Annotated in this window: 56 protein-coding genes (2 of these 56 only partly in view); 18 read left to right on the plus strand and 38 right to left on the minus strand. The window is 71.0% G+C overall.

Features of this window, described 5'->3' with window-relative positions:
- Positions 1–400: the end of a 3-hydroxyacyl-CoA dehydrogenase NAD-binding domain-containing protein gene (locus ABD785_RS19850; protein WP_344830302.1), read on the plus strand. Its footprint begins 1,685 nt before the window's first position; the window shows 400 of its 2,085 coding nt (coding positions 1,686–2,085); its start codon lies off the left edge, out of view; the stop codon is at positions 398–400.
- A gap of 139 nt (positions 401–539) precedes the next feature.
- The gene (locus tag ABD785_RS19855) at positions 540–1,322 is read left to right on the plus strand and encodes a VIT1/CCC1 transporter family protein (protein WP_344830304.1); all 783 of its coding nucleotides are present in this window, start codon (positions 540–542) and stop codon (positions 1,320–1,322) included.
- 18 nt (positions 1,323–1,340) lie between these two features.
- Here ABD785_RS19855 and ABD785_RS19860 read toward each other — a convergent pair whose 3' ends face one another.
- A complete protein-coding gene (locus tag ABD785_RS19860; protein ID WP_344830307.1) occupies positions 1,341–2,381 on the minus strand; it encodes a baeRF3 domain-containing protein in 1,041 nt (346 codons plus the stop codon).
- A 336-nt stretch (positions 2,382–2,717) separates the two neighbouring features.
- Between ABD785_RS19860 and ABD785_RS19865 the strand changes: the two genes are divergently transcribed.
- A complete protein-coding gene (locus ABD785_RS19865) occupies positions 2,718–3,128 on the plus strand; it encodes a hypothetical protein (RefSeq protein WP_344830309.1) in 411 nt (136 codons plus the stop codon).
- 47 nt (positions 3,129–3,175) lie between these two features.
- Here ABD785_RS19865 and ABD785_RS19870 read toward each other — a convergent pair whose 3' ends face one another.
- From ABD785_RS19870 to dxs, 5 genes are all read right to left on the minus strand, one after another.
- The gene (locus ABD785_RS19870; protein WP_344830311.1) at positions 3,176–3,544 is read right to left on the minus strand and encodes a hypothetical protein; all 369 of its coding nucleotides are present in this window, start codon (positions 3,542–3,544) and stop codon (positions 3,176–3,178) included.
- A 154-nt stretch (positions 3,545–3,698) separates the two neighbouring features.
- On the minus strand, positions 3,699–4,091 hold the full coding sequence (locus ABD785_RS19875; RefSeq protein WP_344830315.1) for a hypothetical protein: 393 nt from the start codon (positions 4,089–4,091) through the stop codon (positions 3,699–3,701).
- A 61-nt stretch (positions 4,092–4,152) separates the two neighbouring features.
- On the minus strand, positions 4,153–5,466 hold the full coding sequence (locus ABD785_RS19880) for an FAD-dependent oxidoreductase (protein WP_344830318.1): 1,314 nt from the start codon (positions 5,464–5,466) through the stop codon (positions 4,153–4,155).
- A gap of 35 nt (positions 5,467–5,501) precedes the next feature.
- Positions 5,502–6,986: an amino acid permease gene (locus ABD785_RS19885; RefSeq protein ID WP_344830321.1), complete on the minus strand. Its 1,485-nt coding sequence runs from the start codon at positions 6,984–6,986 to the stop codon at positions 5,502–5,504.
- A gap of 49 nt (positions 6,987–7,035) precedes the next feature.
- Complete coding sequence (dxs, locus tag ABD785_RS19890; RefSeq protein ID WP_344830325.1) at positions 7,036–8,943, minus strand: 1-deoxy-D-xylulose-5-phosphate synthase; 1,908 nt, start codon at positions 8,941–8,943, stop codon at positions 7,036–7,038.
- Positions 8,944–9,073: 130 nt separating this feature from the next.
- Here dxs and idi point away from each other — a divergent pair, with 130 nt between their 5' ends.
- The gene (gene idi, locus ABD785_RS19895; protein ID WP_344830328.1) at positions 9,074–9,640 is read left to right on the plus strand and encodes an isopentenyl-diphosphate Delta-isomerase; all 567 of its coding nucleotides are present in this window, start codon (positions 9,074–9,076) and stop codon (positions 9,638–9,640) included.
- Positions 9,641–9,672: 32 nt separating this feature from the next.
- On the opposite strand, the gene ABD785_RS19900 is transcribed toward idi, so the two are convergent.
- Positions 9,673–10,017, minus strand: a complete 345-nt coding sequence (locus ABD785_RS19900; protein ID WP_344830330.1) for a hypothetical protein — start codon at positions 10,015–10,017, stop codon at positions 9,673–9,675.
- Between the two features lie 402 nt (positions 10,018–10,419).
- Between ABD785_RS19900 and ABD785_RS19905 the strand changes: the two genes are divergently transcribed.
- Positions 10,420–10,605, plus strand: coding sequence for a hypothetical protein (locus tag ABD785_RS19905; RefSeq protein WP_344830332.1), 186 nt, complete (start codon positions 10,420–10,422; stop codon positions 10,603–10,605).
- Between the two features lie 5 nt (positions 10,606–10,610).
- Here ABD785_RS19905 and ABD785_RS19910 read toward each other — a convergent pair whose 3' ends face one another.
- The gene (locus ABD785_RS19910; RefSeq protein WP_344830334.1) at positions 10,611–11,174 is read right to left on the minus strand and encodes a TetR/AcrR family transcriptional regulator; all 564 of its coding nucleotides are present in this window, start codon (positions 11,172–11,174) and stop codon (positions 10,611–10,613) included.
- Positions 11,175–11,264: 90 nt separating this feature from the next.
- Between ABD785_RS19910 and ABD785_RS19915 the strand changes: the two genes are divergently transcribed.
- Positions 11,265–11,654, plus strand: coding sequence for a DUF3291 domain-containing protein (locus tag ABD785_RS19915; protein WP_344830337.1), 390 nt, complete (start codon positions 11,265–11,267; stop codon positions 11,652–11,654).
- A gap of 160 nt (positions 11,655–11,814) precedes the next feature.
- Here the strand turns inward: ABD785_RS19915 and ABD785_RS19920 are convergent, their stop codons facing one another.
- Both ABD785_RS19920 and acnA read right to left on the minus strand, forming a co-directional pair.
- Positions 11,815–12,108 (minus strand): hypothetical protein, encoded by a 294-nt coding sequence (locus ABD785_RS19920; protein ID WP_344830339.1) that lies wholly within the window; start codon positions 12,106–12,108, stop codon positions 11,815–11,817.
- A gap of 98 nt (positions 12,109–12,206) precedes the next feature.
- The gene (gene acnA / locus ABD785_RS19925) at positions 12,207–14,918 is read right to left on the minus strand and encodes an aconitate hydratase AcnA (protein WP_344830341.1); all 2,712 of its coding nucleotides are present in this window, start codon (positions 14,916–14,918) and stop codon (positions 12,207–12,209) included.
- 240 nt (positions 14,919–15,158) lie between these two features.
- On the opposite strand from acnA, the gene ABD785_RS19930 reads away from it, so the two are divergent.
- The gene (locus ABD785_RS19930; RefSeq protein WP_344830345.1) at positions 15,159–15,740 is read left to right on the plus strand and encodes a PadR family transcriptional regulator; all 582 of its coding nucleotides are present in this window, start codon (positions 15,159–15,161) and stop codon (positions 15,738–15,740) included.
- Positions 15,737–16,255, plus strand: a complete 519-nt coding sequence (locus tag ABD785_RS19935) for a DUF1707 SHOCT-like domain-containing protein (RefSeq protein ID WP_344830348.1) — start codon at positions 15,737–15,739, stop codon at positions 16,253–16,255. The genes ABD785_RS19930 and ABD785_RS19935 overlap by 4 nt, the downstream gene beginning before the upstream one ends.
- Positions 16,256–16,355: 100 nt before the next feature.
- Here ABD785_RS19935 and eda read toward each other — a convergent pair whose 3' ends face one another.
- Both eda and edd read right to left on the minus strand, forming a co-directional pair.
- Positions 16,356–16,976, minus strand: a complete 621-nt coding sequence (gene eda, locus ABD785_RS19940) for a bifunctional 4-hydroxy-2-oxoglutarate aldolase/2-dehydro-3-deoxy-phosphogluconate aldolase (RefSeq protein WP_344830350.1) — start codon at positions 16,974–16,976, stop codon at positions 16,356–16,358.
- A 491-nt stretch (positions 16,977–17,467) separates the two neighbouring features.
- Positions 17,468–19,261 (minus strand): phosphogluconate dehydratase, encoded by a 1,794-nt coding sequence (edd, locus tag ABD785_RS19945; RefSeq protein ID WP_344830353.1) that lies wholly within the window; start codon positions 19,259–19,261, stop codon positions 17,468–17,470.
- 127 nt (positions 19,262–19,388) lie between these two features.
- Between edd and ABD785_RS19950 the strand changes: the two genes are divergently transcribed.
- Complete coding sequence (locus tag ABD785_RS19950; RefSeq protein ID WP_344830357.1) at positions 19,389–20,483, plus strand: ROK family transcriptional regulator; 1,095 nt, start codon at positions 19,389–19,391, stop codon at positions 20,481–20,483.
- Between the two features lie 4 nt (positions 20,484–20,487).
- Here ABD785_RS19950 and ABD785_RS19955 read toward each other — a convergent pair whose 3' ends face one another.
- From ABD785_RS19955 to ABD785_RS19965, 3 genes are all read right to left on the minus strand, one after another.
- Positions 20,488–21,846, minus strand: a complete 1,359-nt coding sequence (locus tag ABD785_RS19955; protein WP_344830358.1) for an FG-GAP repeat domain-containing protein — start codon at positions 21,844–21,846, stop codon at positions 20,488–20,490.
- A gap of 106 nt (positions 21,847–21,952) precedes the next feature.
- Positions 21,953–23,140: a thiolase C-terminal domain-containing protein gene (locus ABD785_RS19960; RefSeq protein WP_344830361.1), complete on the minus strand. Its 1,188-nt coding sequence runs from the start codon at positions 23,138–23,140 to the stop codon at positions 21,953–21,955.
- Positions 23,141–23,150: 10 nt separating this feature from the next.
- On the minus strand, positions 23,151–24,218 hold the full coding sequence (locus ABD785_RS19965; protein WP_344830364.1) for a pyridoxal-phosphate dependent enzyme: 1,068 nt from the start codon (positions 24,216–24,218) through the stop codon (positions 23,151–23,153).
- Between the two features lie 73 nt (positions 24,219–24,291).
- Here ABD785_RS19965 and ABD785_RS19970 point away from each other — a divergent pair, with 73 nt between their 5' ends.
- On the plus strand, positions 24,292–25,167 hold the full coding sequence (locus ABD785_RS19970; RefSeq protein WP_344830369.1) for a LysR substrate-binding domain-containing protein: 876 nt from the start codon (positions 24,292–24,294) through the stop codon (positions 25,165–25,167).
- A 6-nt stretch (positions 25,168–25,173) separates the two neighbouring features.
- Here the strand turns inward: ABD785_RS19970 and ABD785_RS19975 are convergent, their stop codons facing one another.
- From ABD785_RS19975 to map, 8 genes are all read right to left on the minus strand, one after another.
- Positions 25,174–26,067, minus strand: a complete 894-nt coding sequence (locus ABD785_RS19975; RefSeq protein ID WP_344830371.1) for a nuclease-related domain-containing protein — start codon at positions 26,065–26,067, stop codon at positions 25,174–25,176.
- A 53-nt stretch (positions 26,068–26,120) separates the two neighbouring features.
- Positions 26,121–26,951, minus strand: a complete 831-nt coding sequence (locus ABD785_RS19980) for a nucleotidyltransferase domain-containing protein (RefSeq protein ID WP_344830374.1) — start codon at positions 26,949–26,951, stop codon at positions 26,121–26,123.
- A 59-nt stretch (positions 26,952–27,010) separates the two neighbouring features.
- Positions 27,011–28,594: an FAD-dependent oxidoreductase gene (locus ABD785_RS19985; RefSeq protein ID WP_344830376.1), complete on the minus strand. Its 1,584-nt coding sequence runs from the start codon at positions 28,592–28,594 to the stop codon at positions 27,011–27,013.
- 76 nt (positions 28,595–28,670) lie between these two features.
- Positions 28,671–29,573, minus strand: coding sequence for an anti-sigma factor RsbA family regulatory protein (locus ABD785_RS19990; RefSeq protein ID WP_344830378.1), 903 nt, complete (start codon positions 29,571–29,573; stop codon positions 28,671–28,673).
- Positions 29,574–29,594: 21 nt separating this feature from the next.
- Complete coding sequence (locus tag ABD785_RS19995; RefSeq protein ID WP_344830382.1) at positions 29,595–30,503, minus strand: MEDS domain-containing protein; 909 nt, start codon at positions 30,501–30,503, stop codon at positions 29,595–29,597.
- 84 nt (positions 30,504–30,587) lie between these two features.
- Positions 30,588–31,232 (minus strand): hypothetical protein, encoded by a 645-nt coding sequence (locus ABD785_RS20000; protein WP_344830385.1) that lies wholly within the window; start codon positions 31,230–31,232, stop codon positions 30,588–30,590.
- 9 nt (positions 31,233–31,241) lie between these two features.
- Positions 31,242–32,597, minus strand: coding sequence for a COG1361 family protein (locus ABD785_RS20005; RefSeq protein WP_344830387.1), 1,356 nt, complete (start codon positions 32,595–32,597; stop codon positions 31,242–31,244).
- 129 nt (positions 32,598–32,726) lie between these two features.
- Positions 32,727–33,488, minus strand: coding sequence for a type I methionyl aminopeptidase (gene map / locus ABD785_RS20010; RefSeq protein ID WP_344830390.1), 762 nt, complete (start codon positions 33,486–33,488; stop codon positions 32,727–32,729).
- A gap of 48 nt (positions 33,489–33,536) precedes the next feature.
- Between map and ABD785_RS20015 the strand changes: the two genes are divergently transcribed.
- On the plus strand, positions 33,537–33,809 hold the full coding sequence (locus ABD785_RS20015) for a helix-turn-helix domain-containing protein (protein ID WP_344830393.1): 273 nt from the start codon (positions 33,537–33,539) through the stop codon (positions 33,807–33,809).
- A 3-nt stretch (positions 33,810–33,812) separates the two neighbouring features.
- Here ABD785_RS20015 and ABD785_RS20020 read toward each other — a convergent pair whose 3' ends face one another.
- Entirely contained in the window at positions 33,813–35,003 is a 1,191-nt protein-coding gene (locus tag ABD785_RS20020) for a cytochrome P450 family protein (RefSeq protein ID WP_344830395.1), read from the minus strand.
- 55 nt (positions 35,004–35,058) lie between these two features.
- Here ABD785_RS20020 and ABD785_RS20025 point away from each other — a divergent pair, with 55 nt between their 5' ends.
- Complete coding sequence (locus ABD785_RS20025; RefSeq protein WP_344830397.1) at positions 35,059–35,652, plus strand: TetR/AcrR family transcriptional regulator; 594 nt, start codon at positions 35,059–35,061, stop codon at positions 35,650–35,652.
- 12 nt (positions 35,653–35,664) lie between these two features.
- Here the strand turns inward: ABD785_RS20025 and ABD785_RS20030 are convergent, their stop codons facing one another.
- From ABD785_RS20030 to ABD785_RS20055, 6 genes are all read right to left on the minus strand, one after another.
- On the minus strand, positions 35,665–36,012 hold the full coding sequence (locus ABD785_RS20030) for a nuclear transport factor 2 family protein (protein WP_344830401.1): 348 nt from the start codon (positions 36,010–36,012) through the stop codon (positions 35,665–35,667).
- A gap of 80 nt (positions 36,013–36,092) precedes the next feature.
- The gene (locus tag ABD785_RS20035; RefSeq protein WP_344830404.1) at positions 36,093–36,686 is read right to left on the minus strand and encodes a TetR/AcrR family transcriptional regulator; all 594 of its coding nucleotides are present in this window, start codon (positions 36,684–36,686) and stop codon (positions 36,093–36,095) included.
- A 9-nt stretch (positions 36,687–36,695) separates the two neighbouring features.
- Entirely contained in the window at positions 36,696–37,685 is a 990-nt protein-coding gene (locus ABD785_RS20040; protein WP_344830406.1) for an aldo/keto reductase, read from the minus strand.
- Between the two features lie 57 nt (positions 37,686–37,742).
- The gene (locus tag ABD785_RS20045; RefSeq protein WP_344830410.1) at positions 37,743–38,102 is read right to left on the minus strand and encodes a hypothetical protein; all 360 of its coding nucleotides are present in this window, start codon (positions 38,100–38,102) and stop codon (positions 37,743–37,745) included.
- The gene (locus tag ABD785_RS20050; protein WP_344830413.1) at positions 38,099–39,652 is read right to left on the minus strand and encodes a flavin monoamine oxidase family protein; all 1,554 of its coding nucleotides are present in this window, start codon (positions 39,650–39,652) and stop codon (positions 38,099–38,101) included. Before ABD785_RS20050 ends, ABD785_RS20045 begins: the two co-directional genes overlap by 4 nt.
- 87 nt (positions 39,653–39,739) lie before the next feature.
- Positions 39,740–40,162, minus strand: coding sequence for a PaaI family thioesterase (locus ABD785_RS20055; protein ID WP_344830414.1), 423 nt, complete (start codon positions 40,160–40,162; stop codon positions 39,740–39,742).
- 69 nt (positions 40,163–40,231) lie between these two features.
- Between ABD785_RS20055 and ABD785_RS20060 the strand changes: the two genes are divergently transcribed.
- On the plus strand, positions 40,232–40,663 hold the full coding sequence (locus tag ABD785_RS20060) for a MarR family winged helix-turn-helix transcriptional regulator (protein ID WP_344830416.1): 432 nt from the start codon (positions 40,232–40,234) through the stop codon (positions 40,661–40,663).
- A gap of 3 nt (positions 40,664–40,666) precedes the next feature.
- Here ABD785_RS20060 and ABD785_RS20065 read toward each other — a convergent pair whose 3' ends face one another.
- Positions 40,667–41,245, minus strand: coding sequence for a TetR/AcrR family transcriptional regulator (locus ABD785_RS20065; protein WP_344830418.1), 579 nt, complete (start codon positions 41,243–41,245; stop codon positions 40,667–40,669).
- Positions 41,246–41,300: 55 nt separating this feature from the next.
- Between ABD785_RS20065 and ABD785_RS20070 the strand changes: the two genes are divergently transcribed.
- On the plus strand, positions 41,301–42,143 hold the full coding sequence (locus ABD785_RS20070; RefSeq protein ID WP_344830423.1) for an alpha/beta fold hydrolase: 843 nt from the start codon (positions 41,301–41,303) through the stop codon (positions 42,141–42,143).
- A 158-nt stretch (positions 42,144–42,301) separates the two neighbouring features.
- Here the strand turns inward: ABD785_RS20070 and ABD785_RS20075 are convergent, their stop codons facing one another.
- Entirely contained in the window at positions 42,302–43,579 is a 1,278-nt protein-coding gene (locus ABD785_RS20075) for a NucA/NucB deoxyribonuclease domain-containing protein (protein ID WP_344830425.1), read from the minus strand.
- Positions 43,580–43,699: 120 nt separating this feature from the next.
- On the opposite strand from ABD785_RS20075, the gene ABD785_RS20080 reads away from it, so the two are divergent.
- The 3 genes from ABD785_RS20080 (at position 43,700) to ABD785_RS20090 (ending at position 46,105) form a co-directional block, all read left to right on the plus strand.
- Positions 43,700–44,968: an RICIN domain-containing protein gene (locus ABD785_RS20080; RefSeq protein ID WP_344830427.1), complete on the plus strand. Its 1,269-nt coding sequence runs from the start codon at positions 43,700–43,702 to the stop codon at positions 44,966–44,968.
- Between the two features lie 211 nt (positions 44,969–45,179).
- Positions 45,180–45,374, plus strand: a complete 195-nt coding sequence (locus ABD785_RS20085) for a hypothetical protein (RefSeq protein ID WP_344830429.1) — start codon at positions 45,180–45,182, stop codon at positions 45,372–45,374.
- Positions 45,375–45,550: 176 nt separating this feature from the next.
- Complete coding sequence (locus ABD785_RS20090) at positions 45,551–46,105, plus strand: RICIN domain-containing protein (RefSeq protein WP_344830432.1); 555 nt, start codon at positions 45,551–45,553, stop codon at positions 46,103–46,105.
- Positions 46,106–46,167: 62 nt separating this feature from the next.
- Here ABD785_RS20090 and ABD785_RS20095 read toward each other — a convergent pair whose 3' ends face one another.
- Positions 46,168–46,431, minus strand: a complete 264-nt coding sequence (locus ABD785_RS20095) for a DUF397 domain-containing protein (protein WP_344830434.1) — start codon at positions 46,429–46,431, stop codon at positions 46,168–46,170.
- Positions 46,428–47,279 (minus strand): helix-turn-helix domain-containing protein, encoded by an 852-nt coding sequence (locus tag ABD785_RS20100; protein WP_344830437.1) that lies wholly within the window; start codon positions 47,277–47,279, stop codon positions 46,428–46,430. Before ABD785_RS20100 ends, ABD785_RS20095 begins: the two co-directional genes overlap by 4 nt.
- Positions 47,280–47,409: 130 nt before the next feature.
- Between ABD785_RS20100 and ABD785_RS20105 the strand changes: the two genes are divergently transcribed.
- Complete coding sequence (locus tag ABD785_RS20105; protein WP_344830440.1) at positions 47,410–47,829, plus strand: ATP-binding protein; 420 nt, start codon at positions 47,410–47,412, stop codon at positions 47,827–47,829.
- Here the strand turns inward: ABD785_RS20105 and ABD785_RS20110 are convergent.
- The 4 genes from ABD785_RS20110 to ABD785_RS20125 form a co-directional block, all read right to left on the minus strand.
- Positions 47,816–50,008, minus strand: a complete 2,193-nt coding sequence (locus ABD785_RS20110) for a carbohydrate-binding module family 20 domain-containing protein (RefSeq protein ID WP_344830443.1) — start codon at positions 50,006–50,008, stop codon at positions 47,816–47,818. The genes ABD785_RS20105 and ABD785_RS20110 overlap by 14 nt on opposite strands.
- Positions 50,009–50,020: 12 nt before the next feature.
- Positions 50,021–50,905 (minus strand): carbohydrate kinase family protein, encoded by an 885-nt coding sequence (locus ABD785_RS20115; protein ID WP_344830445.1) that lies wholly within the window; start codon positions 50,903–50,905, stop codon positions 50,021–50,023.
- A gap of 10 nt (positions 50,906–50,915) precedes the next feature.
- Positions 50,916–54,107: a carbohydrate binding domain-containing protein gene (locus ABD785_RS20120; RefSeq protein WP_344830448.1), complete on the minus strand. Its 3,192-nt coding sequence runs from the start codon at positions 54,105–54,107 to the stop codon at positions 50,916–50,918.
- Between the two features lie 267 nt (positions 54,108–54,374).
- Positions 54,375–54,606, minus strand: partial view of an alpha-amylase family glycosyl hydrolase gene (locus tag ABD785_RS20125; RefSeq protein WP_344830451.1) — the final stretch only. The gene runs 3,110 nt beyond the window's last position; only the last 232 of its 3,342 coding nucleotides appear in the window; its start codon lies off the right edge, out of view; the stop codon is at positions 54,375–54,377.

Below are 54,606 nucleotides of genomic sequence, written 5' to 3' on the forward strand. Positions count from 1 at the left end.
GATCGCCCTGCACGTCAACGAGACGCTGCACGGCGCGTTCCCCGAGCGCTTCCCGGTCAGCCCGAAGTTCCGGCGGTTCGTGGAGTCCGGCAAGTCCGGGGTCTACCTGCCCGACTTCACCCTCGACCCCGAGGCCGTGGAGATCTTCAAGGGCGGCGACCGCCCGTCCACCGAGGAGCAGGTCCTCCAGCGGGCCCTCGAGGGCCTCGCCCAGGAGATCCGCCTGATGCTCGACGAGGGCGTCGTGGCGGCCGCCGAGGACATCGACCTGTGCCTGATCATGGGCGCGGGCTACCCGTTCCACCTGGGCGGCATCACGCCGTACCTGGACCGGACCGGCGTATCGGCCAAGGTCGCCGGGAACAACTTCCTCTCCCCCGGCGTTGCATCAGTGGGATAGGGGAGAAAGACCAGCCGGCCCGGGGACTGGGGGGTTACCAGGGTCGGCGTCGGAAAGCGCGCCTCGTGCCTCTGGGCACGGGGCGCCTTTTCCGTTTCCGGGCCGGTTCATCGTGATCATCCGCGGGCACACCCGAGAGGTGGACGAAACGGACTGGGCCCGGCTGGCACCCCACTGGGATCCCGCCACGGCGTCCGAGGACGACGGCCGGGCCGCCGAGCACGCCCTGGACGCGGCCGAGAAGACCGCTGAGCGGGTCGCGGGCGGCGGCATCAGGGCGGCGGTGCTGGGCGTCAACGACGGCCTGGTGACCAATCTGTGCCTGATCCTCGGGGTCGTGGGCGCGCACACCGAGGCCTCGACGGTGCGGCTGACCGGGTTGATGAGCCTGCTCGCGGGCGCGCTGTCGATGGCGGCGGGCGAGTGGGTCTCGGTCCGCAGCCAGAAGGAGATCGCCGAGAGCATGGACGGCGACCTGCGGCGGGCGTGGGAGCTGTCCCCGCCGGCGGTGTTCGCCCGCTTCTCCCGCGGCCTGCGCGGCTTCGGCCTCGACCGGAGGACCGCGCGCCGGGCCGAGGAGGAGGTCACCCTCGCGGGTTCCGGCCCGACCGTGGCCAGCCGGGTGATCTTCGGGGTGACGCCCGACGACGGCGGCTCCCCCGTCACCGCGGCGCTCAGCTCGCTCCTGCTCTTCGGCGTCGGCGCCTTCGTGCCGCTGGTTCCGTGGTTCTTCACCGAGGGCACGGCCGCCGTGGTCCTGTCGGCGGTGCTGACGGGCGCGGCGAGCCTGGCCGTCGGCGGCTTCCTGGGCCTGCAGTCCGACCGTTCCTGGTGGTGGACCGCGCTGCGCCAGCTCCTCATCGTCGCCCTCGCCTCGGCGATCACCTACGGCCTCGGGGCCCTGGCCGGGACGGCCGTCTGACCGTCCCGGCCGCAGACCCTAGAAGCGCAGGACCGCGGCGATGCGGTCCTCGGCGGCCAGGGCGCCGTCGGGGACGAAGGTGACCCTGCCGTCGCCGTTGAGCGTGGCCTCGATCAGGTCGTCGACGGCGTCGTTGACGAAGTCGCCCTCGGTGCCGTCCGCGGGGTAGAGCCGGCCGTCGTGGGCGCGGGCCGGTGCGAAGAAGCCCTCCTCGACGATCAGGTGGGCGATCCTGGCCTGTGAGGCCAGCTCCCAGGTCTCCTCCAGGCCGCCCGCGTACAGCTTGGCCGACCTGGCCCCGTCGAGCTCGGCGACGGCGCGCTCCTGGACCCGCCGGTGCTCGGCCTCCAGGACGGGCCCGACGAGCTGGGCGAGCTCCGGCGCCGACGCCGTGTCGTAACTGCCCTCGACCGTGCCGATGACCGACCTGGCGACCGGCCCGTCGGCGAGGTCGCCGAAGTAGGTCAGGTAGCGCGGGACCCCCAGCACGATGATCGGCCGGTCGTCCTGGCGGACCACCTCCGTGAGGTGCCGTTCGACGTCGCGGAAGAACTGCATGCGCCGGTCGTCCTGGATGCGGAACTGCTTGGGCTGGGTGGGCGTCGTCCCCCGTTCGTCGGGGAGGGAGTCCTCGAACTCCAGCGGGAACAGGGCGTTCGCCACCTCCTCCAGGCGCTCGCCGTCGCCGCTCCACAGCCGGGTGGGCTGCTCGGACAGGACCAGGACCCAGTACTTCCACGTCGACTCGAACATCGCGACCAGGTCGCGGGTCGCGAAGGTGTCATCGATGATCACCCGCTCGGCCACCGAGACCCGGGGCAGCACGAAGGCGTGACTCTCCCCTCCGGGCGCCGCGAGCAGCACCAGACCCTCGGCGACGTGCTCGAAGTCGACCTGCCCCGCGGCCTTCTCGAGATTGTCGATGATCTCCTCGGCGACCCCCCGCTCGAGGTCCAGGCCCTCGAGGCGGTGCCGTGCCTGGTCGAGCAGCGTCTTCAGCCGCACTCGGTCCTGCTGGTTCTCCGGGCGGCGCCGGTGCGTCGGCATCACCAGGGACACAGCAGGGAAGGTCCGCGGCCGTCGCAGGACCGCAAGCTCAAAAGCATCCACGAAATCCCCCGATTTCCATGTACGTCACACCAGGTTACCCTGCGGCCCCCCGTTACTGAGATCCCGGTCACACCGGGAACCCGCAGGGGACCGGGACCGTTGGACCCATCGGGAACGAGGAGTGGGAAAGACCAGCCGGGACCGGGGCTGGGGGGTCACCGGGTTCGGCGCACGAAGGGCGCCCCGCGTACATCGCGGGGCGCTTTTCGTCTTTCCTGGAGAACGATCACGTTTCCCGGCGAACGATCACGCAATCTGGGTAGAAGCGTGGTCTCAGGAGGACATGTGGTTCCAGAAGGCGTACCGGACGATCTCTACCGGGCGGCCGTCGCGGCGCTGAGGGGGATGGCCGTGGCGGAGACTCCGCTGGTGATCGAGAAGGTGCTGGCGGCGGTGCTCCCGATGCACGAGCAGGAGGTGGTCGAGCGGGTCGCCGGGATGTACGAGCAGCGGCTACTCCTGGCGCAGGCCGAGCTCAGGGCCTTGCGGCGGGAGAACACGGGGCTCCGGCAGGACGGCCGGCTGGCCGACGCCCGGGTCCTGGCGGAGACCGCCAAACCGGGTCTGACGGCCCCGCCGGAGGACTGCTCCAACGCGTGCATGGACGCCGCCTGCGACTGCTCGGGCAAATGGCGCGCCACCGCGTGGACCCTCGATCCGGAGGAGCTCATCGCCATCCTCGACCGCCGCCCCTGACCCCTTTCCCGCCCCGTGGCCCGATCCGGCCATCGCGGCTTCGCGCGTCAGACGAGGTCGGCGGTGAACAGCTCCCAGTAGTGGGTGACATGGGCGAGGGCGGTGCCCAGATCACGACCGACATAGGTCCAGCGGCCCCGCAGGCGCCAGTTGCGGTGGGCGCCGTCCGACAGCAGGACCTCGATGGAGAAGGCGGCGTCGTGGGCGCGGATGATGCCCGCCATGTCGATGGTGGCGGTCTTGAGGAACGGCTCGCTCTCGCACCGGACGGCCAGCACGTGGGTGCCCTCGTCCTGCCGGACGAGGCCCTGTCCGAGATCGAAGGCGAGCATGGCCGCATAGTCCGGGCCGAGCCAGCGCAGCTGCGGCAGCTGGTCGGGCGGAGGGAAGCCGTACAACGCCGGTCCGCCTGTCACATCGCGAAACCTAGCGTGATGGCCATGGTCGCGTACCCACTTCCCTGCATCCCATCCCGTCCGACCAGCGTGTTTGTGGCCATTGGCCCGAATGGTCGCGCGAATCGCGTGTGGTGCATCGGTCCGGGCGAGCAGACCGAAAGGGATCTGACGGTCAGACGACCTCGGCCGTCAGAAGCTCCCAGAAATGGGTGACGCCCGCGAAGGGCGTCCCCAGGTCGCGGCCGCAGTAGGTCCAGCGGCCGCGCAGCCGCCACGAACGGCCCAGGCCGTCGCAGAGGAGCAGTTCGAGCGAGAAGGAGACGTCCTGCGCCCGGAGCACGCCCCGGTCCGCGGCGACGGTCGTCAGCCGCGGATTCGCCTCGCACCTGACGCCCCGCAGCAGCGTGCGGGGATCCTGGCGGAGCAGGCCCTGATTCAGATCATGGACCAGCAGGGCCGCGTAGTCGGCGCCCAGCCAGCGCAGCTCGGAGATGTGGGGAAAACCGTAACGAGCCGCGACGACCGGGTGCCTGGCGTCGCTGCGGTGGCTGTCGAGGACGGTCACGCTGCACCACTTCCTGGGTTGTGGTTCTCTTCTGCCCCCGATGGCCCTTATTCGGTTGTCGTCACCCCTGACTGCAAGCCGAGCGCATCGCTTCCCATGTGCCCAGCTTCACGCGTTCACCGCGTGCCAGAGATGCTGCCAGTGACACTTCCGCCGCGTCCAGTCCCAACCAATGTGAATAGGTGACGAATTGGACACCGCGGGATGTCAGGAGGACTTCCAGGTCCTGTTCCGGCCTCGGCCTGGCGCCCAGTCCGGCCAGCACCTCGCGGACCGTCTCGGCCGCGTCGGACTTGTTGGTGCCCACCACACCGGACGGGCCGCGCTTGATCCAGCCCGCCGTGAACTCGCCGTCGGCGATCCGGCCGCGCTCGTTCACGATCACCGAGGCGCGCTCGTCGAACGGGACCCCCGCCAGCGGGACGCTCCGGTAGCCCACCGACCGGACGACCGCCCCGACGGGCAGCGTCTCGTGGACACCGGTGCCGACGACCCTCCCGTCCACCAGCTCCGTCCGCTCCAGCTTGAGCCCCTCGACCTTCTCCGTCCCGATGATCTCGACGGGCGCGAGCCAGAACCGCAGGTCGATGTGGCGCAGGGCCTCGACCGGCGGGGTGGTCCAGGCCGCCATGGCGGCGATGTTGCCGCGCACGTGCCGGTCGGCGGCGGCGAGCTCGGCGTCGGCCTCGGACAGCTCCATGTCCTCCGGGCGGACGTGGATCGAGGCGTGGTGCAGCTCGCCGAGCTCCCGCGCCTCCTTGGTGGTGAACTTGGCCTGCGCGGGGCCGCGGCGGCCGATCAGGTGGATCCGCCGGACCTTCGACTGGCCCAGGGCGTCCAGGACGTGCTCGGGGATGTCGGTCTCGCGCAGTTCCCCGGCCGTCTTGGCGAGGATCCGGACCACGTCGACCGCGACGTTCCCGACGCCGATCACCGCGACCTCCTCGACCGACAGGTCGAAGTCGTGCCCGGCGGCGTCGGGGTGGCCGCAGTACCAGTTCACGAAGTCGGTCGCGGCGATCGAGCCGGGCAGGTCCTCGCCCGGCAGCCCGAGCCGCCGGTCCACCATCGCGCCCGTGCAGTAGACGACCGCGTCGTAGCAGGACAGCAGTTCGTCCCTGGTCACGTCGCGGCCGAGCTCGACGCAGCCGAAGAAGCGCACTCCCGGCTGCTCCAGCACCTTCTGCAGGTACTTCGCGATGGCCTTGATGGACTTGTGGTCCGGCGCGACGCCGTACCTCACGAGCCCGTAGGGGGTGGGCAGCCGGTCGATCACGTCGACCTTCACGCCACCTTTGACGAGGGCTTCGGCAGCGTACAGCCCCGCGGGACCGGCTCCGACCACTGCAACCGTAAAGTCCGTCACACCGGGCATTGTGCCCGCAACCAAATTCGCAGTACCAGCCGGGGTCAGATCACGACACGGCCGCTGTTTTCGGACCGTTCCTGGACCCGGCTGTGGTGCCGCCCGTAAAGGAAGTAGACGGCGCTGCCGATCAGCATCCACACGAAGAACCGCACCCAGGTCTCGACCGGCAGGTTCAGCATGACGAACACGCTGGCCAGGACAGCCAGGATCGGGGTCAGCGGGACCAGCGGCGTGCGGAAGGAGCGCGGCAGGTCGGGACGGGTCCTGCGCAGGACGATCACTCCGATGGCGACGACCACGAAGGCGAAGAGCGTCCCGATGTTGACGAGCTCGGCGAGCGCCGACAGCGGGATGAGCCCGGCGAGCAGCGCGACGACCACTCCCATGAAGATCGTCGAACGGGCGGGGGTGCCGTACCTCGGGTGGACCTCGGCGAGCCACTGCGGAAGCAGGCCGTCGCGGCTCATCGCGAAGAACACCCGGCTCTGGCCGAGCAGCAGGATGAGCACGACGGTCGTCAGGCCGAAGATGGCGCCGACGCTGATGAGCGTCGCGAAGAACGGGTGACCGACCGACTTGAAGGCGTCGGCGAGCGGCGCCGATTCGCTGAGCTCGGAGTAGTGCTGCATCCCGACGACCACCAGCGACACCGCGACGTACAGGGCGGTGCAGATGAGCAGCGAGGCGATGATCCCGATGGGCAGGTCGCGCTGCGGGCGGCGGGCCTCCTCCGCGGCGGTGGCGACGACGTCGAAGCCGATGTAGGCGAAGAAGACGATCGCGACCGCGCCGAAGATGCCGAGCCAGCCGAACGCCACCGGGGTGACCCCGGACAGGACCTGGAGCAGCGGCGCCTTCCAGCCGTCGACCGCGGGGGTGCTGTGGGCCGGCGGGATGAACGGCTTGTAGTTGTCGGCGTTGATGAAGAACAGCCCGGCGATCACGACGAGGGCGATCACGCTCAGCTTGATCGCGACCATGATCGCGTTGACCCGTGAGGAGATCTTGACCCCCAGGACGAGCAGGGCCGTCACGGCGAGGACGATGAGCACGGCCGGGATGTTGAAGGTCGCGTGCTCCCCCGCCAGGCTCGCGGGCAGATGGACCCCGGCGCTGTCCAGCAGCGAGACCAGGTAGCCCGACCAGCCGACGGCGACCACCGCCGCGCCCAGCGCCAGTTCCAGGATGAGGTCCCAGCCGATGATCCAGGCCGGGAACTCCCCGATCGTGGCGTAGGAGAAGGTGTAGGCCGATCCGGCGACCGGGACCGTCGAGGCGAACTCGGCGTAACACAGCGCCGCGAGCGCGCAGACGATCCCGGCGAACACGAACGACAGCGCCACGGCCGGGCCCGCGTACTCCTTGGCGACCCGGCCGGTCAGCACGAAGATCCCGGTGCCGACGACCACGCCGATCCCGAAGACCGTCAGATCGAGGGCGGACAGGTCGCGGCGGAGCCTGTGCCCCGGTTCCTCGGTCTCCCGGACGGACTGTTCGACCGATTTCGTGCGGAACAGAGTGCTCACGACGCTCCTTGCAACGGTGTGTGCTCTATCGAACACACACCGTAACAAGTCAGCGACCGGCGACGCGTGACCTCGCGGTCCTGCGGTTGGTCACCTTGGCGACCGTCTCGGTGATCTCCCTGGCCAGGTCCTGCGGGGTCAGCCCGATCGTGCCGAGGATCTCCGCGCGCGAGGCGTGGTCGAGGAACTCCTGCGGGATGCCGTAGGTGCGGATCGGCACGTCCACGCCGTTGTCGCGCAGCTCACGGGCGACCGCGTCGCCCACCGCGCCGGTGCGGCCGTTGTCCTCCACCACCACGACGAGCTTGTGGCCCGCCGCGGCCCCGGCCAGCTCCGGGTCGAGCGGCTTGACCCATCGCGGGTCGACGACGGTCGCGTCGATGCCCTGGTCGACCAGGCGCTCGGCCGCGCCGACCGCGGTGGCCGTCATCGAGCCGACCGCGACGATCAGGACGTCCTTGCCGGGACGCTCGTACAGCACGTCCATCCCGCCGAGGGTGCCGACCGCCTCGAGGTCCTCGAAGACCGGGCCCTTGGGGAAGCGGATCGCCGACGGGCCTCCGGTGACCTCCAGGCAGGCGCGCAGGAGCTCTCGCAGCCGGGTGCCGTCGCGCGGGACGGCCACCTTCATCCCCGGCACCAGCGACAGGATCGACAGGTCCCACATGCCGTTGTGGGAGGCGCCGTCGTCGCCGGTGACGCCCGCCCGGTCCAGCACGAAGGTCACGGCCTGCTTGTGCAGGGCGATGTCCATCAGCATCTGGTCGAAGGCGCGGTTGAGGAAGGTCGCGTAGAGCGCCACGACCGGGTGCAGGCCGCCGAGCGCTAGCCCGGCCGCCGAGGTGGCGGCGTGCTGCTCGGCGATGCCGACGTCGTAGATCCGGTCGGGGTAGGCGTCGGCGAAGGCGGCCAGGCCGACCGGATGCAGCATCGCCGCGGTGATCCCCACGACGTCCGGGCGCTCCGCGCCGATCTTCACCATCTCGGCGGAGAAGACCTTGGTCCAGCCGGGCTTGGAGCTGGGGGCGGACTTGCCGGTCTCGGGATCGAAGACCCCGGCGCCGTGCATGTTGTCCTCCTCGTTCTGCTCGGCGGGGGCATAGCCCTTGCCCTTGCTGGTGATGGCGTGGACGATCACCGGCGCGCCGAACTCGCGGGCCTTGCGCAGGGCACGTTCCATCGCCTGCTCGTCGTGGCCGTCGATGGGCCCGACGTACTTCATGCCGAGGTCCTCGAACATGGCCTGCGGCTGCAGGATGTCCTTGAGGCCCTTCTTGAGGCCGTGCAGCGCCTCGTAGGCCAGCTCGCCCGCGACCGGGACCCTGGGAACGGTCCGTTTCACCAGGTCGAGCGCCTTCTCGTACCCCTGGGTGACGCGAAGGTCGGCGAGATGGCTGGCGAGCCCGCCGATGGTCGGGGAGTAGGAGCGGCCGTTGTCGTTGACCACGATGATGACCGGGCGGTCCCGCCCGGCGGCGATGTTGTTCAGCGCCTCCCAGCACATGCCGCCGGTCAGCGCGCCGTCGCCGACGACCGCGATGACGTGCCGGTCGGTCTCGCCGCGGACCTGGAAGGCCTTGGCGATGCCGTCGGCCCAGGACAGGGCGGTCGAGGCGTGCGAGTTCTCGATGACGTCGTGCTCGGACTCGGCCTGGCACGGGTAGCCGCTGATGCCGCCCTTGCGGCGCAGCTCGCTGAAGTCCTGGCGGCCGGTCAGCAGCTTGTGGACATAGGCCTGGTGGCCGGTGTCGAACAGGATGCGGTCGCGCGGCGAGTCGAAGACCCGGTGGATCGCGACCGTGAGCTCGACGACGCCCAGGTTGGGACCGAGGTGGCCGCCCGTCTTGGCGACGGCGTCGACGAGGAATCCCCGGATCTCCCCGTGCAGTTCCGGCAGCAGCTCGGCGTCCAGTCGTTTCAGGTCCTCCGGACCCTTGATCGACTCAAGCAGGCTCAAGCGGGTCATCTCCTATGACGATGAGGCCCACGATCTATGCGCATCCCGAAGCAGGCCCCTGCTTCCAGTGGTTGTGCAGAGTTTAATGCCGGTTGGCCGAGCACGCGGAGTGAGGGGAAGAATGAGCACCATGGGAGAGCGAATCGTCCTGCTGGACGAAGCCGGACAGGACATCGGAACAGCACCCAAAGCGGAGAGTCACCACGGGGACACACCCTTCCATCTCGCTTTCTCCTCCTACCTGGTCAACGCCGACGGCCTGGTTCTGCTGACACAGCGTGCGCATGACAAGCGCAGCTTCCCCTCGGTCTGGACCAACAGCGCGTGCGGGCATCCCGCTCCGGGCGAGTCACTGCGCGCGGCGGTGACCAGGCGCGTCAAGGACGAGCTCGGCCTGGCGGTGACGGACCTCACACTCGTCCTGCCGGAGTTCGTCTACCGGGCGGAGATGCGCGGCGTGGTCGAGCACGAGTGGTGCCCGGTCGTGCGGGGGCGGGTGACGGGCGAGCCGGTCCGCGATCCGGCGGAGGTCGAGGCGTTCGCGTGGCGGGACTGGGACGGCGTCAGGGCCCTCCTGGACGACCCGAGCGCCTCGCCGTGGTTCGTCGAGCAGATGGGGTACCTCGTGCCCCTCGGCTCCCCGCTGGAGTGGCCCGCCGCGGACCCCTCGCTGCTGCCGCCGGCCGTCCTCTGGTGACTGGAGAAGTCAACTCAGGTCAGCGGATGAGGTCACGTTCGGTTAGCGATGAGCGCCGGGCGCACAGGGGGTTCGATCAACATCGCCCGGACGTCCGCCACGAGCGAATCCTGCGGAGTCCACAACCCGCCCTGACGCCCGAGGGCCATGATCGGCCGGCGGAGCGGCCGCAGGCCGCCCAGCCGCCAGTGGTATTCGCCGGGCCGCGCCCACGACCCGCAGTCACAGACCGCGTCACGGCGCCCGGCCGTGGCGCCGCAGACGTCGGTGACCTCGGCGACCGCGATCACGGCGCCGAGGGCGGCCAGTGGATCGTCGGGGTTCCAGCCCGCCTCCCGGACCTGCGGGAGGGCGCAGGAATCGAGATCAACGCGCATGGCGGCATGAACTAGGACCGTTCCACGGTAGTCCGTCGGCTCCTCCTGATTGGAGATCCGTCGGTGACCGCGAGCGATGGCCCATGCGTAGGGCTGCCTCACGCTGATCGCCTGCATGCGCCAACCTCCCCAGGGTGCCTGACACCCATCTTGACTCAGCCGCGTGCCCGGAGCGTGTCCGTCTTAGCCCGGAGTATGAGGCTTCCACCCGGTTAATCAACCCCTACCGGTAGGTAAACCTCCCACCCACGCCAGCCACACTCCGTAACACGCTCCCGCGAACCACATGGTTGTCATTTACTGCGCAAATTACTCCGCATCGGGCACGCGCGGCGCATCTCCACCGGGTCCGGGGAGCCCCGCGAGGGCGAGAAGGCCGAGTGCGGTCACGGCTGCCGCGAGATGGCAGGCGGCGCTCAGGCCGCCGAGGTCCGGCAGGCGGGCGGCCACCGCGACTCCGACGGCGACCCGAACGAGCGCGCCATCCCCTGCTCGCCGAAAAGCGTCCGGATCGACCGCATGATCGCCGACCTTCGCCGCTCCCGCGCCGTCCTGGACGAGGCCATCGAGACCGCCTCCGGGTCCTGACCGGATCAGGACGGTCCATCGGGGATCCGCCCCCGGAAGAGGACCTCCAGAACGGGACGGGCGGCGGTGTCCGGGGTGGCGCCGAGGTCGTCCGGGAGGGCTCCGCTGAGCCACAGGCTCGCGAAGCCGTGAGCGATCGACCAGGCGGCGATCGCGTCCGTGCGGGGTGAGCCGCCGGTCAGGGTGCTCGCGCCCGCGGCGAGGGCGGCGTCGGCGCGGGATCTGGCCGCCGCGACCTCGGGGTCGGCCGGGTCGTAGAGGGTGGGGGTGAACATGACCTCGAAGTGGGCGGGGTGCTCGGTGGCGAAGCGGACGTAGGCGACGCCCATCTCCAGCAGGTCGTCGTGGAAGGGGCTCAGGGCGTCGGCGAAGAGCGTGAAGCCCTCGGCGGCGACGGCCGTCAGCACGCCGCGCCGGTCCCCGAAGTGGTGGGCCGGAGCGGCGTGCGAGACGCCCGCCCTGCGGGCCAGCTCGCGCAGGCTCCAGGTGGCGGTCCCCGACTCGGTGATCGCCTGCACGGCCGCGCTCATGATGGTCCGCCGCAGGTCTCCGTGGTGGTAACCGGCCATCTCGCCTCCCGGGAATGAATCTGGACGTTGACAAGTTTAGGTCGTTGACGCAATCTTGTCAGTGTCTAGATTCTGGTGAAAGGGCTCATCATGCCGACCATCCCGTGGATCACCGTCGAGCAGCCGTCCTCCGCCGAGGTGCTGGTGATGGCCTCCCGCCTGGAGGTGAAGGCGCTGCACCAGGTTCCCGGCTTCCTGCTCGCCTCGATGCGGCTGCTGCTCCAGGCCCGCCGCTCCCCCGGGGCGCTGGGCGTGTCGCTCAAGGCCGAGCCGTTCGCCCGGACCTTCTGGACGCTCTCGGCCTGGACCGACCAGAAGGCCGTCAACGCCTACGCGGCGGCCGAGCCGCACCGCTCCACGATGCGCGCCAAGCGCGCGGTGATGAAGGACTCCACCTTCGTCTTCTGGACCGCCCCCGCGACCGGCCTCCCCCTCTCCTGGGAGGAGGCGCACCGCCGGATCGAAGCCGAACGCGCCTAGGGCCTGTCTCGAAGTCACCTGCCCTGCTGCGCGACGCCCAGGCACGCACCCTGGAGGCTTGTCGTCAGTCGCCAGCCACACCAGGCTGACTCCCTCCTCCGCACCACCAGGGCACGCACCTGAACGCCGCTCGCCACGGGCGCCGACCTCGAGACAGGCCCTAGACGTCGGGCTCGGTCAGGCCGCGGAGCTCGTCGTCGACGTCGGCGGCGGCTCCGCGCAGCAGGAGGCCGGGCGGCCTGCCGGGGTGGTGGTGGCCCCGGAAGAGGACGAAATGACTGGTCTTCGCCGCCGAGCGGGCGCTGACGCGGGTGCTGGTGCCCAGGTCGATCTCGTCGATCATCTGGAGGTTCTCCCCGTCGCAGATGGCGAACTCGACGGGGGTGTCGAGGCCGTCCGGGGACTGGTGGGCCAGGGCGGTGAGCATCTCGATCGTTTCGCGCAGGGTCGGCACCCCGCCATTGTCCCCCGGCCGCCCGGGCCGGGAACGACCAGGGCCGCCGCCCCTCCCTCGCGGGAGGGGCGGCGGCCCTGGTGCTGCTCGCCTGACGCTTACTTGGACAGCAGGCTGCGCAGGACGTACTGCATGATGCCGCCGTGGCGGTAGTAGTCGGCCTCGCCGGGGGTGTCGATGCGGACGACGGCCTCGAAGGTGATGTCGCCGGCCTTCACCGTGACGGTCTTCGGGGTGGTGCCGTCGTTGAGCTTCTCGACACCGGTGATCTCGAAGGTCTCGGTGCCGGTCAGGCCCAGCGAGTCGGCCGTCCGGCCCTCGGGGAACTGGAGCGGCAGGACGCCCATGCCGATGAGGTTCGAGCGGTGGATGCGCTCGTAGGACTCGGCGATGACGGCCTTGACGCCCAGCAGCGCGGTGCCCTTGGCGGCCCAGTCGCGCGAGGAGCCGGAGCCGTACTCCTTGCCCGCCAGGACGACCAGCGGGATGCCGGCGGCCTGGTAGTTGGCGGAGGCGTCGTAGATGAACGCCTGCGGGGCGCCCTCGACGGTGAAGTCGCGGGTGTAGCCGCCCTCGACGTTGTCCAGCAGCTGGTTGCGCAGCCGGATGTTGGCGAAGGTGCCGCGGATCATGACCTCGTGGTTGCCGCGACGCGAGCCGTAGCTGTTGAAGTCCTTGACCGCCACGCCGTTGGCCTGGAGGTACTCGGCGGCCGGGGTCCCGATCTTGATGTTGCCGGCCGGGGAGATGTGGTCGGTGGTGACCGAGTCGCCGAGCTTGGCCATGACGCGGGCGCCGTGGATGTCGGTGACCGGGACGGGCTTCTCGGGCATGCCGTCGAAGTAGGGGGCCTTGCGCACGTAGGTGCTGTCGGGGTCCCACTCGAAGGTGTTGCCGGTCGGGATCGACAGGCCCTTCCAGCGCTCGTCGCCCGCGAAGACGTCGGCGTAGTCCTTGACGAACATGTCCTGGCCGATGGAGGAGTCCACGATCGCGGACACCTCCTCCTGGTCCGGCCAGATGTCGCGCAGGTAGACCGGGCCGTTCGTGCCCTCGGCGATCGGGTCGTTCAGGATGTCGATGTCCATCGTGCCCGCGAGCGCGTAGGCGATGACCAGCGGCGGCGAGGCCAGGTAGTTCATCTTCACGTCGGGGCTGATGCGGCCCTCGAAGTTGCGGTTGCCGGACAGGACCGCGGTGACCGCGAGGTCGTTGTCGTTGACGGCCTTGGAGATCTCCGGCTGGAGCGGGCCGGTGTTGCCGATGCAGGTGGTGCAGCCGTAGCCGACCAGGTTGTAGCCGAGCTTGTCGAGGTAGGGGGTCAGGCCCGCGCGCTCGTAGTAGTCGGTGACGACCTGCGACCCGGGCGCCATGGAGGTCTTCACCCACGGCTTGCGGGTGAGGCCCAGCTCGACGGCCTTCTTCGCCAGGAGGCCCGCGCCGACCATGACGTAGGGGTTGGAGGTGTTGGTGCACGAGGTGATGGCCGCGACGGTGACGGCGCCGTGGTCGAGCTCGAAGCTGGTGCCGTCCGCGAGGGTGACGGGCACCTTCTTGTGCGGGCGGGCGGAGCCGCTGGTGGCGGGGGCGTCGGAGGCGGGGAAGGACTCCAGGCCGGCCTCGTCGGCGTCCTTGACGTAGTTGCGGATGTCACGGCGCCAGGTCTCCTTGGCGGCGCTGACCGAGATACGGTCCTGCGGGCGCTTCGGGCCGGAGATCGACGGGACGACCGTCGCGAGGTCGAGCTCGAGGTGCTCGGAGAAGTCCGGCTCGGCGGCCGGGTCGAGCCACATGCCCTGCTCCTTGGCATAGGCCTCGACGAGCGCGATCTGCTGCTCGGAGCGGCCGGTCAGGCGCAGGTACTTGGTGGTCTCGCCGTCGATCGGGAAGATCGCGCAGGTGGAGCCGAACTCGGGGCTCATGTTGCCGATGGTGGCGCGGTTGGCCAGCGGCAGGGCCGCGACGCCGGCGCCGTAGAACTCGACGAACTTGCCGACGACGCCGTGCTTGCGCAGCATCTCGGTGATCGTGAGGACCAGGTCGGTGGCGGTGGTGCCCGAGGGCAGCTCGCCGGTGAGCTTGAAGCCGACCACGCGCGGGATCAGCATGGAGATCGGCTGGCCGAGCATCGCGGCCTCGGCCTCGATGCCGCCGACGCCCCAGCCCAGGACGCCGATGCCGTTCTCCATCGTGGTGTGGGAGTCGGTGCCGACGCAGGTGTCGGGGTAGGCGACGCCGTTGCGGTCGAACACGACGCGGGCCAGGTGCTCGATGTTCACCTGGTGGACGATGCCGGTGCCGGGCGGGACGACCTTGAACTCGTCGAAGGCGGTCTGACCCCAGCGCAGGAACTGGTAGCGCTCCTTGTTGCGCTCGTACTCGACGGCCACGTTCAGGCCGAACGCCTCGGGCGTCCCGAAGTGGTCGACGATCACCGAGTGGTCGATGACCATCTCGGCGGGCGCGAGCGGGTTGATCTTGGAGGGGTCGCCGCCGAGGTCGCGGACGGCCTCGCGCATGGTGGCGAGGTCGACGACGCAGGGCACGCCCGTGAAGTCCTGCATGATCACGCGGGCGGGCGTGAACTGGATCTCCTGGGACGGCTGGGCGCTGGGGTCCCAGTTCGCGATCGCCCGGATGTGGTCGCCGGTGACGTTCGCACCGTCTTCCGTACGGAGCAGGTTCTCCAGGAGGACCTTCAGGCTGTAGGGAAGGCGGGCCGAGTTCTCGACGGCGTCCAGCCGGAAAATCTCGTAGCTCTTCTCACCTACGGTCAGCTCACTCTTGCTGCCGAAGCTGTTCGCGGACACGACCCGTCCTCCTCATGAAGCACCACGTCTGGGCGCGTATGACCTGTTTGTTTTCCTCTACGCGCGGGTTAATCCTGCCAGTCCCGGCCATGTGGTCCGAACTCAGGTTCACCTAACTTCCGCACTATTTTCTCTCGACCTCAAGATACTCACTCTTTCGCCAGGCCGGGAACCCGGGGTTGACTCTGAACGTTCTCGATATATCGTCAGGGTATCTAGAACGATCTGAGAGAGGTCTTCATGGGACGGCGACACGGGTGGGGGCACCACGGGCCCCCCGGACCGGAATTCCTGTTCGGCTTCGGCGGCGGGCGCCCGCCGTTCGGCAAGTTCCCCTTCGGGCCGCCGCCGCCCAAGGCCAAGCGGGGGGACGTCCGCACCGCGATCCTCGTGCTCCTGGCCGAGGGCCCGCGCAACGGCTACCAGATCATCCAGGAGGTCGAGGAGCGCAGCGGCGGGGCATGGAAGCCCAGCCCCGGCGCGGTCTACCCGGCGCTCCAGCAGCTCGCCGACGAGGGCCTGATCCTCGGCGACGAGGCCGACGGCCGCAAGACCTTCTCCCTCACCGAGGCCGGACGCTCCTACGTGGCGGCCAACCCGCAGACCGCCCCCTGGGCCGACCAGGAGGACACCGGCGGCGACTGGCCGGGCGGCGACATCGCGGCCGTGTTCAAGGAGGCCGCCCAGCTCGGGACGGCCCTCGTCCAGGTCGTTCAGGCCGGATCGCCCGAACAGGTCGCCGAAGCGCGCAAACTGGTCACCGCGACCCGCAAGCGGCTTTACGGCATCCTCGCGGGCGATGACGAGGAAGAGGACGCATGAAGCGCCACGAGCGACACGTGTACGGGCAGATGTACGCCCAGCAGGCCTGGCTGGCCGCCCAGCAGTGGCTGCCGAACCAGGCCTCCTCCCCCGACCTGCGGATCGGCGACGCCGAGCGGACCGCCGTCACCGAGGCGCTCCAGCAGCACTACGCCGAGGGCCGCCTCGACGGCGACGAGCTCGAGCAGCGCCTCGACGCGACCCTGGCGGCCAAGACGGCCGCCGACCTGACCGCGATCACCAAGGATCTTCCGGGCCCCCGCACCTGGGAGCAGCAGGCCGTCCAGCCGCGGCAGCACCACCGGCCGCACCCCCGCCACCACGGGCACCACCACCCGCACCGGCACGGCCGGTTCTTCAAGGCTCCGCTGGCGATCCTGCTGTTCGTGGTCCTGCCCGTCGCCTTCATCTTCCACATGCCCGGGCTGGTCTTCATCGCCTTCCGGGTCATGCTCGTCCTGTTCTTCGGCTCCCTGATCTTCTCCTTCGTCCGCAGGCGCTTCGCCCGCCGCTGAAGCCCGTCCTGGAACCTCGTCCTGGAACCTCGTTCCTGGAAACCGGGAACGCCGAACCGCCCGCCGCGCTCAGCGCGGCGGGCGGTTCTCTTCGATCGGGCTAGCGGAGGGCGGCCGCGGCGGCGGCGAGCTTCTCCACGCGGGACCAGTCGCCCGCCTTGACCGCGTCGTCGGGGGTCAGCCAGGTGCCGCCGACGCAGCCGATGTTCGGCAGCGCGAGGTAGTCGGGGGCCGTCTCCAGGGTGATGCCGCCGGTCGGGCAGAAGGTGATCTGCGGGAGCGGGCCGCCCAGCGACCTGATGTAGGGGGCGCCGCCCGCGGCCTTGGCCGGGAAGAACTTCATGGCGGTGACGCCGTGCTCCAGCAGGGCCAGCGCCTCGGAGGCGGTGGCGACGCCGGGCAGGAACGGCAGGCCGGAGTCGGTCATGGCGCCGCGCAGCCGGTCGGTGCAGCCCGGACTGACGAGGAACTTCGATCCCGCGGCGGCCGCGTCCTTCACGTTCTGGTCCGACACGATGGTGCCCGCGCCGACGACGGCCCCGGGGACCTCGGCGGCGATCCGGCGGATCGACTCCAGCGCGGCCTCGGTGCGCAGGGTCACCTCGATGACGGGCAGCCCCCCGGCGACCAGCGCCTTCGCCAGCGGGACGGCGTTCTCGACGTCGTGGAGGACCACGACCGGAACGACCGCGCCCAGCGCCATCAGCTCTTCAGCCCGCATAGAAAACAACCTCTTTCACGCAGATGTGCGGTTGATGGTCCCGCGCGTGGCCGCACCCGTCGTCGCCCAGCCACACGCGGGACGTCCTGTGTCCCCCTGACCCTTCAGGGCCGCGGCTCTCCCGGCCCACCACCGGTACCCGCCGCGGCCCCGCAGGGCTCTCTCTCCAACCCGGACGGCTCGCGCCGTCCCGATCCGAGCATCTGGCCGGACGCTCGGATCCCTGGACGCTCGAGGCGTCCAGCGAGGGTTCCCGCGAGACGTTCCGGCCGGCCCCTCCGCCGGCCCTCCCGTCCCACGGGACGTGCTCTCCCGTGCGGCGGACGCTTCGGGCCCCTCCGCCGTCGGCGTGCGCCGCACGGGAAACTCCTCCCCCGCGCGACGGGCGGCCTCGGCCCCTCCGCCTCGGCACGCTCGTCGCGCGGGAAGTGGGTGTCCCCGGGAGGTCGTCCGGCCGGCCCCTCCGCCGGGGACGGCCTCCCGAGGAGGTTCTAGAAGACGCGCGCCCCCTGTTCGGCGGGGCCGACCGCGTGGCGGAAGGCGCCGAAGAGGTCGCGTCCAGTGCCGACCCACTGGGCGTCCGTGGGGGCGGCGCCGGTCGCGGGACGGGAGAAGAGGTCGGCGAGGACCTCGAGCTTGCCGGAGTCGGCGTCGAAGCGGACGACGTCGCCGTCCTCGATGTGGGCGAGGGGGCCGCCCGCGGCGGCCTCGGGGGTCAGGTGGATCGCGGCGGGCACCGCGCCGGACGCGCCGGACATGCGGCCGTCGGTCACCAGCGCGACCCTGAAGCCCTTGTCCTGAAGGACCGAGAGCGGCGGGGTCAGCTTGTGCAGCTCCGGCATGCCGGTGGCGCGCGGGCCCTGGTAGCGCAGGACGACCACGACGTCGCGGTTGAGGTCGCCCGCCTGGAAGGCGGCGAGGATCTGCTCCTGGGTGGAGAAGACCCGGGCCGGCGCCTCGACGAAGCGGTGCTCCTCCTTGACCGCGCTGACCTTGATCACGCCGCGGCCGAGGTTGCCCTCGAGCATGCGCAGGCCGCCGTCGGCGGAGAACGGCTCGGACGCGGGACGCAGCACGGCCGGATCGCCGGAGACGTCCGGGGCGGGCTTCCAGATGAGGCCCTCGGCCTCCGACAGGACCGGAATGGTCGTGTAGGCGTCCAGGCCCTCGCCCGTGACGGTCGTGACGTCCTCGTGGAGCAGCCCGGCGTCGAGCAGCTCGGAGATCAGGAAGCCGGTGCCGCCCGCGGCGTGGAAGTGGTTCACGTCCGCGGAGCCGTTGGGGTAGATCCGGGTGAGCAGCGGGGTCACCGAGGACAGCTCGGCGAAGTCGTCCCAGGTCAGGTCGATGCCCGCGGCGGCGGCCATGGCCGGGAGGTGCAGCGTGTGGTTGGTGGAGCCGCCCGTGGCCAGCAGCGCGATCACGCCGTTGACGAAGGCCTTCTCGTCGAGGACGTCGGCGATCGGCGCGACGCCCTGCACGATCCGGCGGCCCGCCTCCGCGGTCAGTGCGGCCCGCAGCGGGTCGTTGGGGGCGACGAAGCTGGCGCCGGGCAGGTGCAGGCCCATGACCTCCATCAGCATCTGGTTGCTGTTGGCGGTGCCGTAGAAGGTGCAGGTGCCGGGCGAGTGGTAGGAGGCGGCCTCGGCGTCCAGCAGCTCGTCGCGGCCGACCTCGCCGACGGCGAACAGCTTGCGGATGCGGCCCTTCTCGGCGTTCGGCAGGCCCGAGCCCATCGGCCCGGCGGGCACCAGGACGGTCGGCAGCTGCCCGAACGACAGCGCCCCGATCACCAGCCCCGGAACGATCTTGTCGCAGACGCCCAGCATGAGGGCGCCGTCGAACATGTCGTGAGAGAGGGCGATGGCGGCCGACATGGCCACGACGTCGCGGCTGAACAGGCTCAGCTCCATGCCCGCGCGGCCCTGGGTGATCCCGTCGCACATGGCCGGGACCCCGCCCGCCACCTGGGCGACGCCGCCCGCGAGCAGGATCGCCTTCTTCAGGTGCTCGGGGTAGGTCCGAAACGGCTGGTGGGCCGAGAGCATGTCGTTGTAGGCCGTGACGATCGCGATGTTCGGCCGGGCGGAGCCGCGCAGGGCGGCCTTCTCGTCCGGTCCGCTGGCCGCGAAGCCGTGGGCGAGGTTGGCACAGCCCAGCGCGCCGCGCATGGGGCCCTCGGCCTTGGCCTCCTCTACCCGCCCGAGGTACACGGAGCGGGTGGCGGCGCTGCGCGCCACGATCCGTTCGGTGACGCGGGCGATGACGGGGTGCACGGAAGCCATAAGGACAACTCCGGAAGCAAGTTGGTGAACTGTGGGGACAACTTAGCAGGAGTTGCCCTCAAACTTCTGTAGAGAAAATGACAAAAGTCACGCGACCCTGACGTCCCGAACGTGGTTCACTTGAAAGATGCACGCGGGCACGAGAAAGCGCAGACGCGCCGCCACGAGCGGGGAGATCCTGCGGCTGATCCGCGAGGAGGAGATCCACACCCGCGCCGAGCTGGCCCGGATCACCGGGCTGTCGCGGCCGATCATCGGCCAGCGCGTCACCGAGCTGCTCGACGCCGAGTTCGTGATCGAGGCCCCGGGCGTGTCGAGCGGCGGCAGGCCCGCGGCCAGGCTGGAATTCAACGGCGACGGCGGTACCGTCCTGGTCGCCTCGCTCGGCCACACCCACGGTCATCTGGCGGTCTGCGACCTGTCCGGCGCGGTGCTGGCCAAGAAGCCGGTCGCGATGTCCGGCGGGATCAAGGGCATCCTCGACGCGTGGGGCTCACTGGAACGCGGCCCGGTCCGCGGGGTCGGGATCGCCCTCCCCGGGCCCGCCCTCGTGGACGAGTCGATCGCCAAGGCCGTCGCCGACCGCTACGCGGTTCCTGTACATATCGACAACGACGTGAACGTGATGGCCCTGGGCGAGCACCGGCTCCGCCACGACGTCGATGATCTGCTGTTCATCAAGGCCTCGACCGGCATAGGAGCGGGCATCGTCTCCGGTGGGCGGCTCCAGCGCGGGGCGTTCGGCTCCGCCGGGGAGATCGGGCACATCCCCGTCCCGGACGGGCTGCTGTGCGGCTGCGGCACCGTCGGCTGCGTCGAGACCATCGCCGGGGGCGCCGCCCTGCTGGCCCAGCTCAACGGCCGTGCCCATGATCTTCCAGAGCTCGCCTCGCTGGCCCGTTCCGGCGATCTCGAGGCCGTGGCGGTGCTGCGCGAGGCGGGCCGCCGCATCGGGGAGGTCGTCGCGGCGGCCGTGAACATCCTCAATCCGGCCCTGGTCGTGCTGGGCGGCGACCTGTCAGGCAAGAACCTGATCGCGGGCGTCCGCGAGGCGGTCTACCACCGGGCGGCCGCGGCGGCCACCCGGCAGCTGCGCATCGAGCCGTCCGAGCTCGGCGACGACGCCGGCCTCCTGGGCTGCGCGACCATGATCCTCGATCACATCCTCTCCCCCGACGCCGTCGACGCCTCCCTCCAGAACCAGGCCCGCCAGCCCGCCTGAGGCCCTACCGGTCGCGCGACCAGACGGCGACCGTGTTCGACTCGAAGATCGTGAAGGCCAGTTCGTCGCGGCGGTCGCGGTCGAGGTCGGCGACGATCGCGCCACCGGCCTGGCCCGCGTTCTCGGCCAGCACATGGGTCTCGAAGCGGCGGCCGCTGTGCTGCTCCAGCCAGAACAGGCGCGGGTCGCCGTCGCCGGAGACCAGCAGGTCGACATCGCCGTCCCCGTCGACGTCGCCGTGGCCGAAGACCCCGGGGGCGCCCTGGCCGGGACGCGGCCGGGAGACGATGCCCTCCGACAGCGGGGTGGCCGTCCACGGGTTCCGGGGATCGGCGGGCACCGCGTAGGAGACGATCCGCGACTCCGGCTCGCCGGGCGTCGCGGTGTTGGTGTGGTTGGAGCCGACCCAGCGGGAGCGGTGGTCGCCGTACAGGTTCCGGACGAGCGAGAGCTGGATGGCCTTGCCCTCCCCGGTGTCGATCACGTGCGGGACGAAGCCGTCCTTCCTCGTCTGCTCCAGCCAGACGTGCGAGGCGCCGGGCTGGAAGTACTGGGCGGAGGCGACGTCCAGGTCGCCGTCGCGGTCGACGTCGGCGACCTCGGGGAGCGCTCCGCCGCCGGGGCCGAGCGTCACGGGGGTGGTGGCGAAGCCGCCGCCGCGCAGCCCGGGGAACATCTGGACCCAGGCGTTGGCGGGCGGCAGACCCGGGAGCAGGGCGACCGGGGCGGGGAAGGCCTCGCCGATCGTGACCAGGTCGCGGCGGCCGTCGCGGTCGAGGTCGGCCACGACGGCCTTGTGGTAGAACAGCGGGCCGCTGCCGGGCGCCACCAGGTCGTGGCGCTTCCAGGCCGTGCGCTGCCGCTCCCACCAGGTGAGCGAGCCGCACTTGGCCGGTGCGCACTGGAAGAACCCGCCGGGCACGATGAGATCCCGGTCCCCGTCCCGGTCGACGTCCGCCGCGGCGGGCATGTTCGGGAAGGCGATCTTCTCCTCCGCCCCGAACACCGGCACCTTGGTCCACTCGTCGAGCGAGCCGCCCTTCCGGTAGATCGCCAGCTCTCCGCCGGCGGGCTGCACCGGCGGGCCGCCGGGCGGGAAGAGGAAGGTGCCGAAGCCGCTGGCGACGAGTTCGGGGGCGGGCCCGCCGAGAACGTCCGCCGCGATGGCGAAGGCGGCCCCGGGCAGCGCGGGGTCCACCACGTGACGGGTGAAGGCCACCGGCTCGGCGGACGGCTTCGAGGCGTTGGCCGGGCCGAGGCCCGACAGGCAGAGGACGGCGGTGAGACCGGTGAGACGGAGGGCTCGGAGCCGGGGGCGCAGATGCATGGGACCGCTCTTCCTGACGACGATCGTTTCGCTCATGGAAACGGGTTATCGACTGACGGAACAATGGTCGATCATCAGCGCGTGGTGAGCCCGACGTCAATGCCCCGGCCGGATCTTTCCGGCCGGGGCATCGGGGGAAGCCTTAGCGGGCGGGCCGGTACACGGCCACGGCGCAGGCGCTGCCGAGGCCGATGTTGTGCTGGAGGGCGACGCGGGCGCCCTCGACCTGGCGGGCGCCGGCCTGGCCGCGGAGCTGCCAGGTGAGCTCGGCGCACTGGGCGATGCCCGTCGCGCCGAGGGGGTGGCCCTTGGAGATGAGGCCGCCGGAGGGGTTGACCACCCACTTGCCGCCGTAGGTGGTGGCCTTGTCGTCGATGAGCTTGTGGGCCTCGCCGATCCCGGCCATGCCGAGGGCCTCGTAGGTGATGAGCTCGTTGGCGGAGAAGCAGTCGTGCAGCTCGATCACGTCGACCTCGTCGATGGTGATCTCGGCCTCGGCCATCGCCCGGGCGGCGGCACGCCGGGAGACGCCGAAGCCGACGGCGTTGATCGAGGAGGAGTCGAAGCTGTCGGGGGTGTCGGTCGCGATGTGGTGGCCCGCGATCTCGACGGCCTGGTCCCACAGGTCGTGCTCGTCGACGAAGCGCTCGGACGCCACGATCGCGGCGGCGGCGCCGTCGGAGGTCGGCGAGCACTGGAGCTTGGTGAGCGGCTCGAAGATCATCGGAGCGTTCTGGATCTCTTCGAGGGTGTAGGCCTGCTGGAACTGGGCGTAGGGGTTGTTCACCGAGTGCTGGTGGTTCTTCCACCCGATCCAGGCGAAGTGCTCGGGCGTCGAGCCGTACCTCTCCATGTGCTCGCGGCCGGCGTTGCCGAACATCTGCGGCATCGGCGCCTTGTCCATCTCCCACGCGCGCCCCGCGACCATGGCGTTCAGGTGGTGGTCGATGATGGTGACCTTCGACTGGCCGACGCCCGCGCCGAGCGAGCCCTTCTGCATCTTCTCCATGCCGAGCGCGAGCACGCAGTCGGCGAGCCCGCCCTTGACGGTGTTGCGGGCGAGGAAGAGCGCGCTGGACCCGGTGGCGCACGCGTTGGCGACCGTCATCACCGGGATTCCCGACATGCCGGTCTCGTAGAGGGCGCGCTGGCCCATCGAGCCGTACATGGAGCCGGCGTAGGCCTGCTCGACCTTGTCATAGGGGATCCCCGCGTCCTCCAGGGCCTTGCCGACGGCCTCCTTGGCCATGTCGGGGTACTCCCAGTCGCGGGACCCCGGCTTCTCGAACCTGGTCATGCCGACCCCGACGACGAACACCCGGTTGCCCATGAGGCCTCCTCTACCGAAACCGATTCGGCAGAATCATACCGAGCGCTTGCTTGGTGATCGAGGAAGGGTTGGCCTCGCGGCCCTCCGTGCTGAGCAGCACGATCGTCGCCGACGGCGGCAGGTCCAGGGCGGGGAGGGCGGCACGGGCTCCGGCCAGGGAGGCCGCCCCGCAGGGACCGGCCGGGACCCCCGCCGCGGCCAGGGCCTGGGCGGCGGCCGCGGTCTCCTCGTCGGTGACCGCGACGGCCGCGCTCAGGCCGTCGCGCAGGAGGGGCCAGGCCAGGCTGGAGACCGTGCCGCAGTTGAGCCCGGCCAGGGCCGTCTCCCCCGTCGGCACCGTCACGGGCTCCCCGGCGGTCAGGCTGGCCAGCACGCACGCCGCCGTCTCGGGCTCCACGGTGAGCAGCGCCGGGCGGGCGCTCCCGCTGCGGTAGTGGGTGACGGCGGCCTGGGCCAGCGAGCCGACGCCCGCCGGGACGACCACCAGGTCGGGGGCGGTCGGCAGCCGGTCGTCGAGTTCGGCGAAGAGCGTGGAGTAGCCGTCGACGATCCAGCCGGGGACGCGCTCGTAGCCGGGCCAGGCGGTGTCCTGGACCAGGGTCCCGCCGGGGTGGGCGGCCGCCCGGCGGACCGCCTCGTCGTAGGGGCCGGGCACGGCGACGACCGTCGCGCCCTCGTCCCCGATCGCCGCGACGGCCGCCGGATGGACGCCCTCGGGCACGTACACGACGGCGCGCTGCCCGAACAGCCGGGCGGTCCTGGCGACGGCGCGTCCGTGGTTGCCGTCGGTGGCGGTGACCAGGGTGAGCGCGGTCCCGGCCGGTCGCCCGGTCAGGAGCAGGTGGACGGCCCACGACGCCCCGAGCGCCTTGAAGGCGGGCAGCCCCAGCCGTGCCGACTCGTCCTTGACGAGCACGCGCCCCACGCCGAGCGAGGCCGCGAGTTCCGGGGCGTCGACCAGGGGCGTCGGGACGTAGCCCGGCAGCTTCGCGTGGAACTCCCGGATCCCGGCGGGAGCGGGCTCGCACCGCCACCCGAGATCGGCGGCGGTCCACATCTGGCGCAGGTCAGAAGCCATACGGACACCCTGGGCCATCCGGCTATCATCGGTCCAGCACACGTTTTCGACGATTATTCATCGGGAATTCCGCATGTTCGATCTGCACCGGCTACGGCTGCTGCGCGAGCTGAAGCACCGCGGCACCCTCGCCGCGGTCGCCGCCGCGCTCTCCTACAGCCCCTCGACGGTCTCCCAGCAGCTCTCCCAGCTCGAGGCCGAGGCGGGGGTTCCGCTGCTGGAACCGGTCGGGCGCAGGGTGAGGCTCACCCCGCAGGCCGAGATCCTCGTCGCGCACACCGAGGCCGTCCTGGAACGGCTGGAGCGGGCCGAGGCCGACATCGCCGCCTCGCTGACCGGGATCAGCGGGACCCTGCGCGTGGCCTCCTTCCAGACCGCCGCGCTCTCGCTCCTGCCCGACGCGCTGTCGCAGCTTCGCGCCGCCCATCCTCTGCTGCGCGTCCACGTGACCCAGGCCGAGCCCGACCGGGCGCTTCCCGCGCTGCTGGCCCGCGACTTCGACCTGGTGATCGCCGAGGAGTATCCGGGCAACCCCAATCCGCGGCTGCCGGAGCTCGAGCACGAGGACCTCTGCGACGATCCGCTCCGGCTGGCGCTCCCGGGACCGGATCTCGCGGGCCTGCACGACCTCGCCGCCCATCCGTGGGTGATGGAGCCCGCGGGCACCCCCGCCCACCGCTGGGCGACGACCGTCTGCCGCGAGGCCGGGTTCGAGCCGGACGTCCGCTTCGAGTCGACCGACCTGCTGCTGCACCTGAGCCTCGTCGAGCACGGCCACGCCGCCGCGTTCCTCCCCGACCTGCTGTGGAACGGGGCCGCCCCGGCCGTCCCGCTGCGCGACCTGCCCGCCTCACGCCGCCTGTTCACCTCGGTCCGCCGCGGCCACAGCGCCCATCCGGCGATCGTCGCCTGCCGCCGCGTCCTCAGGGACCTCGCCGCCCCGTCCTGACGCCCGTCACGGCCGCCAGGTCCCGGGGCGCCTGGCCACGGCGTGCACCCGTTCCACCTGGGCGTCGGTCAGCAGGCGGGGCCGGGAGCGGAGCCAGCCGCGCAGCGCCCGGACGTCCCCGAGCACGGCCATGTCACGGGGGCCGCCCTCCCTGACGGCGAAGTCGCCCGTCCCGGCGAACACGATGGCGGCCACGACGGGAGGCGGTTCCCCGCCGAGCGCGGCCGCGAGGAGTTTCGCCGCGCGGGCTCCCTCGTGCCGGGAGTTGCGGAGGTAGTCGGTCGCGTAGCCGTTGATCCGCAGGGTGCGGCCGCTGACGCGGACCTTCCCGCGGGTCCGCTTGGTGTTGAGGGTGACGACGCCGAACGGACCGACCAGCACATGGTCGATGTCGGCGCTCCGCCGGCCGACCGGGACGGAGTGCAGGACGTGCCAGCCCTCGCGGGCGGCCCACCGCCCGAGCGCCCGGCCGACCTTCTCCTCGCCTCTGGCCCCGTAGGCGAAGGCCGCCGCGTCGGTCCTGATCCGCAGGATCCGCGCGAGGAGCTCCCGGACGGGCCGCAGCCTCCGCAGCCGCTCCGCCTCAGCCCGCGCCGAGCTTCCGGCCGCGTTCCCCGCCAGATCCCCCACCAGATCCCCCGCCGGTTCCCGCTCGGGTTCCGGCGCGGTTTCCGGCGCGGGTTCCGGCTCCGGTGCCGGGAGCGCGGTGGCGGGCGGCGGGACGGCGAGCCGGGCGCACTCGGCGGCGACGGCCGTCCAGAAGGGGCCGGGGTCGGTGTGCGGGGCGAGGTGGTGTTCCCCGGTGTCCGGGGCGTACCAGCCGAGATCCTGCTCGGCCCGCTTGACGTAGAGGCGGAATCGGCCGTAGCGGCGCCAGGGGGTCACCTGCAGCTCGGTCACCCGCCCACCGTAGATCGGAAATTCTCACGAGGGGCCGGTGCGGCCGGGGTCGGTCAGAGGGCGAGGGCGGAGTCGATGGCCATGGCGGTGTAGCCGAGGGCCTCGGTGCGGCGGGTGAAGGGGGTGGCGTAGAGGGAGCGGGTGTCCTCGGCGGTGCGGATGCGGAGGCACTCGTCGAGGATGCGGTACCAGGGCTCGGGGAAGACCGTGCGGGCGTAGTGGGCGGCGGCGGACTTGGAGATCACGCGGCCGGTGGCGAGCATGTGGTGCAGCCGGCTGACGCCCAGCACGCCCCAGGCGGGGGCCCAGGTGCCGAGCAGCGCGAGCCCGGCCGGGGTGGTGGGCCGCGAGCCGCGCTCCCACCACGGGCGCCAGTAGTTCCTGAGGTTGTCGCGGGTCCAGGCGGCCAGTCCTGCGGGGTCGGCGGCGACGACGAGATCCTGGGCGAACGGGCCGCGCAGCGTGACGCCGCGGTGGGCGAGGGTGTGCCACAGGACCGGGTTCCGGCCGCCGCTCGTGGCGGGGGTCAGGGTCTGCCCCCGGACGTGCGGGCCCTTCGCCGCGGCCGACGGGTCGCGGGCCAGCTCGTCCCAGGTGAGGTAGACCCCGTCGAAGAACGGGTGGGGGTGGAGCCGGGCGAGCTGGCTGTGGACGAGCTCCAGCGCGCGGACCTGCTCGGTGGTGGCCGGGGCGCGGGAGACGGCGACGAAGTCGATGTCGCTCTCCCCCGGGCGGAAGTCGTCGAGGGCCGCCGAGCCCGTCAGGTACAGCCCTTCGACCAGGTCAGGGGTGGCCGCGTCGGCCAGGGAGAGATAGGTCGCGGCCACCTCGATCACCTGTGGGTGCACCGTGACGTCCGCGATCTCTCCTCGAAAAGATCCCACCGAGCATCCCCCGTCGCAGATTTCCTGAAAAGCAACGGTAACTCAACGCGTCCGCGCGATTACTTCTTTTCGGGAAGACGGCGGGCGTGCAGGACCGTGTCGTAGACCGTGACGCCGTCCCCCTCGTGGCTCTTTCCCGCGCGGGAACGGGTGTCCGCCGCGACGATCTCCCATCCGCCGGGATCGAGCGCGGCGGCCAGTTCCTCCGCGGTGAAGAACAGATCGGGCACCTGCGGGCGGGGCACCGGCCCCTGGAGGTCCTTGGGATGGTGGCCGACGATGAGCAGGCTTCCGCCCGGTGCGACGGCCGCCGCCAGCCGGGCGTACAGGGCCTCGCGCGGCTCCCTGGGCAGATGCATGAACTGGGCGGAGACCAGGTCGTAGACCTCTACCGGGGTCCAGTTCACGGCGTCGGCGCGCTCCCACCGGATCCGGCCGGCGACCCCGGCGGCCTCGGCGTGGGCCGCTCCCCTGGCCAGTGCGGCGGGCGCGATGTCGACGGCCGTCACGCTCCAGCCGCGCCCGGCGAGCCAGATCGCGTCGGCGCCCTCCCCTGCGCCCACGTCCAGGGCCGTGCCGGGGGTGAGCGGGCCGGCGTCGGAGACGAGGTGCCGGTTGGGCTCCCCGCTCCAGACGGAGTCCCCGGCGGAGTAGCGCTCCTGCCAGAACTCCTCCTCGAACATCTTCTTCACCGTGCCGCGCAGGGCCGCGACGGCGTGACGGGCGTCCTCGGCCACGAGGTCGGCGTTGATGGCGGCGCCCGCGGTGAGGCCCTGGGCGGCGGCCGTGACGACCTGGGCCCTGAGGTCGGCGACGTTCCCCGCCGCCCAGACGCCCGGCACCCCGGTCGCCCCGTTGGCGTCGACGACGAGATGGGAGCCGAAGACGTGCCCGTTGACCGCGAACTCGGTGATCTCCAGGTCGAGCGAGGCGAGGAAGGAGGCGCGGGCGGTGAAGCGCGGCGCGACGACCAGGGCGTCCAGCGGGACGGTCGTGCCGGACGCGAGACGGACCCCGGTGAGCCGGTCGCCTTCGGTCTCCAGCCCGGTCACCTCGCCGTTGACGATCCTGATGCCGAGCGCGTGCATCGTCTCCCGGTCCTCGTCGGCGAGCTCGGCCGAGGCGTGGGTGAGGAAGGTGACGTCCCCGCTGAGCTGGCGGAAGAGCAGCGCCTGGTGGGTCCCGGCGCCGCCGTTCAGGACGCCGATCGCCTGGTCGCGCACCTCCCAGCCGTGGCAGTACGGGCAGTGCAGGACGTCGCGGCCGAAGCGCTCGGCCAGGCCCGGCACGTCCGGCAGGTCGTCGACCAGGCCGGTCGCCACCAGCAGCCGCCGCGCCCGGACCTCGGCGCCGCCGGCCAGGGCGACCAGGAATCCGCCGTCCGGCGTCGCCCGGGCGGTCTCCACCGCGCCGGTCACGAGGTGGCCGCCGTAGCCCTCGACCTCGGCCCGGCCGGCGGCGATGAGGTCGCGCGGGCCGGTGCCGTCGCGGCCGAGGTAGTTGTGCATGTGCTCCGCGGGGGCGTTGCGGGGCTCGCCGCCGTCGATCACCAGGACCGAGCGGCGGGACCTGGCCAGGGCGAGCGCTCCGCTCAGCCCGGCCGCGCCGCCGCCGATCACCACCACGTCGTAGGTCTCGTCCATGTCCGATCCTCTCTCTCGCGCCCACTGTGCGCGAAGCGATGCCGTTCCGGCAAATACCGTTGCCGGAATGGCAACTTCAGAGGCGGACGCGCAGGCGGAAGAGGGTGCCGGTCGAGCCTGTGCGGATCTCCACGAAGTCACAGAGCTTGCGGACGGCCCACATCCCGGCGTCGCCCGTCCTGGACGGGTCGGGCGGGACGAAGCCGAGGAACGGGTCGTCGAGCAGGAATTCGTGGTCGATCAGATCGCAGACGACCTGCTCGCCGTCGGACCAGACCCACAGGGATCCGACGCCGCTGCCGTGCTTGATGATGTTGGTGGCGACCTCGTTGACGGCCAGCACCAGCGGGAAGGTCCTGGTCAGGCCGAGGCCGGCGGCCTCCCGCCCGGTGAAGTCCCGCAGGGCAGCCAGGTCGCCGCGCCGGAACCCGCGGGAGGCGATCGGGTCGGCCGGGGCGGCCAGCGGGGCGCGGTCGCACTCGGCGGAGAAGCGCACCGGGTCGGTGTAGTGCTCGCCCTGGTGGGTGCGGCGGGCGGCGTCGAGGACTCCGGAGGAGACGGTCCGCCGGTCGTAGGCGCAGAGCATGCGGGTGGGCGTTCCCGCGAACACGACGTTGATCAGGGCCTCGTAGCGCTTCCACTCCCGGATCTCGGCGGGGCTGCGGCCGTCCCACACGGGTTCGGCCAGCACCCTGACCCCGCCGGCCGGCCACCACTTCTCGCGGCCGAGCCCGACCAGGGCCGACAGGGTCCGGGCGGGGGTGTCGAACCACTCGCGGGCGTCGAGGCACTGGAGCGGCCACGGGACGCGTTCGGCGAGCGCGGCGAACCGGTCGGCCGCGCTGATCACGACCAGGGTCTCGCCGGCGTCGACCCGGGTGCCGAGGAACAGCGCTCCGGCCTCGAGGAAGTCCTCGTCGCGGTCGTAGCCGAACTCCCGGTGGACCAGGAGTTCCGTGCCGGTCCCGATCATGGGCATCGCTCTGCCCTCCTCCCCCGGTCAGCCTTCCTCGACGTAGAGGCCGGGCAGTCCCTCCCACCCGGCGGCCCGGAGCAGTTCGACGATCGACTCGGGTACCTCGCGCAGCATGACCTGGCGTTCCCTGCCCTCCGCCGAGATCCGGGCGTCCAGGAGGAGGCGCAGGCCCGCCATGTCACAGAAGCCTACGCCCGAAAGGTCGAGGCAGAGGAGGTCGGTCCGCTCCGCCAGGGTGGCGAGCGCCCCGGACAGCGCGGGCAAGGAGGACTCCTCGATGGTCCCGTGCAGGGAGAGACCGGGCGGGGTGAACCGGGGGGCGATCCGCAGGGTGCCGTCGTCGTGGACGTCGTCGACCCGCGCGTTGCCGCCCGCGTGGACGGCCAGCAGCCGTTCGAGGGAGCGGCGGCCGAACCAGCGGGTGTCGTACTGGCACAGGGCCATCGCGCTGACCGGCATGGTCTGGAAGATCTGCTCGATCTTCTCCTCGAACTCGGCGAACCGGTCCGAGCCCGGCCAGCCGCGCAGCGAGAACGTCTTCTCGCAGGTCAGGCGGAGGCCCGAGTGGTCCTGGAGGAGGGCCATCTCCAGATGGGTGCCGAACAGGGCGACGATCTCGTCGGGGTCGAACCGGCCGGTCGCCAGGTAGGCGGACTCGGCGGGGAGGATCACGAGGTGGTCGTTCTTGAGGGCGTCGTCGAAGTCGACCAGGTCGGCCTCCGGTTCCTCCCGCAGCCAGCCGAGGACGGCGTCGGGCGCCACCCCGTCGGAGACGTAGACGACCTTGTGGCCCTGAGCGAGACCGTCGCTGACGAAGGTGAACAGCGCCGACCTGCGCTCCAGGTCGTTGTCGTAGGGGAGGCAGAGATGGTCGCCGAACTTCATGCCGCCGATGGCACGGCTCCGGGCTCTGCTCTCGGAGGGAGAGGTCATGGAGTGCTCCGAACGGATTCCGCTGCTGGGATTCCAGCTAACAACACTCAGCGCGTTCCCGTCCGGACTTTCCGTGTTTGTACGTCAGGCCCTTTCCGCGTGCGGTACCCCGTTCCAGCGCCAGCGGGTGAGCCGGGGACGGCCGGGCAGATCGGCGCGGCCGGTGGCCCACAGCAGCGTGGTCCACGGGTCGGTGGCGAGGGGCGCGTCGGGGAAGAGCCGGTACAGGACGCGGATGCAGAGGTCGGCGGGGGGCGTCCAGCGCAGGCCCAGGCCGGAGGCCAGGTCATGGGTGTGGACGAGGGTCTCCACGATGCCCATCGCGGCGAAGCCCTCGGCGTCGGACAGGCCGAAGCCGTGGTGGGCCCGGACGTGCGGCGGGGTCGTGCGGGCCATCGCGACGAGCAGCGCCCCGGTCGACTCCAGCGTCATCAGCAGCCCGGCGGGGCCCGCCTCCCGGTCGGCGTGGACGGCGTTGAAGGGGCCGCCCTCGCGCCGCGCGTGCCACACGAAGGGGACCTCGCCCGAGCGGGGCGGCATGCGCGGCCCGAGCTGGACCGCGTAGGCGAACAGGTCGTCGCTGAGGTGCTCGACGGTCTCCCAGCAGGTCCATTCGAGGGTTCCGGCCTTGTCGTCCCAGGCGTCGGCCGGGACCTCCTCCAGCGCGGAGACGGCCAGCTGGACGGCCAGATCGAGATCGTCGGCGGTGACGGGCGCGGGATTCGGCATCTCCCGACGCTATCCCCTCGGCACGTACGGCCCGCACTGGGCTCCGGGCGTCACCGCGCGGCAGGCGTGGTGCGGGGTCCGGCTCGGCTTGGGCTTGGGGTGGGGCTTGGGACGGGGCTTCACCGTGGTCTTCGTGGGGGTCGGCCGGGGCTTCGGCGGCTTCGGGCGCGGGACGATGTTGGTGGAGGTGCACGCGCCGTTGTTGCCGAGGAGGGCGTCGCGCAGAGGGCTGGTGGCGGTCGCGCAGTTGACGATGCCGCCCGCCGCCGCGTCCGCGTCGACCCTGCCGGTGATGCGGTAGGTGCGGCTCTCTCCCGGTGCGAGATTCACGATGGAGCAGGTCAGAACCTGGCCGAAGAGCGCGCATCCCGCGGGGACGGAGATCAGGGTGATCCGGTCGTCGATCGTGTCCACCCCGATCGTGGTGGCGGCCGTGGTCCCCCGGTTGGTGACCGTGACGTCGAAGGAGATGAGACCGCCCGGCCTGACCGTGGCGGGACCGGTCTTGGTGACATGGAGGTCGGTGTTCGAGGGGCTGGGCGGGCCGACGTCGGTGGAGGCGCAGGAGTAGTTGTTGCCGGTGTCGCTCTCGCGGCTGCCGGTGTAGACGGTGGCGCAGTTGGTGATGGAGGTCCCCAGGGGCAGGCCGGGGACGGGCTTCACCACGAGGGTGAGGGTGCGCGACTCCCCCGGGGTGAGGGTGCCGAGCGGGCAGGTGACGGTGAGGCCGCTGTCGGGACAGGCGGGGTCGCGGGTCTCGATGCTCACCAGGTTGCCGTCGGTGGGATCCTGGACGGTGACGTCGACGGCGTCGGAGGGGCCGTGGTTGGTGACGACGATCGTGTAGGTGATGGTGCCGTCGGGCAGGACCGTCGCCGGGCCGGTCTTGGTGATCTCGACGTCGGTGCTCGTCTGGGTCTGGCTGATGAGCTGGGTCTCCTGGCTCTGCGCCGAGGAGCTGGTCACCTTCGCCCTGTTGGTGAGGTTCGTGCCGTCCGCCAGGGACGGGTCGGAGGTCACCGGGATCTGGTAGCTGATGGTGCCGCCCGCGGGGATCGTCGTCCCGGCGCCGCCGCAGGTCACGACCGATCCGGCGGCCGAGCAGCCGGCCGGCAGGGTGCCCGGCGTGACCCGGGGGTCGAGGGTGTCGGTCACCGTGACGCCGGTCGCCGGGGCGTCCCCGGTGTTGGTGACCGTCACGGTGTAGACGGCCTGGTCACCGATGATCATCAGTGCCGGTGACACCGTCTTCCGGATCTCGAGCTGGGCGCCGCGCGCCGAGGCGGCCGGCGCGCCCCCGACGACCAGCCAGGCGAGGGTGAGCGAGGCGGCCAGCACCGCGCCCGTACGAACAGTCGATCTCACCAGAACCCCCCGTAACACGACGACCTGACCCGCCCATCCTGTGGAGAGCCGCTTCCCCGCGGCGCCTCCGCCACTCGTCCTGGGACTGTGCTGACCGGGCCATCATCCGAACTTGATCATCCGGTGGGCTCAGAGCAGGGTGAGGACGCGGGGGCCGTCCTCGGTGATGGCGACGGTGTGCTCGAAGTGGGCGGCGCGGGAGCCGTCGGTGGTGTGGAGCGTCCAGCCGTCGGGGCCGGTGCGGTAGGAGTCGCCGCCGCCGGCGATGAGCATCGGCTCGATGGCCAGGGCGAGGCCGGGACGGAGCGGGTAGCCGCGACCGCGGCGGCCCCGGTTCGGGACGGGCGGGTCCTCGTGCATGCGGCGGCCGATGCCGTGGCCGCCGAAGTCGGCGGGCATTCCGTAGCCCGCGGCGACGGTCTCGATGGCGTGCGACAGGTCACCGATGCGGTTCCCGGGCCTGGCGGCGGCGATGGCCGCGTCGAGGGCGCCGCGGGTGGCGTCCAGGAGGGCCGTGTCGCCGGGGCCGGGGGTGCCGACGGTGAAGCTGACGGCCGCGTCACCCGTCCAGCCGCCGAGCTCGGCCCCGCAGTCGACGCTGAGCAGGTCGCCGTCGGCCAGCCGGTAGCCGGTCGGGATCCCGTGGACGATCGCGTCGTTCACCGAGGTGCAGATGACGGCGGGGAACGGCGTGGGCGCGAACGACGGCCGGTAGCCGAGGAACGGGGAGGTCGCGCCCGCCGCTTCGAGGACGTCCCTGGCGACCTGGTCGAGCTCCAGGAGCGACACGCCGACCGCGGCGGCCTCGCGCACCGCGGCCAGCGCCCGCGCCACCACCCGTCCGGCCTCCCGCATCGCCTCCAGCGCCTCCGCTGCCTTGATCTCCACCATGCCCGGCCCCTTCGTCCCAATACTTATACCGGTATTACTATCACAGTCATGGTGAGACCTCCGTTGACCGCTCAGGAGTGGGAGCGCGGCCGCCGCCTCGGCGACCTGCTCCGCCACGCCCGCGGCGACCGCAGCATGGCCGAGATCGCCGCGCTCGCGGGCATCTCCGCCGAGACCCTCCGCAAGATCGAGACCGGCCGGGCGCCGACCCCCGCCTTCTTCACCGTCACGGCCCTGGCAGGGGCGCTCGGCCTCTCCCTGGAATCGCTGGCCGCGGCCTGCCTGATCCCCGTGGACGCCCCCCGGGACCTGTCCGCCTGATCCTCACTCCCGCGCCCGCAGCCGGACGGGCAGCGAGGCGAGGGCGCGGAAGCGGAGGGCGTGGTGCCAGGCCTCCGGGGCGTCCGAGGCGGCGATCGCGGGGAAGCGGGCCAGCAGGCGGCCGAAGGCGATCTCGGCCTCCAGCCGGGCCAGGGGCGCGCCGAGGCAGTGGTGGATGCCGTACCCGAAGGCGAGATGGCCGCCGGTGTCGCGCCCGGGGTCGAAGCGGTCCGGGTCGGGGAAGGCGGCCGGGTCGCGGTTGGCGGCGATCAGCGCGACGTGCACGAACTCGCCCGCGGGGATCTCGGTGCCGCCGATCGTGACGGGCTCAGCGGTGTAGCGCAGGGTCGCGACGTTGACCGATCCGTCATGGCGGAGGAACTCCTCGATCGCGGCGGGCAGGAGCGACGGATCGTCGCGGACCTCGGCCAGCCGCTCCGGATGGGCCAGCAGCGTCCGGACACCGTTGGCGATCAGCCCGACGGTCGTCTCGTGCCCCGCGACGAGCAGCAGGAACGCCATCGAGGTGATCTCCTGGTCGGAGAGCGCGTCGTCGTCCTCCTGGGCACGGATCAGGTCGGACAGGAGGTCGTCGCCCGGTTCCTTCCGTTTGGCCCTGACCAGATCGGCCAGGTACACGGCCATCGGGCGGAAGCCGGAGAACAGGGCCTCCTTGTCGCCGTCGTTCATCCGCTCCCCGTGGGCGCGGAACGGCACCCGGTCGGCGTCGGGGACGCCGAGCAGCTCGCAGATCACCAGGAGGGGCAGCGGCAGCGCGAAGGAGCGGACGAGATCGACCTCGTCCCGTCCCTCCATGTCCGCCAGCAGGGCGTCGGCGATCTCCTCGATCCTGGGCCGCAGCCCGGCCACCCTCCGCGCGGTGAAGGCCTTCTGCACGAGCCTGCGCAGCCGGGTGTGGGCGGGCGGGTCGGAGTTGAGCATGTGGGCGGTCAGCGCTCCACCGGTGCCGGAGTCGCCGCCGTCCATCCGGGTCAGGAAGATCTCGTTCGCGGTCTCCTTGCGCAGCCGCGGGTCGTTGAGAGCGGCCTTGCCGTCGGCGTGGCCGGTGACGACCCAGCCGTCGAGGCCGCCGGGGAACGGCACCTTCCGGACACCGCCCTCCTCGCGCCAGCGGGCGTACAGGGGGTAGGGGTCGGCGTAGAAATCGGAGTCGAACTCGGAGTCCATGGTCATACCTCTCCATACATCGCGCATCTGACATACACCATGTATGTGATATCCATGACGCATGAACGCCGTCAAGCCCCGCCGTGAGATCTACGCCGAGACCACCAGGAGAGCCCTGCTGGAGACCGGGCGGCTCTACTTCCTCGAACGCGGGTACGCGGCCGTCTCGGCCGAGGAGCTCGTCCGGGCCGCCGGGCTGACCAGGGGCGCCCTCTACCACCACTTCGACGGCAAGCAGGGATTGTTCGAGGCCGTCTTCGAGGAGGTCCAGAACGAGGGCCTGCACCGGGTCGGGCGCGCGATGGCCGCCCTGCCGGGGTCGCCGGAGGGGCAGGTCGTGGCGGGCATGGAGGCCTACCTCGACGTCTGCGCCGAGCCCGCCTACCGGGAGATCGTCCTCCTCCAGGGCCCGGTCGCGCTGGGCCGCGAGCGCTGGCTCGAGTTGCACCACACGATGCGCGGCGTCCTGTTGCACGGCGTCACGACGCTGATCGACGGCGGCCACCTGCGCGAGCAGCCCGCCGAGACGGCCGCCGCGGCCCTCTACGGCGCCCTCACCGAGCTCTCGCTGACGATCACCGAGGCGCCGGATCCCGCGACGGCCAGGGCCGGGGCGACGGCCGTGCTGCGCGGCTTCCTGGCCTCCCTGGCCTGAGGCCGCCGCGGCTCATGGGGCGGTGTCGCGGTAGGTGCGCATCTCGATCATGCGGTCGTCCTTGAGGGTGACGAGCCAGAGCAGCCGGGTGGCGGGGGCCTCCCGGGAGACCCGGACGGTGCCCGCCACGGCGAGCTGTCCCTCGCCGCCGAGGAGCGCGTCGATCTCGAAGTGCAGGTCGGGCTGGGCGGCCCGGGTCTTCGCCACGGCCTCCTGGACGGCCGCGGGCCCCCGTACCTCGGGATGGGCGTGGTCGAGCCAGTCCTCGGCGAGGATCTCGGGCGCGATCGAGAGATCACCGCCGTTCCACATCTCGAAGTAGCGCACAACGACCAGCCGGGGGTCCTGGCTCACGAGCATGCTCCATCCGTCGCAAAGAAGTGAGATTAGCCGCATTCCCCGCGACCCGGACCCGCCCGCCCCCTCCGGGGGCGCGGAATCTACTCCGGACGGCCGGTGCGAAGGCCGTTGAGCAGGAGGTCGAGGACGGCGGCGTAGTCGGCGGACAGGGCCGGATCGGACCATTCGGCGATGTTGACCGGGTTGTGGAAGCGGGCCGTGGCGGACAGGACGGCGCGGCCGGCGAGGAGGGGGTCGGGGGCGGCGAAGAGGCCCTGGTCGTTGCCGTCGGCGATGATCCTGCCGAGCTGGGCGGCGAGATCGGCGACGTGGGCGGTGACGACCTCGCGGGTCTCGTCGGTGAGCCGGGTGTAGGTGGCGAAGAGCTCCGGGTCGGTCCTGGCCAGCCGGTGCTTGCACTCGACCAGGGTGTCCAGCCACTGCCGGAGGCGGTCCTGGGCGTCGCCTCCGGCCGCGGTGATCTCGCGCAGCCGGGTGGAGACCCGGGCGAGCCAGCGTTCGGTGACGGCGTCGCGCAGGGCGGCCTTGGTCTTGAAGTGGCGGTAGACGCTGCCGTGGCTGACGTTGAGCGCGCGGGCGACGTCGAGGACGGTGGCCTTGGCCGGGCCGAAGCGGCGCAGGACGTCCTCGGCCGCGTCGAGGATCCGGTCGGGGGTCAGCACCGCTTCGGTCATGGCGGCACCTTATCCGCGCTCGCTGTCGAGCATGGCCATCTGGGTGGGGTCGTAGCGGTCTCCCGCGGCGTCGCCCAGGGCGTCGAGGGCGGCCAGGTCGGCGCCGGTCAGCTTGACGTCCAGGGCGCCGAGCGCCTCGGCCAGGCGGGGCCGGGTGCGGGAGCCGACGACGGGGAAGACGTCGTCGCCCTGGGCGAGGACCCAGGCGATGGCGACCTGGGCGACGGTCGCGCCGAGCCCGTCGGCGACGCCGCGGAGCGTCTCGACGAGGGCGAGGTTGCGGTCGAGGTTGTCGCCGGAGAAGCGCGGCAGGTGGCCGCGGAAGTCTCCGGGGGCGGTCTCGGCCCGCGGCGTCCAGTGGCCGGAGATGAGGCCGCGCGACAGCACGCCGTACGCGGTGATCGCGACGCCGAGCTCGCGGGCGGCGGGCAGGATCGCGTCCTCGACGCCGCGGGTGATCAGCGCGTACTCGATCTGGAGGTCGGCGATCGGGTGGACGGCCGCGGCTCTGCGCAGGGTGTCGGCGCCCACCTCCGACAGGCCGATGTGCCGGACGTACCCGGCCTCGACCAGTTCCCCGATCGCGCCGACGGTCTCCTCGATCGGGACGGACGGGTCGAGCCGGGCGGGGCGGTAGACGTCGATGTGGTCGACGCCGAGCCGCTGGAGCGAGTAGGCCACGGAGGTCTTGACGGCCTGCGGACGTCCGTCGAAGCCGAGGAAGGCGCCCGACGGGTCGCGCTGGGCGCCGAACTTGACGCTGATCTGGACCTGGTCGCGGTCCCGGCCCTTGAGCGCGCGGCCGAGCAGCATCTCGTTGTGGCCCATGCCGTAGAAGTCGCCGGTGTCGAGCAGGGTCACGCCCGCGTCGAGCGCGGCGTGGATGGTGGCGACGCTCTCGGCCTCGTCGGAGGGCCCGTACATGCCGGACATCCCCATGAGGCCGAGGCCGAGGGCGGAGGTTCGCGGTCCTGTGGTGCCGAGCTTCTGAATCTGCATACTTCGACTATGCACTATCAGATGACAGATTTCAAATTCTGTCAGCCCATTCTTCGGTCAGGCGGGGCCCGGTGGGCCGGTGGGGCTGGTGGAGCCGCTGGTCATGGTGCTGAGAATCGTGCCGATGCCGTAGTGGCGCCGGAGGGTCGCCTCCTGTGCGGGCGAGATGTGGGCGCTCGCGGGATGGGTGGGTGCCGTGGCCACGCGGTGGCGGGGGTAGGGGACGCGCAGGACGCCCGATTCGGTGCTGGCCGTCGCGATGGGGACCAGCCGGTCGGGGCCGTCGTCGAGGGTGATCGCGGCCCATTCGGGGCGGGCGGTCCTGTCGTCGAAGTAGAAGCGGTGGATGGTGCCGAGCTCGGTGCCGTCGGGGCCGCCCAGGCGGGTGCCGAGGAAGCGGTGGATGTCGTCGGTCATGCGTTCACTCCCCGCAGGACGGTCTCGGTGCGATCGGGGGCGGTGGCGGCGTCGATGGCCCGGGCGGCGCGCAGACCCGATTCGAGGGAGCCCTCGATCCAGGCGTGCCACAGCGAGCAGTGCTCGCCGGCGAAGTGGATGCGGCCCTCGGGCTTCTCGATGTGGTGGTGCAGGTCGGTCTGCTGACCGGGTTCGAAGAGGGCGAAGGCGCCGGCCGCGTGCTCGTCGTCGTACCAGGAGTGGCTGAGGCCGAGCTCGAAGGTCTCGGTGATCTCCGGGTGGATCTTGGCGACGTCCTCGAGGGCCTGCTCGATGCGCTTGTCGGGGCTCATCGCGCCCCAGCGCAGGGCGTCCTGGCCCCAGGTGTAGCTGGCCAGGAGGACGCCGCGCTTCTCTTCGGGGTCGGAGTGGGACGGGTAGACGATGCGCCGGATGGGCAGGTCGGTCACGGTCGTGCCGCCGACGATGCCGTCGGTACGCTCCCAGAACCTGTCACGGACCTGGAAGAGGATCTTGGTGGAGGCGTTGTAGTTGAGCGCGCGGATCGCCCGCTGCTTGCCCCGGGAGAACTCCGGCTGCACCTCGATGCCGCGCAGCACCGAGAACGGCAGGGTGCAGATCGCGTAGTCGCCGGTCAGCCGGATCTTGTCGCGGCCCACCCGGACGTGCAGCGTGACGCCGTCCTCGTCCTGCTCCATCGCGGTGACCTCGTGACCGAACCGCAGGTTGTCGCCGAGCTCGCCGTAGAAGGCGGCGGGCAGCCGGTCGGAGCCTCCGACGATCTCCTGCATGTCCTCGAAGGCCCGCCCGACGATCTCGCGGAGCTGCTCGATGACGGCGGCGTTCAGGTTGTTCTCGCGGAAGCTCATCACGCCGTACAGCTCGATCGCGCCGGGCGAGAACCCGCGGTGCTCCAGGAAGCTCCTGATCGAGAACCGGTCGTACTCGGCGCCGAGCCGGTCGAGCAGCGCCTCGCCCTCCCGGTCGTAGAGCTCGCGGATCTCGCGGGTCGCCTCGGCCCAGAGCTGCTCGTAGGTCCGGCCGCGTTCGTGCGGGGCCAGCCCGAAGTCCAGGATGTCGGGGTCGGCGTTCAGGTCCTTCTGCGTGACCCGCTTGCCGTGGATGAAGCCGAGGGCCTTGTGATTGCTCATCACGAACGACCGCAGGGAGAGCCCGAACCTCTCGCAGTAGGTGAGCGCGAGGTCGTGGACGCGCGGGAAGCGCATGGCCCCCGCCTCGGCGTAGAGGCCGGGCGCGAAGTCCCGCAGCGTGTAGACGCGGCCGCCGACCCGTCCCTGCGCCTCGAGGATGACGACGTCGTGCCCCTGGCGCTTCAGCTCGTAGCCCGCGGCCAGTCCCGCGATGCCCGCGCCGATGACGAGGACCCTCTTGGGCGGGCCACCGCCGTCCAGCCCGTCCCTGGCGATCTCCACCAGGTCCCGTCCCACCCGGTCCGACGCGTGCGGGGCCCTGCCGCCCGCCGCCCGTACCTCGTCCGGCACCCCGGACGCCGGTAGCGGTACGGCCCCCTGCCCGCTGTCCATGCCCATCACGACCACCCTCCGCCGAGAATCTCACTTCCTCTGAGTAAACGGATGAGCGCGGAGAGTTTCCATAGGCGGAAGGGCAGGAAAGGCTTACGTCACCGCGGGACCGGTCACCGCGACGTCCCCCTGGGCGACGGCGCACAGCAGGGGCTCGCCCCGCTCGTCCACGGTGAAGATCTCGCAGCGGCTGACGACCCGGCCGCGTCCGGCGCGGATCACCCTGCCCTCGGCGCGCAGGGTGCCGTCGACGGCGGGCCGGAGGTAGTCGATGGTGAAGCCGGAGGTGAGGACGTTGCCGCCCACGACCGCTCCGGCGGCGAAGGTCAGGGCGGAGTCGGCGAGGTAGCCGAGCAGCCCTCCGTGCACGTAGCCGTGCTGCTGGCGCAGGTCCTCGCGGATCTCCAGTTCGAGGACGGCGGCGCCGTCGCCGAACTCCACGATGCGGGTGCCCAGGAGCTTGCTGAAGGGCTGCCCGGCGAGCACCTCCTCGGCGAAGGCCATCTGTCCGTCCATGGGACGCTCCTCACTTCACTAGTGAACTGAGGATAGGCGTGAGGGCGCGGCGTCTGTCAAGATCCCGGTATGGCCTCACCGGACGACCGTCTGTACTTCCTGCTCCAGCGGGCAGCCCACCGGCTGCGCGCCCGGGCCGACCGGCTGTGCAAGGACGCGGCGGGCATCTCCACGGCCCAGCTCGGCGCGCTCTTCGCGGTGCGGGACGAACCGGGGATCACCCAGCAGGGGCTCGCCGGCGTCCTCGGGCTGGGCGAGTCCGCCGTGACGGCGCTCGTCGCGCGGCTGGAGGCGGCGGGGCTGGTCGACCGGCGTCCGCATCCGGCCGAGCACCGGGCGGTCGCCCTGCACCTGACCGGCGGCGGCGCGGCCGCCCTGGAGGCCGTGGGTCCCACGATCGAGGCCTTCAACGCCGAACTGCGGGCGCTCCTCGGCGACGAGGACTTCCTGCGGGCCTCGGCCGCCCTGGCACTCCTGGCCGAGCCGGGCCACGGGGCCTGAGCGTCAGAGCTCCCGCGCCGCGCGCAGGGCGGCGACGCGGGCGGCGACAGCGCGGCCCGCGGCCAGGAGCGGTTCGGTGGAGCGCAGGGTCCGGGCCATGACGAAGGCGCCTTCGAGGGCGGAGAGCAGGGCGAAGGCGGTGTCACGGGCGTCGGCGCCGGACAGGCCGCGCCCGGTGAGGTAGGCGGACGCCTCGTCGACCCAGTGCGTCATGACCTCGGCCGCGGCCTCTCTGAGGCGGGGTTCGGCGTCGGCGACCTCACCGGCGACGGTGCCGACCGGGCACATGTTGGCCCAGCCGGTGTCGCGCATGTCCGCGGCCGCCGCCGCGAAGGCCGCCTCGATGCCGGCCGCGAGGTCCTCGTGCGGGTCCAGGAGCAGCGGGAGGAGCTGGATGTAGACGGCCCCGGTCTGCCGGAGCGCGGCCGCGGCGATCTCCCGCTTGCCTCCCTTGAAGTGGTGGTAGAGCGAGCCCATCGGCGCGTTCGCGGCGCGGGTGAGCTGGTTGACGCCCGTCGCGGCGTAGCCCTGGGCTCGCATCAGCTCCGCCATCGCCAGGACTATCCGCTCTTCGGTTCCCATGGAACCCATGATAGAACGGTCTCTCTAGAGAGATCGCTCTAATCGGGGAGATCGCATGCTGAACGTCGAAGTGACCGCGGGTGTCGTGGAGTACGACGAGATCGGCTCGGGGCCGCCGGTGGTGCTGCTCCACGGCCTGCTGATGGACCACACGGTCTGGGACCGCGTGCTGCCGCTGCTCCCGGAGGGCTTCCGGTACCTGCGCCCCGTCCTGCCGCTGGGCTCGCACAGGCGCCCCATGCGCCCGGACGCCGACCTGACCCTGCGCGGCCAGGTCACCCTGGTCGCCGACTTCCTGGACGCCCTGGATCTGAAGGACGTCACCCTGGTCCACAGCGACTGGGGCGGTTCCCTGTTCCTCACCGCCTACGGTCTGGACCGGCGGATCGCCCGCCAGGTGATCCTCCCGTGCGAGGCCTTCGACAACTTCCCGCCCGGCCTGCCCGGCAAGATGCTGAAGGTGGCGGTCCGCGTTCCCGGCGGCCTCCGCTTCGCCGCCCTCCAGCTCCGCGTCGGCCTGCTCCGCCGCCTCCCGTTCCTCTACGGCGGCATGGTCCGCCACCCGCTCCCGAACGCCCTCATGCACCGCTGGACCGAGCCGTTCCTCCGCGACCCCGGCGTCCGCCGCGACGTCAACGCCTACTGCCTCAGCAGCTTCCACGCCTTCAACGCCGCGGACCTCATCCACGCCACGGAACAGCTCCGCCGCTTCACCGGCCCGTCCCTGGTCCTGTGGTCCCCCGACAACAAGGTCATGCCCCCCGGCCACGGCCGCCGCCTGGCCGAGCTCCTCCCGAACGCCGACTACGCCGAGATCCCCGGCGCCTACGTCCTGTCCATGCTCGACGCCCCCGAGGCCGTGGCCCGCCACCTCGGCGCCTTCCTCACCGAGACCTGACCCGCGGGTGGGCTCGATGCGGGCGTTCCCGGCCCGCCCCCGCCCGGCTCACCGTTCGACCTCAAGCTCCGAGCAGGCGACGGGCGGCGGCCACCGCTCCCAGGGAGGTGGGGACGGTGGCCGCGCTCGTGCTGGGGGACGGTCGGCCGAGCGTGACGTCAGTTGACGTTCACCCAGAACGGATCATCTTCGGGCCAGGCCAGGATCCGGTCGTTGACATAGAAGTTGTTGAGCTTGGTGCCCGCGGACCGGTTCTCGCTGTAGTTGATGTTGCGTACCGAAAAGTCCCAATCGACCGATGATGCGCCCTCGAAGGTGGAACTGAAGGGGTATTCGTCGCAGTCGTCGACGTCGGTGTTGTACGGCGGAAGGCCGGTCGTGGCGTCGTAGTTCGGGCTCCACGGGTTCAACCCGCCCGTCCGCCCGCATGCTGACAGCCTCGTCCCTTCGTTCGCCGCGGCGATCGCGCCGCCCTGCTTCCGGCTCACCACGCGGTGCAGCGGCGCTCCCCGGGACGCGGCCGTCGCCGACCACTTGCCGGGGATCTTCTTGGGGTGGTTCTCCTTGGGGTAGGTGACGCCGTCGGTGGCCGGGGCGTTCTGGGCGTCGCGGATGTGCTGGCGAATGTCGGGGTGGGCGCTGTCGTAGGTGAGGAAGGGCAGCACCGCGGTGTAGACGCAGGCGTGCGGGTAGCTCCCGTCCTTGTCGTTGAAGTAGTCGGCCGAGTCGCAGCGGATACCGATCGGGGGGCCCTGACCGCGTTCGATGGTCACCTCGTATCCCGGGCTCGCGCCGTCCGCCGCGATGCGCCACTTGTGGAAGGCGACCTTGTCATCGCCCTCGCCGCCGACGGAGGAGACATCCCAGTAGACCCAGTTGGAGAAGTTGCTCCACTGGGCCCATTCCATCTTCGCCGGAGACCGCCCGACGCCGCACGTGGCGCTGGCGGGCTGATCGGTGCCCGGCACGCATTGGGCGTCGATCTCCAGCTTCAGCTTCGGAGCGGTGAGCCGTTTCTCCAGGATGCTCCACACGTCGTAGTCGACCGACCCGGTTTCGGCGCGGAAGAAGACACGGGTGGCGCGGGCGTTGTTGTAGCCGATGGCGGCGGCCTGGCCTCTGATCGTGTTGATGCCCTTCAGGACGCGCCTGTCGTTCTCGATCTTGTAGTACTTGCCGACGATCTCGTATTTCTGGCACCACTTGAACCGGTTGTAGATGCGGCCGTCGGGTTCATGGGCCTCGGTGGAACCGAGGCAGTCGTTCAGCCACTCGGTGCCCGCGGGGTTGTCGGGGGTCATCGGCATCGCCCCCGCCGGGCCCGTCCCCTTGCCGTTGATGCTCGCGGTGGCGATCGGTGAGCCGCCCAGGGTGAGGAGGGTCACGGTGAGGGCGAGGGAGGCCGTCGCCGCCAGCAGGCGTCTGACGCGCTTCACGGGCGATCCCCCTCTTTCCTTTTCGGTGTCATACAGACATGATTGTCTCCTAGAGACGATCTTGTCTATATGGGACCGGCCCGGCCCGTCCGGCCGGCCGGACGAAGGGGGAAGACGACGATGCGCTCCGTCAGAGCCGCGGCCCGCACGGGCAGAGCACTCCTGATCTCCGCCGCCTGTGCGGTCATCGCCATGCCGCCGGCGATCTCACCGGCCGCCGCCGCACCGGCCGAACCCGCCGCCGCCCAGGCGGCGCCCGCACCCGGCCAGGCCTGCACCGCGGCCGATCTCGGCAAGCGCCACCCGATCATCAAGACCACCGAGGTCGCCCCGACGATCACCCACTTCAAGGGCTGGTACGTCACCCAGGGCACGGCCGGCTACCAGAACGTCACCACCAGCACCCAGACCACCATCTCGGTCTCCGTCGGCCTCAACGGCGAGATCAAGGGCGACTTCGCCGTCGAGACCCTCGGCAACGTCGGCGCGATGCTCGGCCTGAACGTCCACGTCGACTACACCTCGACCACCAGCGAGTCGACCTCGGTCAGCTGGGACTTCTACGAGCCCGGCTACTACGGCGTCTACAAGGGCACCAGAAAGGTCACCGGCACCTACGGAAGCCTCAACTGCAACCGCGTCCAGCAGGGCGACGGCACCTGGGCGCTGAAGTGGATCGAGGGACCCGACAGCGGCGGCTTCACCACCTACACCACCCTCGAAGAGGGCGCGGTGCGCTGCGAGGACAACGTGCCCGCCACCAGCATCATGCGCAAGGCGCAGGCTCTCCTGGACTGCGAGACCCCGCCCAGCGCCGGGCAGGCACCGGGACCGGTCGCCTCCGCCAAGGCCGCCGCGGCCGGGAACACGGCGGTGAAAGGCACGGCGGACAAGGCGACGGGCAAGACGGCCACCGCCCGGGCCGCCGCTCCCGCCGGTTTCACCTGCGACTCCGGTTACTACAAGATCGGCACACCTGACCAGGCCCTGTTCTGGACCGCGCCCCTCAACCAGAGCGACAGCGTCCGGCTCAGGCCCTCCACGATCTTCAGCGGCAACCTGGACCAGTGGCAGCTGTGCCGCGGCCCCGAGCGCAACGGCGTCGCCGAACACATCCTCGTCAACCACCGCAGCGGCCAGTGCCTGGCCGTCGCCGAGCAGAACGCGTCCGACGAGGGGACACCCCTGGTCCACCGCAACTGCAAGGCCGACGACCTCCAGCGGTTCTACGTCTACCGCGACGTCCCCGGCTCCAACAAGATCGGCGTCCAGAACAAGTACACCGGCTACATGATCGGTCACGACCGCTACGCCGACGGCCAGCCCCTGCGCCAGTACAGCAGCGGCAGGCAGGACGGCTCCGGCACCTACGTCCTGGTCACCGCCTGACCCCACCCGCCCGACCCGGACCGTCCGTCTTGTGGCGGTCCGGGTTCTTCGCGACCATGGCCGGGTGGATCGTGATGTGAGTCTTCCGGCAGAGCGTTATCGGTCGCCGGCGGGCTGGCAGCCGCCGGCCGGGTCGAGGCCGGGATGGGATTGGACTCCGCCGGGCGGAATGCGTGCCCATCTCGCGCTGGTTCCGTGGTGGATCAGGGCGATGTACCGCCTGCCGTTCATCGACCGTTTCGCCCACGAGCTGATGTGGCATCGAGGCGCGTGGGAGGTATGGCCACCGGATCTGATCGATCCCGCTCCCGGCCCCGGTCCCGATGGCATCGGCGCACCGCTGCCGGTTCTTCCTCCTGACGGCGGAGCCGGAGCGGTCCAGGCGGCCATGCCGCCGCCTGAATGACCCGCTGTCGGGATGCGCGGGATCCTGGAGATCAGCAGGACGAGTCCGGTTTTCCGAGACCGCGGCGGCCTACGTAGAGCGGTCCTGCTAACTCGGTAGAGGTCACGGATCCGCTGGATCGGGTGCGGGGGCGAGGCTCTGGGGTGTCAGCAAGTCATCCGCAGAGGAGCAGGATCATGAGGAAAGCCATGAGGTTGATGGCGGTCGCCGGTGCGTTCGCGGGGGCCGTCATCGGCTGCGGAGGTGCCGCGGACGCGGCGGCGGCCGCGGCGGGCCCCGGCCCGTTCTACTGGATCGTCGGCGTCAACAGCGGCAAGGTGCTCATGCCGTCCGGGCAGTCGAAGGCGTACGGCGAGCAGATCGTCCAGGCCGGCCAGGGCGACCTGGGCGCGCAGCACTGGAAGATCCTCGGCTCGGGAAACGGCCGTAAGCTCTACAACCGCCATTCCCACCTCTGCATCGTGGCGCCCGCCACCGGCAGCGCCGCCTACCTGCGCCAGGAGGGCTGCGACGGCAATTCCGGCGACCCGAGCAACCTCCGCCCGGTGTGGACGGTGTCGGACTACGACGCCATGTGGGCCGGCAGCCCGGTCACCTGGCAGTCCCCGTACAGCTTCCACGTCATGGACGTCTACCAGGCACGGCTCGACGACGGCGCACCGCTCATCCAGTATCCCTACACCGGCGGCACCAACCAGCAGTTCTACCTGAAGCACGTCCCCGGCACGTGACAACGGTTTACCGACGGCGGCCGGGCACCCGGCCGCCGCCTCCCAGCACCCGCTCAACAAGCTCAGGCAGACGCCCCCCGCTTGAGCCCGCCCAGGAAACTGCGCCAGGCCGGACGGGTGAGCCGCAGGTGGGGGCGTTCGGGATGCTTGGAGTCGCGAACGGCCATTCGGCCGACGGCGGGAGCGACCTCGACGCACTCCTCACCGAAGTCACCGCTGTGGGTACTCTTCCGCCAGACGACGCCTACTTCGACGCATTGCTCGGCGAGGTCGCCGCTGTAGCTGCTCTTGCGCCAGCGATGGGGATTGGAGTCAATGCCGCTCATAGAGCCGAGGCTATTCGATGAATGATGTCGCGGGATTCGGCCGGAGTGGGCAGCAGCGCCGAGGCACGTGTAAAGGCCTCCTGGTACTGACGGGCTTTGGGCTGGTCGTCCACGACCCAGCGGTTGAAAAGTTGCTCGACCAGAATCAAGGTGATGTTGGTGCGGGCGAGTTGGAGGATCGAATAGGGCGGACCGATGAGTACCAGGCTCTCGTAAGGACGCACCTGGATCGTCGTCCCCGGGTGCTCGGAGAGCTGGAGAAGGCGTTCAAGCTGGACGCGCATGACCCTGTCTCCTGCCGGTGCTCGGCGCAGGCCCGACTCATCGATGATGAAGTGGAGGTCCGGGCGGTGCGGACCGTGGAGGACCTGCTGCCTCTCCATGCGAAATTCGACGTAGCGGCGCCCAATCGCTCCGTCGATGTCTCCCATTTGGTTCATGATCATCGCAGCGGCATAGTCCTCCGTCTGCGCCAATCCCGGCACACTGTCGACGGCCAAGTGCCGAAAGCTGCCCGTGTTGGCTTCGAGGGAACACAAGTCGAGCGCTTCAGGCGTCATCAAGTCGCCGTAGACAGCCCACCAACCAGACCGGGTGTCCTGGCGGGTGAGTTCGATGAGGCCTCGCGCGTCGGGGCCGTCGATCGGGACGCCGTAGCGGCGGAGGATGTGCTCCAGATCGCGGGGGCGGACCCCCTGGCGGGCGTTCTCGATCATGCTGAGGGATGACGGGGAACGGTCGAGGAGGCGTCCAGCGGCCTCGAGCGTGTAGCGCTTGGAATCGCGCAGGTCACGAAGGTACCTGGCGATGTAGCGCCTTCGGGTGGTTGACCGGGATTCAACCGACATGCATCGAGGGTGTCACGCAAAGCGACCGAGTCCGTAGATAATCGCAAGGTCTGAAATCTTCAGCCGATGGCCATTCCAGACCGGGACGAAACTCTCCGCTCGGGCTCCACCGCCCGGTCAATCTGGGGGCATGGATGACGAAAGAGAGCTCATCGGGACGTTGACACTGCCAGGGGTCGAGCGATCCGTCGCGTATGCCCGTAAGTTCTGCCGGGACATGCTCGGGGGCGGGCATCCGGTCCTCGACGACGTCCAGACCTGTGTGAGTGAGGCGTTCACCAATGGCGTCGTGCATTCGCGGTCCGGCGAGGGCGGGAAGGTGACGGTCGCGCTGCTGGCGGGGCCGGGCCTTGTCGTGGCCGAGGTCGTGGACGACGGCGGCAGAGGGGTGCCGTGTGTGCGGGACGAGGGGCAGGCCGAGAGCGGGCGGGGGCTGAGGATCATCGACGCGTTGAGTGTGCGGTGGTCGGCCGGGGAGCGGGAAGGGCACACCGTCGTCCGGATGGAGTTCGGGTGTGCCCTTCCTCAGGGGGCCGCTACTTCCAGGTGAGGGTGACCGTGGAGGTCGCCGTGGTGCCGGTGGTGTAGGTGCGGTTGGCTCCGCTCTCCCAGGTGACGTTGCCGGAGGCGTCCTTCTTGATCAGCTTGTACTCGAAGGGGGTGCTCTTCGGGAAGGTGATCGCCTTGGACCAGACCGGGTAGGCGGCGGACGACAGGGGGATCGCGTTCGCCGGGTTCCAGGAGCCGAGGGAGGCCGGGGAGCCGACCAGGTAGACGTTCGTGCCGTAGGTCGTGGTGACCGTGGCGTTGAAGGTGACCTCCGTGGTGGTGGCGGTCTCGGACGGGGTGGGGGTCGGGCTCGGGGTCGGGTCGGTGCCGACCGTCACGCCCGCGGTGCCGAAGGTGCTGGTGAAGGACTGGGCCGCCGTGGTCGTGGTGACGGTGCGGTTGGCGTTGGTCTCCCAGGTGACGTTGCCGCTCGCGTCCTTCTTGACGTACTTGAACTCGACGGCCGTGTTCTTCGGCAGGTTCACCGTGGCCGACCAGGTGTTGTTCGCTCCGGCCGTCAGCGGGATCGCGTTGACCGGGTTCCAGGACGCCAGGGCCGGGATGCTGCCGACCAGGTACACCGACTGGCCCGCGTTGACCGTCGCGGTGACGGTGAAGGTCTCGGCGACGGTCGTGCCGGTCTCGGTCGGGGTGGGCGTGGGGGTCGGGGTCGGGTCGGTGCCCGGCTTGGCACCGGCGTGGATCGCGACCGCGCTGTTGGCGGGGATGGTGACCGTCGCGGTGCCCGAGGCGACCGTCACGGTCGTGCCGGTGCAACCCGTGGTGGTGGGGGTGCCGGTGATGACGTCGCAGTAGGCGCCGTTGGCCAGGCCCGTGCTGAACTGCGAGGTGGAGGCGCTGCCCGAGTCGTTGATGCCGATCCAGGCGCGGTCGCCGCGGTGGAAGCCGATGACGTTGGCGTTCACCGTCGTGAAGTCGGAGACCGACTTGACCGCCTTCGCGGTGTTCGCCCAGCCGACCATGCCCTTGATCGCGGTGGACTGGGTGAGGCAGTTCCAGGACGCCCCGCAGCTCGCGGCCGTCACGAAGCCGTTGCCGTCGGCCGGCGGCGAGGAGTTGCGGTTCGTCCAGGTGAAGCTGTCGTAGACCGACGGCTTGCCGTGCGGGTAGGCCAGCGCGAAGTAGTTCGCGAGCGTGTAGTCGGTGCCGTTCTTGTACGACAGGACCACGCCGTCGCGCTCCAGGTCATGGTTGGTGACCATGGCGAACACGTTGGCGCTGGGGGCGTCCAGGGCCCAGCTCGAGACGTTCGCCAGCGCCGAGATCGAGCCCTGGAAGGCCGAGCGGATGCCCTTGGCGTAGGCGAAGTCCAGGACGTCGCCGTTGCCGGTGAAGGCCGCGGCCTTGAGGGCGTTGTTGCTCGCGCCGTCGAAGATCTCCTGGGCGACGTAGGGGCGCTTGTTCTCGGCGGTCGTGTTGTTCAGGCGGCCGAGGATGTTAGCGAAGTCGTCCTTCCTGATGTGCTTGACGGCGTCCACGCGGAAGCCGTCCACGCCGATGCCGATCAGGTCGTTCAGATAGCCCGCGATCTTGCCGCGGACGTAGTCCTTCTCGGTGTACAGGTCCGACAGCGACAGCAGCTCGCAGCCCGTCACCTGGGCCTCGTTGTTCCAGTCGCTGATGCCGCCGCTGGTCGGGCACGGGTCGCCCGGGTGGTGGAAGTCGGCGCTGGAGTAGGGGACGGCCGGATAGGAGTAGCCCGTGAAGGCGGTGCCCGCGTAGCCGGTGGTGCCGCCGGCGTTGTTGGTCCCGGCCATGTGGTTGACGACCGCGTCGACGTAGACGCGCACGCCCGCGTTGTGACAGGTGGTGACCATGGAGGCGAACTGGGCGCGGTCACCGAACCGGGAGTCGAGCCGGTAGGAGACCGGCTGGTACACCTCGTACCAGGGGTGGGCGCCGTCGGCCGAGGTCGGCAGGCTCACCGACTCCTGCGGCGGCGCGACCTGGACGGCCCCGTAGCCCGCCGGGCCGAGATGGTTCGTGCAGGCGGCGGCGACGGACGGCCAGTTCCACTCCCACAGGTTGGCCGTCACCTCGCTGTCGTTCAGGGTGACGGCGGCGCTCGCCGTGCCTCCCCCCGCGAGGGTGACCGACACGAGGCCGGTCGCGGCGAACGCGACCGCGGCGAGCGCGGCGCGGAATCTCACTTTGGACATGGCTGCCTTCTTCTAGGGGTGGGGGGTGAGCCGGGCTTCCAGCTCGGGCAGGGTGATCAGGGCCTGGTGGGTTCCGGCGGCGCCGCAGGCGTACAGGCCCGCGACGGCACCGGAGCGGACGCACTCCACGACGGCGCGCGAACGCAGCCAGGCGTGCAGGAAGCCGGAGACGAACGCGTCTCCCGCCCCGTTGCTGTCGACGACCGGTCCCCCGGCCGCCGGCTCGTAGTGCCGAGGCTCGCGGTCCGCGCGGGTGGCGAACCAGCCGCCGCGCTCGCCGTCCATGACGACGACGGCCAGCGCGCGGCCCTCGGTGAACAGGGCGTGGACGGTCCCCGGGACGTCCGCCAGCGCGGTGGCGCTGACGAACACCACGTCGGAGGAGCGGGCGAAGTCGGCGTGGTGGGGGTTCACGCCGTCCCAGTCGTGCAGGTCGGTCGAGGTGGTGACCCCGTCTCCCAGCGGGTACACGTGCCGGGCGAAGTCCATGATCGAGACATGGACGTGCCGGGCGGGGGCGGCCGCGACGAGCCCCTCGGGCAGCCGCTGCCCGGGAAGATCACGGCCGTCGTAGAACGACGTCCGCCGGCCCTTGGGGTCGACGAGGTTCACCGCCCGGCGGGTCCCCGCCGGGCTGATGACGAACTCGGTGTCCACTCCCCCGGCGGCGAGCCGGTCGCGGACGAGCCCGCCCAGCCGGTCCTCCCCGAGGAAGTCGACGAGCTTCACCGACAGCCCGAGCGACCGGCAGCCCAGCGCGACGCCGCTGCCGGTGTGCCCGGCGTACTCCGCGATCCCCGGTGTGGCCACCGAGTCCGCGTACGGAAGCGGCAGGTCCTGCGGCACGTTCACGATCGTGTCGACACCCGCGCCGCCGATCACCAGAACGTCGTACATCGGATTCACCTCACTTCAGGTAGGGTCCGGCCGCGCCGATCCGGCCCGGTCCGTCGAGCACGTAGACCCGCAGGTTGCCCTTGCCGGGCGCCGCGACGGTCAGGGTCCCGTTCGTGACGGCGCTGACGTCGCCGGTGACGGCGTCGCGGTACGTCCCGTTCGGGATGCCGGAGTAGGTGGCGCCGCCGGTGATCGTGACCAGGGCGAAGCTGTCGACCGATCCCTCGGTGTAGCGCCGCTTGAAGGCCATCGAGCCGGATACCCCCTCCCGCGAGTACTGGCCCATCTGGAGCGCCGGGATCGCGCGGCGGATCCGGTTGAGCCGCTGGAGGTGCTTGACCAGGGGGCTGTTCAGGGTGGTGGCGACGGTCCCCGAGGAGGCCGAGACGACGCCGAAGTCCGAGGCGGTGACCGTCCCGGCGAGCTTGTCGCCGTAGTAAGCGCGGCCCGTGGTCGACAGCGGGCAGGTGCCGCCGCAGTCGATCTGCTTCCCGGCCTGGAACTCGATCTCCGAGCCGTAGTAGAGGGTCGGGATGCCGCGGAAGGTCCACATCAGCGCCATGTTCTCCGCCCACGCGTCGGTGCCCCCGGAGTAGCGGGTGCTCGACTTGTTGGGGCCGAAGTCGTGGGAGTCGACATAGACGGCGTTGTAGGTGGCGTCGTTGGTGGAGTCGTCGGAGTCCTGGCCGTTGTTGAAGGCGTTCTGCGCGTCCCCGAAATTCATGTGCATTCTCATATCGATGATGTTCATGCCGGAGAAATTCGTGTGGTCGGGCGCGTGGTAGGAATTGCCGTTGAGGAAGGCGTTGGCCGAGGTCGGCTGGTTGCCGGTGCCCTGGCCGTTCTCGTAGGCGAACTGGTCGAGCGCCGCCTGCACGTCGTCGTCGGTGTAGGTCTTGCGCTCCTTCCAGGTGAAGAACTGGGCGGAGTGGTTGACCGAGCCTCGGTTCCACTTGTCGTTGACGAACGCGCCGACCTCGCCGAACACGTAGAAGTCCTGGGCCTTCCGGGCGCCGTACTTCTCGGTGAGGCGGGCCTGGAGGGCGGGCAGGAACCGGCGGTTCCAGGTGACGCGCGGAACGTGCACCGCGGTGTCGACCCGGAAGCCGTCCACGCCCATGTCGATGTAGGAGTTGTAGGCGCCGATCAGGTAGTCTTGGACGGCCTTGTTCTCGGTGTTGAAGTCGGCCAAATCGTCGTGCAGCCAGCAGGAGCGCGAGTCCTCGCCCTCCCAGTTGCCGATCCAGCACTGGTGGTACAGCGAGGCGGGGAACATGCCCGAGGTCGGCGACGGCCACTGGCAGTTGTGAATGGTGAAGCCCTCGGGGCTCTTGTACTGGGTCGCGGTCCCCCAGTTCCGGCAGGTGTTCCCGGCCGGTTCGGCCGTCTCCCACAGGTCGCCGTTGTAGGGACGGCCCTTGGCGAGGGCGTTCTGGGCGGCCGTCAGCGACGGGTCGTCGCCCTGGGCCTCCTGGAGCGGGTCGTAGGCCTTCCCCGGCTGCTTGGTGGCGTACATCCAGTCCCACTGGCCGTCCTTGGCGCCCCACACCTTCGGGACGAACAGGCCCTTGGCCCCCCAGCGGGAGGAGTGGTTGTAGACGACGTCCTGGTAGATCTTCACGCCCTTGGCGTGGGCGGCGTTGATCAGGTCCTGGTAGGACGCGCCCGGCGACTCCAGGCGCGGGTCGACGCGGTAGAAGTCCCAGCCGTGGTAGCCGTGGAAGTCGTAGTCGGAGCGGTTCAGGACCACCGGGGTGATCCAGATGGCGGAGAAGCCGAGGCCCTTGATGTAGTCGAGTCGGTCGACCAGGCCCTTGAAGTCGCCCCGGAACATCGGGTCGGCCGCGGCGGCGTCGCCCGAGCGGACGTACTGGCTGCCGCCCCGGTTGTTGGAGGCGTCGCCGTCCATGAAGCGGGCGGTCATCGCGAAGTAGATCGCGTCCTTGCGCGGGTCGCCGCCGAGCATCGTGCCGCCCGCCGGGGGCGGCGGGGCGTCGCCCGTCTTCGCCGACGCCGTGGGGCCGGCCGCCGAGGTGTTCCCCGCGGCGTCCCTGGCCTGCACGGTGAAGGTGTAGGTGGTCTGGGCGGCGAGTGAGGAGACCGTGAAGGAGGTCCCGGTGGCCTGGTAGACGGTCGAGCCGCCGGAGGCGGGGGAACCGGTGATCGTGTAGCCGGTGACGGCCACGTTGTCGGTGGACGGGCCCCAGGTCAGGGTGATGCTCGTGCCGTCGGCGGTGGCGGTCAGCCCGGCCGGGACGGTCGGCGCCCGGGTGTCGGCGGGCGGGACGTAGCAGGGGTCGGCGGCGTCGGCGGTGACGACGCCGTCCTTGACGGTGGTGCGGCCGAGGCCGAGCGCGTAGTCGCCGCCGCCGTTGTTGTCCCAGGTGCCGGAGCCGTTGTTGAAGGCGGCCTTCAGGCCGGTGGCCGCGCCGAGGTCGACGTCCTTGCGGACCCACCCGGTGCAGGCGGCGTCCATCGTGACGCCGGGGACGGCCGTCCAGGAGCCGCCGGACGGCTGGTAGTGGAGGTTCGTGGTGCTCCAGCCCCGGGTGGCCGTGAAGTAGTAGACGGAGGCCCTGGCGGTGGTGCCGGTCGTCTTCGTGACGGTGCCGGAGGGGGCCGAGACGTTGCCCGCGGCGTCCTTCGCGGTGACCGAGTAGGTGTAGGCGGTCTCAGGGGACAGCCCCGTGTCGGAGAACGACACCGCGGTGGCGGCCAGCTTGACGGTGCCGTCCGGGCCGGTCCTGGTGATCTCGTAGCCGGTGACGCCGACGTTGTCGGCCGCGGCGGTCCAGGTGAGCTTCACCGTGGTTCCGGTGACGGTCGCGGCCAGGCCCGTGGGGGCGGTCGGCGCGGTGGTGTCGGGGGCGCAGGGGCTCCCGGAGCCGATCACGCCGCCGCTGACGGTCACCGTGCCGGTGCCGAGGGTGTAATCGGCGCCGTTGTTGTTGTCCCAGGTACCGGAGCCGTTGGTGAAGGTGGCCTGCCAGGTGGTGGCGGTGCCGAGGTCGATGGTCCGGCTGAACCAGCCGGCGCAGGCGGCGTTCATCGGGACGCCGGGGACGGCGGTCCAGGTGCCGCCGATGCCGTAGTGGACGTTGGGGGCCGTCCAGGCGGTGCGGTAGAAGACCGTCACGGTGTTCGCGGCCTGCGCGGGAAACGCGGGGACCGCCGACGCCAGAAGGACGACGGTTCCGATCACGCTCCTCCCGAGGCGTGATCGGAACCGGGTTCGGAGGGCAAAGCCCATGCTGTGCTCCAAAGCGAAGGTTCGGGGGGTGACCGGACCATCCCGCCAGCACTCGGGTTGGGGCCGTGCAGTGACGAGCATCACCCATCACGGCAGATGACGTCAATACATTGCAGCAAGGTTTCTGAAAATCGACTGCAAGACAACAAAGTGGGCCCGGCGGCCTGTTCCGGTGCTGGCGGAACGGGCCCCGAGCCCACGCTTGGGGGGAGGAATCCCTTACTTCACGGTGACACCCGTGGCGGTGAGCAGGCCGCCGGTGGCGCCCCGTTCGAGGGCGACCAGCTTGAAGCGGACGGCCTTGTCCCGCAGCCGGGCGAGGTCGCGCGGATCGACGGTGAAGGCCCCCTCTCCGGACGGGGTCAGGCGCAGCAGCCGGACGTCACCGGTGAGATCGCCGTCCTCGATCGCCAGGTCGTCGGCGAGGGAGTAGGCGAGGGCATAGGTCTTC

Origin of the sequence: Actinocorallia longicatena (assembly GCF_039534125.1) — a bacterium.
GTDB lineage: Bacteria > Actinomycetota > Actinomycetes > Streptosporangiales > Streptosporangiaceae > Actinocorallia > Actinocorallia longicatena.

What these genes read in the sequence shown, in the direction of transcription:
- ABD785_RS19880 (WP_344830318.1), bottom strand. Translation starts at nt 5,466, where the DNA reads ATGCCCGGTGTGACGGACTTTACGGTTGCAGTGGTCGGAGCCGGTCCC.
- idi (WP_344830328.1), top strand. Translation starts at nt 9,074, where the DNA reads ATGGGAGAGCGAATCGTCCTGCTGGACGAAGCCGGACAGGACATCGGA.
- ABD785_RS19900 (WP_344830330.1), bottom strand. Translation starts at nt 10,017, where the DNA reads ATGCGCGTTGATCTCGATTCCTGCGCCCTCCCGCAGGTCCGGGAGGCG.
- ABD785_RS19905 (WP_344830332.1), top strand. Translation starts at nt 10,420, where the DNA reads ATGGCAGGCGGCGCTCAGGCCGCCGAGGTCCGGCAGGCGGGCGGCCAC.
- ABD785_RS19910 (WP_344830334.1), bottom strand. Translation starts at nt 11,174, where the DNA reads ATGGCCGGTTACCACCACGGAGACCTGCGGCGGACCATCATGAGCGCG.
- ABD785_RS19915 (WP_344830337.1), top strand. Translation starts at nt 11,265, where the DNA reads ATGCCGACCATCCCGTGGATCACCGTCGAGCAGCCGTCCTCCGCCGAG.
- ABD785_RS19930 (WP_344830345.1), top strand. Translation starts at nt 15,159, where the DNA reads ATGGGACGGCGACACGGGTGGGGGCACCACGGGCCCCCCGGACCGGAA.
- ABD785_RS19935 (WP_344830348.1), top strand. Translation starts at nt 15,737, where the DNA reads ATGAAGCGCCACGAGCGACACGTGTACGGGCAGATGTACGCCCAGCAG.
- eda (WP_344830350.1), bottom strand. Translation starts at nt 16,976, where the DNA reads ATGCGGGCTGAAGAGCTGATGGCGCTGGGCGCGGTCGTTCCGGTCGTG.
- edd (WP_344830353.1), bottom strand. Translation starts at nt 19,261, where the DNA reads ATGGCTTCCGTGCACCCCGTCATCGCCCGCGTCACCGAACGGATCGTG.
- ABD785_RS19950 (WP_344830357.1), top strand. Translation starts at nt 19,389, where the DNA reads ATGCACGCGGGCACGAGAAAGCGCAGACGCGCCGCCACGAGCGGGGAG.
- ABD785_RS19955 (WP_344830358.1), bottom strand. Translation starts at nt 21,846, where the DNA reads ATGAGCGAAACGATCGTCGTCAGGAAGAGCGGTCCCATGCATCTGCGC.
- ABD785_RS19960 (WP_344830361.1), bottom strand. Translation starts at nt 23,140, where the DNA reads ATGGGCAACCGGGTGTTCGTCGTCGGGGTCGGCATGACCAGGTTCGAG.
- ABD785_RS19965 (WP_344830364.1), bottom strand. Translation starts at nt 24,218, where the DNA reads ATGGCTTCTGACCTGCGCCAGATGTGGACCGCCGCCGATCTCGGGTGG.
- ABD785_RS19970 (WP_344830369.1), top strand. Translation starts at nt 24,292, where the DNA reads ATGTTCGATCTGCACCGGCTACGGCTGCTGCGCGAGCTGAAGCACCGC.
- ABD785_RS19985 (WP_344830376.1), bottom strand. Translation starts at nt 28,594, where the DNA reads ATGGACGAGACCTACGACGTGGTGGTGATCGGCGGCGGCGCGGCCGGG.
- ABD785_RS19990 (WP_344830378.1), bottom strand. Translation starts at nt 29,573, where the DNA reads ATGCCCATGATCGGGACCGGCACGGAACTCCTGGTCCACCGGGAGTTC.
- ABD785_RS19995 (WP_344830382.1), bottom strand. Translation starts at nt 30,503, where the DNA reads ATGACCTCTCCCTCCGAGAGCAGAGCCCGGAGCCGTGCCATCGGCGGC.
- ABD785_RS20000 (WP_344830385.1), bottom strand. Translation starts at nt 31,232, where the DNA reads ATGCCGAATCCCGCGCCCGTCACCGCCGACGATCTCGATCTGGCCGTC.
- map (WP_344830390.1), bottom strand. Translation starts at nt 33,488, where the DNA reads ATGGTGGAGATCAAGGCAGCGGAGGCGCTGGAGGCGATGCGGGAGGCC.
- ABD785_RS20015 (WP_344830393.1), top strand. Translation starts at nt 33,537, where the DNA reads ATGGTGAGACCTCCGTTGACCGCTCAGGAGTGGGAGCGCGGCCGCCGC.
- ABD785_RS20020 (WP_344830395.1), bottom strand. Translation starts at nt 35,003, where the DNA reads ATGACCATGGACTCCGAGTTCGACTCCGATTTCTACGCCGACCCCTAC.
- ABD785_RS20025 (WP_344830397.1), top strand. Translation starts at nt 35,059, where the DNA reads ATGAACGCCGTCAAGCCCCGCCGTGAGATCTACGCCGAGACCACCAGG.
- ABD785_RS20030 (WP_344830401.1), bottom strand. Translation starts at nt 36,012, where the DNA reads ATGCTCGTGAGCCAGGACCCCCGGCTGGTCGTTGTGCGCTACTTCGAG.
- ABD785_RS20035 (WP_344830404.1), bottom strand. Translation starts at nt 36,686, where the DNA reads ATGACCGAAGCGGTGCTGACCCCCGACCGGATCCTCGACGCGGCCGAG.
- ABD785_RS20040 (WP_344830406.1), bottom strand. Translation starts at nt 37,685, where the DNA reads ATGCAGATTCAGAAGCTCGGCACCACAGGACCGCGAACCTCCGCCCTC.
- ABD785_RS20045 (WP_344830410.1), bottom strand. Translation starts at nt 38,102, where the DNA reads ATGACCGACGACATCCACCGCTTCCTCGGCACCCGCCTGGGCGGCCCC.
- ABD785_RS20050 (WP_344830413.1), bottom strand. Translation starts at nt 39,652, where the DNA reads ATGGGCATGGACAGCGGGCAGGGGGCCGTACCGCTACCGGCGTCCGGG.
- ABD785_RS20055 (WP_344830414.1), bottom strand. Translation starts at nt 40,162, where the DNA reads ATGGACGGACAGATGGCCTTCGCCGAGGAGGTGCTCGCCGGGCAGCCC.
- ABD785_RS20060 (WP_344830416.1), top strand. Translation starts at nt 40,232, where the DNA reads ATGGCCTCACCGGACGACCGTCTGTACTTCCTGCTCCAGCGGGCAGCC.
- ABD785_RS20065 (WP_344830418.1), bottom strand. Translation starts at nt 41,245, where the DNA reads ATGGGAACCGAAGAGCGGATAGTCCTGGCGATGGCGGAGCTGATGCGA.
- ABD785_RS20070 (WP_344830423.1), top strand. Translation starts at nt 41,301, where the DNA reads ATGCTGAACGTCGAAGTGACCGCGGGTGTCGTGGAGTACGACGAGATC.
- ABD785_RS20080 (WP_344830427.1), top strand. Translation starts at nt 43,700, where the DNA reads ATGCGCTCCGTCAGAGCCGCGGCCCGCACGGGCAGAGCACTCCTGATC.
- ABD785_RS20085 (WP_344830429.1), top strand. Translation starts at nt 45,180, where the DNA reads ATGTACCGCCTGCCGTTCATCGACCGTTTCGCCCACGAGCTGATGTGG.
- ABD785_RS20090 (WP_344830432.1), top strand. Translation starts at nt 45,551, where the DNA reads ATGAGGAAAGCCATGAGGTTGATGGCGGTCGCCGGTGCGTTCGCGGGG.
- ABD785_RS20095 (WP_344830434.1), bottom strand. Translation starts at nt 46,431, where the DNA reads ATGAGCGGCATTGACTCCAATCCCCATCGCTGGCGCAAGAGCAGCTAC.
- ABD785_RS20100 (WP_344830437.1), bottom strand. Translation starts at nt 47,279, where the DNA reads ATGTCGGTTGAATCCCGGTCAACCACCCGAAGGCGCTACATCGCCAGG.
- ABD785_RS20105 (WP_344830440.1), top strand. Translation starts at nt 47,410, where the DNA reads ATGGATGACGAAAGAGAGCTCATCGGGACGTTGACACTGCCAGGGGTC.
- ABD785_RS20110 (WP_344830443.1), bottom strand. Translation starts at nt 50,008, where the DNA reads ATGTCCAAAGTGAGATTCCGCGCCGCGCTCGCCGCGGTCGCGTTCGCC.
- ABD785_RS20115 (WP_344830445.1), bottom strand. Translation starts at nt 50,905, where the DNA reads ATGTACGACGTTCTGGTGATCGGCGGCGCGGGTGTCGACACGATCGTG.